General features: G+C 44.9%; 49 protein-coding genes (1 of these 49 running past the window's edge). 22 read left to right on the top strand and 27 right to left on the bottom strand.

The window, feature by feature from the left end:
* The 4 genes from asd to FE392_RS03085 all read right to left on the bottom strand — a co-directional run.
* A protein-coding gene (asd, locus tag FE392_RS03100; protein ID WP_319928906.1) for an aspartate-semialdehyde dehydrogenase crosses the window boundary here: on the bottom strand, positions 1-907 show its 5' portion. Its footprint begins 212 nt before the window's first position; 907 of the gene's 1,119 nt are visible here — the first part of the coding sequence; its start codon is at positions 905-907; its stop codon lies beyond the left edge, outside the window.
* 92 nt (positions 908-999) lie between these two features.
* Entirely contained in the window at positions 1,000-1,683 is a 684-nt protein-coding gene (locus FE392_RS03095) for a hypothetical protein (protein WP_319928768.1), read from the bottom strand.
* Between the two features lie 245 nt (positions 1,684-1,928).
* On the bottom strand, positions 1,929-2,069 hold the full coding sequence (gene ykgO, locus FE392_RS03090; protein ID WP_319928767.1) for a type B 50S ribosomal protein L36: 141 nt from the start codon (positions 2,067-2,069) through the stop codon (positions 1,929-1,931).
* Between the two features lie 12 nt (positions 2,070-2,081).
* Positions 2,082-2,336, bottom strand: a complete 255-nt coding sequence (locus FE392_RS03085) for a type B 50S ribosomal protein L31 (RefSeq protein ID WP_319928766.1) — start codon at positions 2,334-2,336, stop codon at positions 2,082-2,084.
* Between the two features lie 660 nt (positions 2,337-2,996).
* Between FE392_RS03085 and FE392_RS03080 the strand changes: the two genes are divergently transcribed.
* The 6 genes from FE392_RS03080 (at position 2,997) to FE392_RS03055 (ending at position 15,336) form a co-directional block, all read left to right on the top strand.
* Positions 2,997-3,506: a ubiquinone biosynthesis protein UbiH gene (locus tag FE392_RS03080; protein WP_319928765.1), complete on the top strand. Its 510-nt coding sequence runs from the start codon at positions 2,997-2,999 to the stop codon at positions 3,504-3,506.
* Between the two features lie 169 nt (positions 3,507-3,675).
* Positions 3,676-5,874, top strand: a complete 2,199-nt coding sequence (locus FE392_RS03075) for a hypothetical protein (RefSeq protein ID WP_439153454.1) — start codon at positions 3,676-3,678, stop codon at positions 5,872-5,874.
* A 192-nt stretch (positions 5,875-6,066) separates the two neighbouring features.
* Positions 6,067-11,010 (top strand): DNA repair ATPase, encoded by a 4,944-nt coding sequence (locus FE392_RS03070; protein ID WP_319928764.1) that lies wholly within the window; start codon positions 6,067-6,069, stop codon positions 11,008-11,010.
* Positions 11,011-11,229: 219 nt separating this feature from the next.
* Positions 11,230-12,177 carry a hypothetical protein gene (locus FE392_RS03065; RefSeq protein WP_319928763.1) on the top strand — a complete coding sequence of 316 codons (948 nt, stop codon included), beginning with the start codon at positions 11,230-11,232 and terminating at the stop codon, positions 12,175-12,177.
* 151 nt (positions 12,178-12,328) lie between these two features.
* The gene (locus FE392_RS03060) at positions 12,329-12,892 is read left to right on the top strand and encodes a rhomboid family intramembrane serine protease (protein WP_319928762.1); all 564 of its coding nucleotides are present in this window, start codon (positions 12,329-12,331) and stop codon (positions 12,890-12,892) included.
* Positions 12,893-13,248: 356 nt separating this feature from the next.
* On the top strand, positions 13,249-15,336 hold the full coding sequence (locus FE392_RS03055) for a M48 family metalloprotease (protein WP_319928761.1): 2,088 nt from the start codon (positions 13,249-13,251) through the stop codon (positions 15,334-15,336).
* A gap of 189 nt (positions 15,337-15,525) precedes the next feature.
* Here the strand turns inward: FE392_RS03055 and FE392_RS03050 are convergent, their stop codons facing one another.
* Positions 15,526-16,980 (bottom strand): flavin-containing monooxygenase, encoded by a 1,455-nt coding sequence (locus FE392_RS03050; RefSeq protein ID WP_319928760.1) that lies wholly within the window; start codon positions 16,978-16,980, stop codon positions 15,526-15,528.
* Positions 16,981-17,227: 247 nt separating this feature from the next.
* Here FE392_RS03050 and FE392_RS03045 point away from each other — a divergent pair, with 247 nt between their 5' ends.
* Entirely contained in the window at positions 17,228-17,860 is a 633-nt protein-coding gene (locus FE392_RS03045; RefSeq protein WP_319928759.1) for a LysE family translocator, read from the top strand.
* A 115-nt stretch (positions 17,861-17,975) separates the two neighbouring features.
* Here FE392_RS03045 and cml read toward each other — a convergent pair whose 3' ends face one another.
* Positions 17,976-19,169, bottom strand: a complete 1,194-nt coding sequence (gene cml, locus FE392_RS03040) for a CmlA/FloR family chloramphenicol efflux MFS transporter (RefSeq protein WP_319928758.1) — start codon at positions 19,167-19,169, stop codon at positions 17,976-17,978.
* Between the two features lie 364 nt (positions 19,170-19,533).
* A complete protein-coding gene (locus FE392_RS22115; protein ID WP_439153453.1) occupies positions 19,534-19,860 on the bottom strand; it encodes a hypothetical protein in 327 nt (108 codons plus the stop codon).
* A 481-nt stretch (positions 19,861-20,341) separates the two neighbouring features.
* Between FE392_RS22115 and FE392_RS03030 the strand changes: the two genes are divergently transcribed.
* From FE392_RS03030 to FE392_RS02995, 8 genes are read left to right on the top strand one after another with little or no spacing between them, the layout of a single operon-like run.
* A complete protein-coding gene (locus tag FE392_RS03030) occupies positions 20,342-21,088 on the top strand; it encodes a methyltransferase domain-containing protein (RefSeq protein ID WP_319928757.1) in 747 nt (248 codons plus the stop codon).
* A 10-nt stretch (positions 21,089-21,098) separates the two neighbouring features.
* Positions 21,099-22,010, top strand: a complete 912-nt coding sequence (locus FE392_RS03025) for a class I SAM-dependent methyltransferase (RefSeq protein ID WP_319928756.1) — start codon at positions 21,099-21,101, stop codon at positions 22,008-22,010.
* Positions 22,007-23,125, top strand: coding sequence for a site-2 protease family protein (locus tag FE392_RS03020; protein ID WP_319928755.1), 1,119 nt, complete (start codon positions 22,007-22,009; stop codon positions 23,123-23,125). Before FE392_RS03025 ends, FE392_RS03020 begins: the two co-directional genes overlap by 4 nt.
* Positions 23,126-23,135: 10 nt before the next feature.
* Positions 23,136-23,270, top strand: a complete 135-nt coding sequence (gene tglA / locus FE392_RS03015) for a 3-thiaglutamate biosynthesis pearlin carrier peptide TglA (RefSeq protein ID WP_319928754.1) — start codon at positions 23,136-23,138, stop codon at positions 23,268-23,270.
* The gene (locus tag FE392_RS03010; RefSeq protein WP_319928753.1) at positions 23,248-24,240 is read left to right on the top strand and encodes an MbnB/TglH/ChrH family RiPP precursor modification enzyme; all 993 of its coding nucleotides are present in this window, start codon (positions 23,248-23,250) and stop codon (positions 24,238-24,240) included. The genes tglA and FE392_RS03010 overlap by 23 nt, the downstream gene beginning before the upstream one ends.
* Complete coding sequence (locus FE392_RS03005) at positions 24,230-25,021, top strand: hypothetical protein (RefSeq protein WP_319928752.1); 792 nt, start codon at positions 24,230-24,232, stop codon at positions 25,019-25,021. The genes FE392_RS03010 and FE392_RS03005 overlap by 11 nt, the downstream gene beginning before the upstream one ends.
* Complete coding sequence (locus FE392_RS03000) at positions 25,008-27,440, top strand: lantibiotic dehydratase (protein WP_319928751.1); 2,433 nt, start codon at positions 25,008-25,010, stop codon at positions 27,438-27,440. Before FE392_RS03005 ends, FE392_RS03000 begins: the two co-directional genes overlap by 14 nt.
* Positions 27,430-28,698 carry an MFS transporter gene (locus FE392_RS02995; protein ID WP_319928750.1) on the top strand — a complete coding sequence of 423 codons (1,269 nt, stop codon included), beginning with the start codon at positions 27,430-27,432 and terminating at the stop codon, positions 28,696-28,698. Before FE392_RS03000 ends, FE392_RS02995 begins: the two co-directional genes overlap by 11 nt.
* Positions 28,699-28,746: 48 nt before the next feature.
* Here FE392_RS02995 and FE392_RS02990 read toward each other — a convergent pair whose 3' ends face one another.
* The 16 genes from FE392_RS02990 to asnC all read right to left on the bottom strand — a co-directional run bounded on the left by FE392_RS02990 (position 28,747) and on the right by asnC (position 45,343).
* Positions 28,747-29,868, bottom strand: coding sequence for an aminotransferase class V-fold PLP-dependent enzyme (locus FE392_RS02990; protein ID WP_319928749.1), 1,122 nt, complete (start codon positions 29,866-29,868; stop codon positions 28,747-28,749).
* Positions 29,869-30,131: 263 nt separating this feature from the next.
* Positions 30,132-31,961 carry a glutamine--fructose-6-phosphate transaminase (isomerizing) gene (glmS, locus tag FE392_RS02985; protein WP_319928748.1) on the bottom strand — a complete coding sequence of 610 codons (1,830 nt, stop codon included), beginning with the start codon at positions 31,959-31,961 and terminating at the stop codon, positions 30,132-30,134.
* 343 nt (positions 31,962-32,304) lie between these two features.
* Positions 32,305-33,690 carry a bifunctional UDP-N-acetylglucosamine diphosphorylase/glucosamine-1-phosphate N-acetyltransferase GlmU gene (gene glmU, locus FE392_RS02980; RefSeq protein WP_319928747.1) on the bottom strand — a complete coding sequence of 462 codons (1,386 nt, stop codon included), beginning with the start codon at positions 33,688-33,690 and terminating at the stop codon, positions 32,305-32,307.
* A gap of 200 nt (positions 33,691-33,890) precedes the next feature.
* Complete coding sequence (locus FE392_RS02975; protein ID WP_319928746.1) at positions 33,891-34,313, bottom strand: F0F1 ATP synthase subunit epsilon; 423 nt, start codon at positions 34,311-34,313, stop codon at positions 33,891-33,893.
* Between the two features lie 21 nt (positions 34,314-34,334).
* Positions 34,335-35,717, bottom strand: coding sequence for a F0F1 ATP synthase subunit beta (gene atpD / locus FE392_RS02970; protein WP_319928745.1), 1,383 nt, complete (start codon positions 35,715-35,717; stop codon positions 34,335-34,337).
* 34 nt (positions 35,718-35,751) lie between these two features.
* The gene (gene atpG / locus FE392_RS02965) at positions 35,752-36,615 is read right to left on the bottom strand and encodes a F0F1 ATP synthase subunit gamma (protein ID WP_319928744.1); all 864 of its coding nucleotides are present in this window, start codon (positions 36,613-36,615) and stop codon (positions 35,752-35,754) included.
* Between the two features lie 73 nt (positions 36,616-36,688).
* Positions 36,689-38,230, bottom strand: a complete 1,542-nt coding sequence (gene atpA / locus FE392_RS02960) for a F0F1 ATP synthase subunit alpha (protein ID WP_319928743.1) — start codon at positions 38,228-38,230, stop codon at positions 36,689-36,691.
* A 14-nt stretch (positions 38,231-38,244) separates the two neighbouring features.
* The gene (atpH, locus tag FE392_RS02955) at positions 38,245-38,778 is read right to left on the bottom strand and encodes a F0F1 ATP synthase subunit delta (protein ID WP_319928742.1); all 534 of its coding nucleotides are present in this window, start codon (positions 38,776-38,778) and stop codon (positions 38,245-38,247) included.
* 12 nt (positions 38,779-38,790) lie between these two features.
* Positions 38,791-39,261: a F0F1 ATP synthase subunit B gene (gene atpF / locus FE392_RS02950; RefSeq protein ID WP_045967709.1), complete on the bottom strand. Its 471-nt coding sequence runs from the start codon at positions 39,259-39,261 to the stop codon at positions 38,791-38,793.
* A gap of 58 nt (positions 39,262-39,319) precedes the next feature.
* Positions 39,320-39,562, bottom strand: a complete 243-nt coding sequence (atpE, locus tag FE392_RS02945; protein ID WP_319928741.1) for a F0F1 ATP synthase subunit C — start codon at positions 39,560-39,562, stop codon at positions 39,320-39,322.
* 46 nt (positions 39,563-39,608) lie between these two features.
* A complete protein-coding gene (gene atpB / locus FE392_RS02940) occupies positions 39,609-40,433 on the bottom strand; it encodes a F0F1 ATP synthase subunit A (RefSeq protein ID WP_319928740.1) in 825 nt (274 codons plus the stop codon).
* 31 nt (positions 40,434-40,464) lie between these two features.
* Positions 40,465-40,842 (bottom strand): F0F1 ATP synthase subunit I, encoded by a 378-nt coding sequence (gene atpI / locus FE392_RS02935; protein WP_319928739.1) that lies wholly within the window; start codon positions 40,840-40,842, stop codon positions 40,465-40,467.
* A 611-nt stretch (positions 40,843-41,453) separates the two neighbouring features.
* The gene (gene rsmG / locus FE392_RS02930; RefSeq protein WP_319928738.1) at positions 41,454-42,074 is read right to left on the bottom strand and encodes a 16S rRNA (guanine(527)-N(7))-methyltransferase RsmG; all 621 of its coding nucleotides are present in this window, start codon (positions 42,072-42,074) and stop codon (positions 41,454-41,456) included.
* 11 nt (positions 42,075-42,085) lie between these two features.
* Entirely contained in the window at positions 42,086-43,975 is a 1,890-nt protein-coding gene (gene mnmG, locus FE392_RS02925) for a tRNA uridine-5-carboxymethylaminomethyl(34) synthesis enzyme MnmG (RefSeq protein WP_319928737.1), read from the bottom strand.
* 374 nt (positions 43,976-44,349) lie between these two features.
* The gene (mioC, locus tag FE392_RS02920; protein ID WP_319928736.1) at positions 44,350-44,790 is read right to left on the bottom strand and encodes an FMN-binding protein MioC; all 441 of its coding nucleotides are present in this window, start codon (positions 44,788-44,790) and stop codon (positions 44,350-44,352) included.
* 91 nt (positions 44,791-44,881) lie between these two features.
* Positions 44,882-45,343 (bottom strand): transcriptional regulator AsnC, encoded by a 462-nt coding sequence (gene asnC, locus FE392_RS02915; RefSeq protein ID WP_319928735.1) that lies wholly within the window; start codon positions 45,341-45,343, stop codon positions 44,882-44,884.
* A 167-nt stretch (positions 45,344-45,510) separates the two neighbouring features.
* Here asnC and asnA point away from each other — a divergent pair, with 167 nt between their 5' ends.
* Positions 45,511-46,503, top strand: a complete 993-nt coding sequence (gene asnA / locus FE392_RS02910) for an aspartate--ammonia ligase (protein WP_319928734.1) — start codon at positions 45,511-45,513, stop codon at positions 46,501-46,503.
* On the opposite strand, the gene viaA is transcribed toward asnA, so the two are convergent.
* Complete coding sequence (viaA, locus tag FE392_RS02905) at positions 46,500-47,963, bottom strand: ATPase RavA stimulator ViaA (RefSeq protein ID WP_319928733.1); 1,464 nt, start codon at positions 47,961-47,963, stop codon at positions 46,500-46,502. The two genes, asnA and viaA, sit on opposite strands and share 4 nt — an antisense overlap.
* A 1-nt stretch (position 47,964) precedes the next feature.
* The gene (gene ravA / locus FE392_RS02900) at positions 47,965-49,485 is read right to left on the bottom strand and encodes an ATPase RavA (protein ID WP_319928732.1); all 1,521 of its coding nucleotides are present in this window, start codon (positions 49,483-49,485) and stop codon (positions 47,965-47,967) included.
* Between the two features lie 273 nt (positions 49,486-49,758).
* On the opposite strand from ravA, the gene rbsD reads away from it, so the two are divergent.
* The 6 genes from rbsD (at position 49,759) to rbsR (ending at position 55,658) form a co-directional block, all read left to right on the top strand.
* Positions 49,759-50,178, top strand: a complete 420-nt coding sequence (gene rbsD, locus FE392_RS02895) for a D-ribose pyranase (protein ID WP_319928731.1) — start codon at positions 49,759-49,761, stop codon at positions 50,176-50,178.
* A 7-nt stretch (positions 50,179-50,185) separates the two neighbouring features.
* Complete coding sequence (rbsA, locus tag FE392_RS02890) at positions 50,186-51,712, top strand: ribose ABC transporter ATP-binding protein RbsA (RefSeq protein ID WP_319928730.1); 1,527 nt, start codon at positions 50,186-50,188, stop codon at positions 51,710-51,712.
* A gap of 31 nt (positions 51,713-51,743) precedes the next feature.
* Entirely contained in the window at positions 51,744-52,715 is a 972-nt protein-coding gene (gene rbsC / locus FE392_RS02885) for a ribose ABC transporter permease (protein WP_319928729.1), read from the top strand.
* A gap of 23 nt (positions 52,716-52,738) precedes the next feature.
* The gene (gene rbsB, locus FE392_RS02880) at positions 52,739-53,629 is read left to right on the top strand and encodes a ribose ABC transporter substrate-binding protein RbsB (RefSeq protein ID WP_319928728.1); all 891 of its coding nucleotides are present in this window, start codon (positions 52,739-52,741) and stop codon (positions 53,627-53,629) included.
* Positions 53,630-53,724: 95 nt separating this feature from the next.
* Positions 53,725-54,654 carry a ribokinase gene (rbsK, locus tag FE392_RS02875; protein WP_319928727.1) on the top strand — a complete coding sequence of 310 codons (930 nt, stop codon included), beginning with the start codon at positions 53,725-53,727 and terminating at the stop codon, positions 54,652-54,654.
* 2 nt (positions 54,655-54,656) lie between these two features.
* Complete coding sequence (gene rbsR / locus FE392_RS02870; RefSeq protein WP_319928726.1) at positions 54,657-55,658, top strand: ribose operon transcriptional repressor RbsR; 1,002 nt, start codon at positions 54,657-54,659, stop codon at positions 55,656-55,658.
* A gap of 6 nt (positions 55,659-55,664) precedes the next feature.
* Here rbsR and mdtD read toward each other — a convergent pair whose 3' ends face one another.
* Entirely contained in the window at positions 55,665-57,047 is a 1,383-nt protein-coding gene (mdtD, locus tag FE392_RS02865) for a multidrug transporter subunit MdtD (RefSeq protein ID WP_319928725.1), read from the bottom strand.
* Between the two features lie 353 nt (positions 57,048-57,400).
* On the bottom strand, positions 57,401-57,671 hold a 271-nt coding region (locus FE392_RS02860; RefSeq protein ID WP_319928724.1), incomplete at its 5' end, for a hypothetical protein.

The following is a 57,671-nucleotide window of genomic DNA, read 5'->3' as shown; positions in this document are numbered from 1 at the left end:
GCGACGCCAGCAGCGTTTCAATTTCATGGATTGGAATATCTCTTTTCAATTTCAAGGTAAATGCCTGACTGTGGCAACGCAATGCACCGATACGGACACACAGGCCATCAATTGGAATGACATTATTGCCCGTGTTCAGAATTTTGTTGGTTTCTGCCTGACCTTTCCACTCTTCACGGCTTTGCCCATTTTCCAATTGTTTATCAATCCACGGGATCAGGCTACCAGCCAGAGGGACACCGAACTGCTCCGTCGGCAATGCGCCACTGCGGGTAAAGTCAGTGACACGTTTTTCAATATCCAAAATTGCAGAGGCAGGATCTTGTAATTCCTTAGCGACCTGATTATGCAACATTCCCATTTGTACCAGCAATTCACGCATATGACGGGCACCACCACCCGAAGCAGCCTGATAGCTCGATACCGAAGCCCACTCTACTAAATCATTGGTAAACAGTCCCCCCAATGACATCAGCATTAAACTCACTGTACAATTACCACCAACAAACGTTTTGATACCTTTATTCAGGCTATTTTGAATGTGTTGATGGTTAACCGGATCGAGAATAATGACAGCTTCATCATTCATACGCAGGGTAGACGCAGCATCAATCCAATATCCCTGCCACCCCGCGGCCCTCAATTTTGGGTAAATTTCATTCGTGTAATCCCCACCCTGACAGCTAATGACAATATCCAGCGCGCTCAGTGCGTCGATATCAAAAGCATTCTGTAATACACCTGACTTTCCAGCGCTGTTTGCTGCAAATTGTGGGGCGGGAAGTCCGTGCTGGGATGTTGTGAAGAAAACCGGATTAATCTCGTCAAAATCCCGCTCTTCCAACATTCTCTGCATCAATACGGAGCCGACCATACCACGCCAGCCGATAAGACCTACATTTTTCATCATATTTACCCTGTCTCAAGAAATGTTGCCCAGACACACTAATAACATTAAAACTGACAAAATATGACGAAAGGTGCAAGTGTATTTATAAACTATAACACCAACATTTCTGTATGGATGAGTTTGCCATTTTTAAACCATCTTGCGGTGTATCCTTCCATATCAGGATCATCGTTTTTTACCGGCCTTCCCGGTTTCTTGGTTCTCAAAAAATATCTAGGAGTAATGGGGTCTACTGTTTCAACCTTTGAGTACGCATTTTTTTCTGCCTCAAAAGCATCATTGGCCTTTTTATTACCAACAAGCCTTGAAAAATGAAGATCATATATATGTTTTAAGTCAAACATTAATTCATGGCGTTGGGTATTGTCATAACTTTCACTATAAGAAAGAGTCCTCTTATTAAACACCTTCGTACGTCCGCCAATATATCCCACATAACCAATAACAATCTTATTCGAGCAAAGTTTAAAGAATTCTAATGCAAAAGGTTTTTCAAAACCAAAAGAGGTACCTGGATGTTCCTTTTCACAATTTGCAGATTCACACATAATCAAACGAATATAATTAAAATCATTTAACACTATTCCTTTTAATTTTAATTTGTCATATAGCTCCTGAGGCGTCAATATATCATCAGACCTATTCATGACTGCTAAGTACCCGGTAAAGCTAGTTTTATCATAATCTCCATGAGCGCATACTGTTAATCTGGGATCACCATGATATCTATCTTCAAATACGTAAAACCCTTCGAATACATTAATATTTCTCATAATAACCATTCCTTGAATTTCATTGTTATCTCTATCGTGTCCACACGAGTAAAATGAATACGATGATGATTCCATATATTGTTTTCAGGAATTTATTGACTAATAAATATTAGAGCTGAGCATTGAAAATAAACAAGCGAAAAAAACGACTTAATTCAGGAGTGAATTTCTGATGGGATTTATATAAATCAATTAGATAGGAAAAATGAAATCAAAAAGCCTACAGCAGAACTGTAGGCTTTCTATCAGCGTTTCTTTTTCATGCCTTGAACGGCCTTAAAACGCGGGTTGGATTTACAGATGACATACAACCGGCCACGACGGCGAACAACTTTGCAATCAGGGTGCCGTTGTTTTGCTGTCTTCAACGAACTTAATACCTGCATGACAATCCCTCTTTATTTACTGCCCAAAAAACTGCCAAACCTTTTCTGGAAGCGAGCAGTACTGCCTTCTTGCGATACATTTCTTTGTTTACCCGTGTAAAAAGGGTGTGATTCCGATGACACTTCAATCGTGACATAGGGATATTCGGTTCCTTCCAGCGTAATCGTCTTCCCTGTATGAATAGTCGAACCTACTTTGAAATAAGTGTCTGCACTGGTGTCGTGGAACACAACAGTCCGGTAAGTTGGGTGGATCCCTGGCTTCATAAAATTTCTCTAAACACACTGTAATGTTATAATATTACATTACAATAACTCAGCTTCATGCGGTTGACAACCACATTTTTAATATTTTCTTTTGAAAATTTTGAGTTAGAAGCGATGAGATCGCGCAACATCCAATGGCATAACACACACTGCCTTAAACCATATCTAATCCAAAAAATAATTCCGATAATTAATATAATCATTTTTATAATTATCTTAATTAATTACTTTCGGCTCTATTTAATCTTACCCAACCCTTATTGAAATGACAGCCTTAGATTTTTTCACTACTAATCCACGCCTTAAAAGAAAATTACTTTATAATTTCCTTTTATTTCAGACCTCACAGTTTTATTACCGTCTTGATACCCAAATTAGGTATATTTATCTCTCAATATCCATGATTAACCTCAACAAATAGGAATTATCCAATTATTGCGAAAAGACTCAAAAAAGGCTTCTTTTTCTCTATTAACTTATTTATAAAACTGGTTTAATTCAGTATTATTTAATAATCATACCCCTCCCAGAGAAAGTATTCTGATGGATCTTTTCTTACAAAACTGTTTGGCTTTTCCAGTTGTTATATTTAGTGGCCTATTATTCATTGTTTTGTTTTATTGGATATGCGCCGCTTTCGGCTTACTTGATATTGATATCATGAGCATCGATACGGATGGTTTCGATGTATCCACTCTGGCGGGTTGGTTAACAAAACTCGGCCTTACAGGCGTTCCCATTACCATCATCATTACGCTCATTACACTATTCGGCTGGCCGCTCAGCTATTTCAGCATGCATTTGATGCTTCGTTTCATTGAAACTGATGTTATCCGCTATTTACTTGGAACCGTGACATTCTTTGCTGTGAGCTTTATCGCCTTATTACTGACAACAATGGTATTGCGCCCATTAAAGCCCATGCTGTCCAAGCTCAATCGCTCCAACAGTGTTGATACTCTGATTGGTAAAGTCGCTGAAGTACGCTCTCCCATTGTGACAGAACAGCGCGGAGAGGCACTGATGGAAAATCACGGCGCCAGCCTGATACTGCAAGTCCGGGCACCTGAAAGTGATGGCATTACCCGTGGCAATCGTGTTGTGTTGATAAGCTATGACGCCAACACGCATAGCTATACCGTAGTCAGTGAAGACGAATTTAAATTGTAGCTGCAAGTTACAACAACAAATTAATACTGAATCATTACCGTAAACCTTGCTATCTGACATGCCTCACTCACATTTCGGTCATGGATGAATAGCAGCTTAAGTTATGGATCACTGGCGCCTTACCCGCCAGCTCCAAACAAGTTCGCCTCAAAATAAAATGGAGAAATACATGTCAGATATTGCCTTGGCAGACTTCATGCCCTTCTTAGTCATCATTGCAACGATAATTGTCATTATTCTGGGTTTCTTTGGCCTTTTTAAAGCATTTTATATCAAAGTGCCACAAGGGACGGCCCTGATCGTCAATGATATGTCAGCGCAACCAAAAGTCCATTTCACTGGTGCGTTGGTCTATCCGGTGATTTACAAAAAAGAATTCATGCGCATTTCCCTGCTGACACTGGAAGTTGATCGCCGTGGCAAAGATGGCTTGATCTGTAAAGACAACTTGCGTGCAGACATCACTGTTGCTTTCTATTTGCGTGTTAATGAAACCACCGAAGATGTCCTGAAAGTTGCTAAATCTATCGGTGTCGAGCGTGCTTCCGACCATAACGCCGTTAATGCACTGTTCAGCGCCAAATTCTCAGAAGCCCTGAAAACGGTGGGTAAACAATTTGAACTGTCGAAATTATTTGAAGATCGCCAGAACTTCCGTGATCGCATTGTTGATGTCATCGGTAAAGATCTGAACGGTTATGCACTGGAAGATGTTGCCATCGACTATCTGGAGCAGACCCCGAAAAATTCACTGGATCCGAACAATATCTTTGATGCGGAAGGTATTCGCAAAATCACCGAAATCACCGCAATCCACAATATTGAAACCAACCAAAAAGAGCGCGATCAAGAACTGGCAATCCAGAAGAAAAACGTGGAAACCCGTGAAGCCAGTTTAGCTTTGGAACGCCAACAAGCGGATGCCGAAGCGCGTCAACAGCGTGAAATTGAAAGCATTCGCGCCCGGGAAGCAGCAGAAACGCTGAAAGTAAAAGAAGAAGAGCGCCTGAAAGCAGAACAGGCACGCATCCAGACCCAGCAAGAAATCGAAATTCGCGAAGAAAACCGCCTGCGTGAAGTGGAAGTCGCACAGCAAAACCGCGAACGTGCTGTTGTTATCGAGATGGAAAAAGTCACTCGTGCACAGGAACTGGAAATTGTTTCCCGTGAACGTGAAGTTGAACTCCAGCGCATTGATAAAGAAAAAGCGCTGGAAGAAGAGCGTAAAAATATTTCTAACGTGATCCGTGAACGTGTCGCTGTCGAGAAAACCGTCGCACAGGAAGAAGAGCGCATTAAAGAAGTCCGCCTGGTTTCTGATGCGGATCGCCAGAAACAGATAACCATTATTCAGGCTCAGGCCAAAGCAGAGCAAGAGTTGGTGCGTCAGGTTAAACAAGCCGAAGCCGATGAAAACAGTGCTAAATTCAAAGCGCTGGAAATCAGTACTATGGCGCAGGCAGAACTGGAAGCCGCAGCTAAACAAGCAGAAGCGAAAAAACGTCTGGCCGAAGGTACTGAAGCTGAAGAAGCGGCCTTGGGTCTGGCTGAAGCCCGCATCCGCCAAGCCAAAGCCGAAGCGGAAGAGAAAGAAGGTCTGGTACAGGCGAATGTGATTGCGGAAAAACTGCTGGCAGAAGCCCGTGGTACACAAGAAAAAGGTCTGGCGGAAGCGCGTGTTCTGGAAGCTCAGGCCGACGCAGCAGAGAAGCAGGGCCTTGCTGAAGCGAAGGTGCTGGAAGAGAAACTGGCTGCACAGGCTCGTGGTGATGAACAACAAGCTCAGGCCAAAGAGAAATTGGGGCTGGTTGACGCCAAAGTACTGGAAGAAAAACTGGTGGCACAGGCTCGTGGTGAAGGCCAGCTCGGCTCAGCCCAAGCTGAGGTTATCCGCCAGCGCCTGAAAGCCGAAGCCGATGGTCTGACTGATAAATTCACCGCAATGGGCAATCTCAACGATACCGCTCGCGATCACGAAGAATTCCGTATGCAGCTTGAGAAGAACTTCGAACAAGCCATGGCTTCCATCGCAGCCAACAAAGAGATCGCCAAAGAACAAGCCGAAGTACTGGCGGCAGCGCTCAGCAAAACCAACATTGATATCGTGGGTGGTGACGGCAGTTTCTTCAATACCTTCTCCAAAGCACTCAGTGTGGGCAAAGCCATCAATGGTGTCGTAGATAAAAGCCCGCTGGTCAAAGATGCCGTACAGAAATTGCTGGCAGGCAAGGGCGGGAAAGGTGAAAAAGAAGTCGGGGACGCAAAACTGAATCTCGACTCACTCCTGCAAAACCCAGAAGTACAGTCTTTGGTCAACATGTTCAGCTCAAATCAAAAAAATCAGGGTAAAGAGAGTACCGAAGAGTAATCGATAACATTTATCCGCCACAGAACGGTTTATAACAGTGCCAGTTATAACGTTAACTGCGGCGGATTTTTCCCTGCACTAATCCCATCCGGCATGACCATAAAAAATGATCATCCGGAATATCTGTACAGTGCACCAAAGCCAGCATTAACGTCATTAAAATCCATCTTGAGTAAGGAAACGTGATACGCCATGTCAGATAGCCAAGTGAATAATCGTGAACAGGAATTACTGGATAATGCCGTCGCAGAAGGCGGAGCCTACGATATCTTACGCAATCGCCTGTCTGAGCAAGGCCAGCAACTGCATGAAAAAGTCAGTCAGCTGAATACCCGTCGTCTGGAAGAGTTTGGTAAAAACCAGACTGACATTATCGGGCGTATCCGCATCCGAACAGAAAACAATTGCGCCGCCCGTGATATTGTCCGGGTTGGTGATTGGCTTCTCTTTGGCTACAACGTTTTTCTTGGCTTAAAAAAAGAGACACGGGTTGAAGATGTTTTTTCCCTCTACAAGCTCAAGAAAGAAAATGACGAGTATGATGTTGAATCCGTTCCGCTGACAGGCACGTTTCTCAACATCACCAGTTTTGTACAAGATTTCCACGAACTTTATACCTACTACAAAAACACCCAATTACTGGAACTGGTTGAGCGTGATGGCAAACTTCTCGCCAGCTTCCAAATTGGCGAAAGAATTACAGATATTCGAGTATTTCGCTGGGCCATTTCCAGCGATAAAACAGAAATAACCTATATCGATAATCGCGGCGAACGCGATATCGCCCTGCCCCCCGCTTACGATTTTGAGTGGCAGAAAACCACACGGGAAAACACCGTCAATGGCCGCTATCCACACATGAATATTCTGGATACCGTGTTTGTGGAAACTATTGGCGGTGATCTGACCATCAAATGTGAAAACAATACTGAAGATGGCTTGGGGATCTATCGGGAAGCGGTACTTGATAAAACCCAGTCTCTGGATGATGCCCAGATTGAATACGCTCAGACCGGCAGTTTGATCCTGTTGAAAATTTTGCCTTATCGTGAAGAATCCTGGCGTTATCTGGTCTACAACACATTGACCCAGAGCGTACAACGCATTGATGCCATTGGCTTGGCCTGTATCCAACTGCCGGAAGACCACGGTATTATTTTTCCGGGCGGCTATTACCTGCAAAGCGGGGAATACAAAACGTTTGATCAATCGATGGATGGCATGCGCTTCCGCCGAGTCCGCCGCTCTCCGAATGGGGAAGATGTCATGTATATCTTCTACGAACCCAAGCGGGGTCGTCTGGCTCTGTTCAATTACAACCTGATCGAACGCAAGCTACAGAATCCCTTGTTTGGCCACGGCTATGCCATGCTGGAAGACGGCCAAATGGTGCTGTTTGAAGGGCAATCAGAGGAACCAACCCGCATTCATCCAATGCAAATCTGGCAAACACCGTTCTATTCTGACGAATATGCGGCTCGCCAGCCGGCAAAAAACAGCTTTTTGGGGCGCATTGGCAATGCTGAGTTGGTTCGGGGGATTTCTGACCTTTACCATATCGCCAAAGAAATCGAACAACAGCAAATATCTTCCCTGCTCTACGAAAAACTGTGTCAGGATGCCCGGCGTCTGGTAGATATCTATTATTGGCTGAATGACGAACAGAGCCTGAATATCTCTTTCTTACTGAAAGAAATTGCCAATACGGGCGAAAAAGTACTGGATGAATACGAAAAAGTAGAAAGCATCCGCCGTCAGTCTATTCGCGCCATGAATGAAGCGACATCGCATCAGAAAGAATTGCTGTCAACTATGCTGCCCGAAAGCTGGACAGAGACTCAGCAATTTATCGAGGCTTTAAATAGCCTGAGCATCCAGCGCGGCCACTTGATCACACTTCGCGACCATCGCTATATCGACCTGTCTCTCCTTGATGAAATGGAAACGCAACTGGCTGAGAGCCAGCAACGCATTTCACTGGCGACCGCAGAATTCCTTGCCAGCGAAAAAGCATTGCAGCCATTTACCCTGCAATTGCAGGAACTGGAAAAAAACGTTCAGGCCGCTGCCAATCGCTCCCAGCTCAGTGAACCGCTGGCAGGCATGGAAAAAATGTCCACCGATCTGGATATGCTGTCAAACCTGATGGCCTCACTGAAATTCGAGGACACAACCCAGCAAACCCACATCATTGAGTCGATTTCCGAAATTTATGCTTTGCTGAACCAAGCTCGGGCCAGACTGCAACAACGCCGTAAAGAGCAAGGGGCGGTTGAATCCGTTGCTCAATTTGGTGCTCAATTCAAATTATTCAGCCAAGGGATCACCAATGCCCTGACGCTCTCCACTGATCCAGAACGTTGTGATGAACAACTTTCCCGTCTGTTGGTACAACTGGAAGAGCTGGAAAGCCAATTCAGTGATTACGATGAGTTCTTGAATGACATTCTGGACAAACGCGAAGAGTTGCTGGAAACCTTTGAAACGCACAAACAGTCACTGCTGGATGAACGCCAGCGCAAAACCCAGAATTTACAGGTAGCAGCAGAGCGCTTGCTGGATAGTATCATCCGCCGGACAGCGAAATTTTCCTCCCTTGATGAACTGAATGCCTTCTTTGCCTCTGATGCCCTATCGCTGAAAACCCGGGAAATCATTGAACGCCTGCGGGAACTGAAAGACAGTGTAAAAGCGGATGATATTGATGCCAAATTCAAGGCGGCAAGGGATCAGGCCATTCGCAGCCTGCGGGACAAAACAGAAATCTATGAAGATGGCGGCAACGTTATCAAACTTGGCCCGCGCCACCGTTTCAGTGTCAATACCCAAGAGTTGGATCTCACTATTCTACCACGGGGAGAGCACCTCTATTTGCACCTGACGGGCACGGATTATCAAGAGCCGATTGATAGCCCAGAACTTGAGGCCATGCAACCTTATTGGTCTATCTCCCTAGAATCAGAATCACCGCAGGTTTATCGCGCTGAATTCCTTGCCTATTCACTCATTTATGCCGCAGGCAAAGAACATGATGGCCTGATGCTGGACGCGCTGAAATCCCAGTTGAACAAACCCGATATGCTGGAAAAAACTGTGCGCGATTTTGCAGCTCCCCGCTACAAAGAAGGCTATGAAAAAGGGATCCACGACAGTGATGCGGTTGCTATCTTGCGAAAACTAATACCAGTGGGGGAAAGTGCCGACCTTTTGCGTTTCAACCCCCATGCAAGAGGAATTGCGGTACTGTTCTGGGAGCAAATTCAGCGCGAAGAACAACCCTCATTATGGCCAGAGCGTGCCCGAACCTGCTCCAACATTTATCAGCTTTTCCGCAATGATGCCGGGTTGCTGGATCTACAGGCTGAAATCGAAGCAGAACTCAGCCTGTTCCTTGTGCGCCATCCCCTCAAGTGTGAACCTTACCAACTGGCACAGGCAGCGGAATATCTGAGTCTGGCTCTAAGCAGACCAACCGTGGAGTTCAATTTCAGCAAATATGCCCGCACGTTATTGGAAGGGTTGCAAGCTGCTCTGGAAAAAGCCCATATGTGGGGAGATTTTAACCACTCACAGCAAAATCTCGGCCAGCGCTTTACCCAGCGTTGGATGCTGGTGGAAAATTGGCTGAATGGCCTCTGCTCCTTGCCTGAATTTGCGCCACTGAAAAGTTATATTTCAGAAGCCGTCGTTCTGGTTTTACTGGAAAAAACACTCAGCGCCCGTTTCAGTGAAGTCGATCTGCACTTTACTGTCACCGATTTAATCGGCGAGCATCCTTCCATCATCAATCAAACATTGACTTTGAGCCTTGATGACTATTTTTGCCGGATGCGGAAACATCGCAAAATATTTATCCCTGACTATCATCATTATCAGGAATTGCGCCAAAACGTTTTAAACCAGCAACGCAAGGTACTGCGGTTGCACGAATTCAAGGCACGGCCACTTAGCTCATTCGTGCGCAATAAACTCATCAACGATGTTTATCTGCCACTGATTGGAGATAACTTTGCCAAGCAGATCGGGGCAATCGGGGAAGGCAAGCGAACGGATTTGATGGGAATGTTATTAATGATCTCCCCGCCCGGTTACGGAAAAACGACGCTGATGGAATATATCGCCAACCGTCTGGGTTTGATCTTTATGAAAATAAACGCCCCGGCTTTGGGGCACGATGTCCTGTCACTCGATCCGGCTCAAGCCCCGAACGCCACAGCACGTCAGGAATTGGAAAAACTCAATCTGGCGTTGGAAATGGGCAATAACGTGATGCTGTATGTGGATGATATCCAGCATACCAACCCTGAATTCCTGCAAAAATTTATTTCCCTGTGTGACGGCACACGGCGCATTGAAGGGGTCTGGAAAGGCCAGACCAAAACCTACGATATGCGCGGTAAAAAATTCTGTGTTGTCATGTCGGGTAACCCTTACACCGAATCCGGTGAGTTGTTCAAGATACCGGACATGCTGGCAAACCGTGCTGATATTTATAACCTTGGTGAAGTCTTGGGCGGCATGGAAGAGGCATTTACGCTGAGCTATATCGAAAACAGCCTGACATCAAACCCGGTGCTGGCTCCACTGGCATTGCGCGATATGAACGATCTGTATCTGTTTATCGATAAAGCGATGGGCAAACCCTTCACCAGCAATGGGTTAAGTTACCCTTATAGCGAAGCTGAAATCACCGAAATTGTGGCGATACTCGAACGGTTGCTAATAATGCGGGATATCGTGTTCAAGGTGAACCAGCAATACATCATCAGCGCCGCGCAATCAGATAAATACCGGACAGAGCCGCCATTCAAATTGCAAGGCAGCTACCGCAATATGAACAAACTCAGTGAAAAAGTTTCTGCTGTCATGAATGATGCGGAAATTCGGCGCATCATCGATGATCACTATTTAGGTGAAGCTCAACTGTTGACCAGCGGAGCGGAAGAAAACCTCCTCAAACTGGCTGAGATCCGCGGCACCCTAACGCCGGAGGAAGCACTGCGCTGGCAGCAAATCAAACGCGATTTTATGCGCAATAAAGCCTTGGGCGGCGACAATGCGGATGTCGGTGACCGCGTTGTCGCTCAACTCGCTGATTTAGTTGAAAGTGTTCAGGCATTAGGGAATTCAAAGTAATGCAATGAAGTCGCAATAAATAATAGAAAACCCCGTCGAAAACGGCGGGGAATGAGATCCTAACCGTTTAAAAGAACACGCTAAGGTAATAGATGAAATGGAAATATAGTGCAGTGAAATGACTGTGCCAGCCCCATTGTTAACTGTATATTACTTGCACTACCACCTGCATTGATTGAGGCGTTTCACGTCAATTATCATAACCCGAAGGACGCTATTATGCGGATAATTATAATATTTCTTACTTTTTTCCTGTATGGAACTCACTCTCTGGCTGCGACTCCCCAAAATTACCTTTACACATCTTCAGGAGAACTTGAAGAATTAGGCTCGTTGCTCGCAAGACCTGATATTAAAGGGGTACAGATAATCTATACCTGGAAACAATTGGAAAAATCAAAAGGTGAGTATGATTTCTCCGCTATAAAACAGGATCTGTCAGTACTCAATAAAATGAATAAGAAACTTTTTATTCAGATCCAAGACCGATTTTTTGAACCAACCCGCAGAAATATCCCTCTCTATTTACAGCAAGAACCTGAATATAGCGGCGGTCTGGTCGCGCAGTCAGACAATCCGGGGGAAGGAAAAGCACTTGTTCAAGGCTGGGCTTCTGCACAGTGGAATGAGGCATTAAGAGTGCGGTATCAACATCTTCTGTCAGCATTGGCTACCGAATTGGATGGAAAAATTGCCGGCATCAATCTCCCTGAAACGGCCATTAGTATTGACCTGAAAAAAGCAAATGCTGGCTTTACTTGCGATAAATACTTTGCAGCAACTATCGATAACATCTTATTTGCCAGAAAAGTCTTTAAAAAATCGTATGTTATACAATATGTTAATTTCTGGCCTTGTGAATGGAACAACGACCATAACTATATGTCCCGCCTGTTTGAGATTGCCCAGAAAAACAATATTGGGCTGGGAGGGCCTGATATCGTTCCTTACAAAAAAGGGCAAATGAAAAATTCATACCCTTTTTTCCATCAATACAAAAACAAGCTGGCTCTTGTTGCGATGGCAGTTCAAGAACCCACACTAACCTATACAAACCCGCAAACTAAAAAGAAATTCACTCAGCAAGAATTTATCAAATTTGCGGAAGATTATCTGGGCGTTAATATTATTTTTTGGAGCACCAGTTCCCCTTGGCTGAATCAATAGATTGAGTGAACGCCTTGTTTCCACAAGGAGGATTGGCACTCACTTTCCTCCGGCAGGAGGGCATTTTGGGCACGAGTTGACAGGGAATCATTTCCCTCGGAAAATCGTGCCTCTTTGGTAATAAAGTCTAAATGATAAGGTAATAATCACAGTGAAGATATGGCTACAACAACGCCTGCATATTCTAATCGGACTAGCTTCAATACTTATCATAATCCAATTGCTGGATACCTTAACCGGTGGTTCATTAAGCAATTTAGGTATTATCCCACGCTATGCCCAAGGGCTGATTGGTATTCCGCTATCTCCTTTCCTGCATGGCAGCTGGGGCCATTTATTCAGTAACCTGCCCGCATTATTAGTCCTCAGTGCATTACTGATGACGCATTCCATCCGTTACTATGTGCTCGCCAGTCTGTTTATTATCGTCATGGAAGGCACTCTGGTTTGGCTGTTTGGCCGTACCGCCATTCATGTCGGAGCCAGCGGCTGGATCTTTGGCCTGTGGGGATTATTGCTGGCCAATGCTTACTTTTTGAGAAGGGCCAAAGACGTATTCTTTGCCATTTTGGTATTCATTTACTACGGCGGGATTGCTTTGGGGCTATTGCCATTACAGGAAGACATTTCAACGGAAGGGCACATTTTCGGTGTGATAGCAGGGTTGACGTTCTCTTGGCTGACCAAAAAGTGGATTATCCCGACAAAGTATTAGTTTTAGATAATTGGGAATATTATATTATTCCCTTTTACATCACCGTAAATAATAATTTAAACAAAAATAACCTTTCGTTATTTTTATTCTCGTCATTGAAGTATATCCATTTAAAATAGAATGGAAAATCTGAATGTTTAGTCATACTATATTCAAATCTTAACAAGCTATTCATCCCTACATGAATAGCATTATTCACTCTGACTTCAAAAAGTAACGTTTTTCGGCTTCAACCAAAGAAATCACCGGTATTTTTGAGTAAATATTTAATATTCCCAATATGCTTTTTAAAGACAAAAGGGATCACAACGTTAAAGTGAATAAAAAACAAATAATATATAAATAGGATATATTTAATGCGCAATAAACTCTTTCTATGGCTTCTTGTGCTGCCGCTTGTCTTAAGCTGTTATGGCGGTTGGCAATATTCACGAATCAGTGGACTAAACGAAGCGCTTAACGATATCAAATCATTACACAATGAAGCATCTCAACAATTAAGAAACAATCCCCACGCTACAATGGAGATTAACGGCCAATCTTTCACTATTGAGGAAATATACTACCGAACAACTTCAATCCTCGACAGCGATAAAGCCACATTCAATACATTTCAATCTCTTTTAGATCTGGGAACCATGGGAGGCGGCATATTATCACTGTTACTGGGTGGGTTTGCGATTTTACTTTGTATTCGCAGTGGTATTACTGCCCGTCAATCCCGTGATCAATTACTGAAAGTATTTAACCGCTGTCGCCGTTTGCTCCCTTTTATTCTTATCGCCCAAATGACACTGATCGGCGTAAGCCTTTTTTCTTTAATTTGCTATGAAATTCTCTGGTTTATCAGCAACTTTGAAATTAAAAGCGGTGGCGCCAAGATTATTTTCATTGCGGGTTCGGCAGCACTGGCAATCTTGTGGTGCATTATCAAAGGGATAGCAAAACTTAAATACTGTTTTGCCATGTTTGAACCTTCCCTATCCCACTATGAAGGCAAGGCGGTTACTCCAGAAGATGCACCGGGGTTATGGCACTGGATCAACGAATTGGCCGAACAAGTGGGAACAGAGCCCCCGGATAATATCATTGTCGGTTTAACGGAATGTTTCTTTGTTACCTCTTCACCAGTTTGTATCAGCAATGAACAAGTACTCGAAGGGCAAACACTGTATTTTCCATTGATCTATGGAGCCTTATTAAGCCGTGAAGAATCCGCCGCAGTTATCGGCCATGAATTGGGCCACTTCACCGGTGAAGATACAACTTATAGCCTCCATTTTTCACCGATTTATTCAGGCATGAACCGCAGTATCGATGTCATGATCAGTAACGTTCAGGATGCTGGAGATTACTACGCCCGCCTTGTTATGAGCCCATCCATCTATTTGGGTATATTCTTCATTCAGCAGTTTGATTTTGCCGTCAATCACTGGAGCCGACTCCGTGAACATGCTGCCGATGCAGTCGGTGCCAGCCTGAGCAGTGTACAATCTATCTCAACTTCATTACTGCGTATTTCAGCAGTCAGTGAAGAAATCAATAAACAACTCTCAGCACTATTTGAAGGCAAATTGAAAACGGATGATCTATTACCTGTCATCACTGATAACCTGCGTGAAAATGGCGTCCCTGAATCGGGGCAGTTTTTGGAAAATGAGTTCACACACCCAACAGATACTCATCCAACCACTAAAGCGCGTATTGAAGCATTAGGGCAACCCGTTGATCAGGATTTACTGGAACATGCTTCCCGCACAGTCGATGCAGGGTATTACGATAATATCAACTCACTATTTTCCGATGCTAAGGCTCTCTCAACAGAACTAACACAGCATCTATCCAATGAGATTGATGAATATTATCAGGAACAAACCCAGGTGTGGGAAGAGCAAGTAAAAGCAACTTCATCATCAGAAACCGTCGTCATCAAAGAAACTCAGACAGCATTTATAATAATGTTAGTCATCTCCATCATTCTCTCTTCATTAATGGGGTGGCTTTTGTCTGCTATATCAGATAATGATCCCCTTTTATGGCTGCTTTTCATTATATTTGTTTTGATTGGGGTATTTTCACTCGCTTTTAAAAAACGTAGTCAGAGTGAAATGATCATACTGACTTCCACTACGATAGGCGGTGTCGGATTTAAGCACCCTTACCCACTGCACAATATTGTAGATTTTAATTTTATGAGTTTTAATGGCTCCAGAATACTCACCCTTGAGTTTGCAAATAACGTAGATTACCCAGAAATTGAATTTAAAAAATTCTCTGGTGGGTTTTCTCTGAAAAAGAAAAAAAATCGCATGGCCTGTAACTTTATCAGCTCACTAAAAGCAAATAATGAACGCCTGTCTGATAAAGAGTTTATCAATATGCTCCATGAATACCTTCAGGCAGCACATGCTCGCCACGCATTGAATCAGATTCAATCTGATTAATGGAATGATCAGCCCGTAATAATGACGGGCTGATTGCCGCATTTCACCACGACATATACTCGTTGTACTTCAAGATGCATTTATATTCCCCCACGAATCGGGGAGAATATAAACTGCTTAATTAATTGCGTATAAAGTGCCATTGCATCAATGCTAATAATTAATTTTATACCTTATCGAATTCAGAGATCACTTCCACTTTAACGCCGCATCATCCACAGGCTGCTTGATCAATATCTCTATATCCTTTTCATAATTATGCGATACATGCCAATTTGGGCTTCTCCCCTGACGAGGAAGGCTTTCATCTCCACGCTTTATATAACCCGATTGCAATTTACCCAAAATATTTTGCTCCTTCAGCATTTCATCCGGTTGAGCACAAGGGGTTACAGACTTTGCACCACGACGATCCATTTCCTGCAATAAACGACAAATGTAATCTGCGGACAGATCAACTTTCAATGTCCAAGAACTTTGTATTACATAGCCGACCAAATAAGCAAAATTCGGAACATCTTGAACCAAAGTGCCTTTGTAAAGCATATGTTCATTGCCCTGAAACTTTTTCCCATCAATAGACATTTCAATGCCATCAAGAACGGATAATTTCAGCCCTGTTGCGGAAACAACAATATCTGCCGGTAATTCTTGGCCAGACTTAAGCAAGACGCCATTTTCAGTCAAACGTTCAATATGACCTGTCACAATGGAGGCTTTGCCCTCTTTCAGCACGTTAAAAAAATTCCCAGAAGGGACGTAGCATAAACGCTCATTCCAAGGTAAGTAATTCGGCGTTAAGTGATTCATATTGAAATCTGACCCAACCCTTTTTCGGGCAGATGACAACAAGAACCGTTTGAACAAGATCGGTACATGCTGGCTACTTTTATAAAGTAGGCGTTGAAAAAAAATATTACGCTTTCTGCCGAGGTCATAAACCCAACGTTTCGGCATAAATTTGCTGAGGAATTTCGATATGTTGTCGTTTTCAGGGATAGATAAGTAGTAACTGGGTGAACGCTGTAGCATTGTGATATGCGCAGTCTCTTTTGCCATTGCCGGCACTAACGTCGTGGCAGTAGCTCCACTGCCAATCACAATCACTTTCTTCCCTTTATAATTCAACTTTTCCGGCCAATGCTGAGGGTGAATAACTGGGCCTTTAAAATCATTCCTTCCCGGATATTCAGGCAAATACGCCTGATCGTAGTTATAATAACCTGTCGCAGCAACCAAGTAATTGCAGGTAAAAATGTGGATTTCTCCCGTGGCTTCTTCAAGCGCCGTGACACGCCATTGGCTAGTCGAACTAGACCATTCCGCATTGGTGATTTTTAAACCAAACTGTATTTTTTTATCAACCCCATACTCTCTTGCCGTTTCATTAACATAATTTTTAATTGATGGGCCATCAGCAAATACACTGGTTTCAGACCAAGGCCGGAAGTTATAGCCAAAAGTCATCATATCCGAATCAGAACGAATGCCCGGATAACGAAATAAATCCCAGGTTCCTCCAATAGCCTGACGGCGCTCTAGAATAATAAACTGCTTTTTGGGGCATTCTCTTGTTAAATGACACGCGACACTAATACCTGAAACCCCCGCCCCCACAATCAAAACATCATAATGAGTATTCATATGACCTCTCCTGCAATCATGTTTTTTAAAACAAATATTCAGCGCAATGAGCCATATTATTTTTTATTTTCTGAAGCAACCATTTGCATTTATGTGGGGGGAGTATCACTATGTTAACGAGCCGAGTATTCTAAACATTAGTGGTTGATATTACGTTGTCTTTCAAATGGTATTTTGTTGATTGCCACTTTAAAAATAACGGCCATAAATCCAGAAAAATCAATTCAATATAATATTGGTAATAAAAATGATACCTATAGAAACCCTTGCTACATTCATCACTGTCTCAACTTTTTTATGTTTCTTGCCAGGCCCTGATAATATTTTTGTGTTAAATCAATCTGCCATCAATGGACGTAAGGCTGGAGTATCAATTACCTTGGGGTTATGTATTGGGCTATTAATACATACCTCTTTAGTTGCATTCGGTATTTCAGCTATTATACGGGCCAATGCTGTCGCGTTTGAATGTATCAGAATATTGGGCGTGATTTACTTAAGCTATTTGGCTTGGGGTGCTTTCAGGGCAAAACCAGTGAGCTTTAAAAACAACAATGATAGGCTTAATCAAACAAGTAAATTGATTAAAAAAGGGTTGATAATGAATTTATCAAATCCAAAAATTATTATTTTCTTTTTAGCTTTCCTCCCTCAATTTACGACCAGCAGTCAAGATATACCATCCATTCCGCTTCAGCTGTTATATCTGGGGCTAATGTTTGTCATTATCTCTTTTTTAGTTTTTACATTTATATCTTATTTGTCTGGTTTTCTGAGCAACATTCTCTCTGACAAACCATCAATACAAACTATTTTAAATAAAATAACCAGTTTAATATTTATCGCGTTAGCAATTAATTTAGCTATCAGCCGATTTTAAATTAAAAATAATCAACAGCAAAAATCACTCGATGTGCAGCCGGAAGGCTGCACAAACGAAATGACATTATTCGATCACAAAAAGAAAACCGTGAACGAAGAATCCGGCTGTTTCCTCATTCTGCTTTCAGTTTCAATACAACAAACACAATGAAGCTGATAGCTGACATTCCGAAGCAATAAGCCACCAGCGGCCAAGCGGTGTCACCAGCAAACACTAAAGTCATGAGCGTTCCCACGCCTCCCGCAATCAGGCTTTGAATACAATAGTACAGCGCAACCGCCGTACCCGAGGCATCCCCAAAATCCCGAAGTGCGCCATTTGCCGTTACCGAACCAACGAATATCATACCAGCCGCAATCAACCACATTGGTATCACAAACGTGATAAACGAAGGTGTCGAAAAAACTGCGCAAACCGCTAATATCACGGCTCCCGCCATCATGGCAAATAAGCCCCGCAAGAAACTTCCCTGAATACCCCAGCGCGCCACGAAAAATTTAGCGAAACGCGCCACAGCAAACATGACAAGAGCAACCGTCGCAAAGGCGATACTAAATTTTATCTGAGAAAAACCAGCAAGGCCTATAAGTACGCGGGGAGAAGTCGAGAAGAACACAAAAAATGACCCCATTGCAGCACTGAATCCGAGGGTATAGACCCAGAAAGATTTGTTAGACAAAATCAGTGCAATCGCCAGTCCCGGTTTATTCTGCTTGGGTGGCCGAGTCTCATGCCATCGCGGTAAAGCGTGAGCAAATGCCAATAATCCCAGCACACCAAGCATTACGAAAATTCCTCGCCAGCCAAACGCAAGATCAATGACTGAACCAAGAATAGGCCCGAGCGCAGGGACAGACGCCAACATAGAACTAAACAAACTGTAAATAATGCTACTTTCAGGCCTGTCAGCATAAACATCCCGAACCGTCGCAAAAGTCGCCACCAACGCGGCAGATGCACCCAACGCCTGCAAAACCCGCAATGCGACAAACAGTTCACCACTGTTTGTTATGGCAAGGCCAAAGGAAGCGATAGAAAAGAGCAATGCTCCGCCTAATACGACTGGACGCCGGCCAATGCTATCCGACAATGGGCCAAAAATCACCTGACCAAATCCAAGCAAAATCATGTAGATGCTCAACGTCAATTGAATGATGGCGGTGGAAGTATCAAGCGCCGCAGGCATATCCGGAATGACGGGCAGATATACATCCATTGCCAGTGAAGCGAGGAGATCGAAAGGAGCCATCAGCAAAATCGCTGACGATAAAGAGTAACCCCAAATGGGGGAGGTTTTATTAGACATGACAAAAATCCGCTCAGAAAGTGAAATCTGGCGGCAATCTGCCTATTAATGATCAATAAGAGGAGATCACCGCAACAACTGCTATGAGAAACGTTGTTGCGGCTTAGCGAACTGTCTGTAAGGAGGGAGCCATATTTGTATCCTTGTGTTATTTAATCGTTTTTATCCAAATTGTTGCTTTTACGTACCCACCATAAAGCCTACGTACTTTTATCTATAAAATCAAATATCGTCTTAATATTCACAAATTCCCTGATTTCGTTATTTCAATCGCGGTTCGCTATTTAAATTAAATGCTGGGTGAGGTTAATCGGTCATGATTCCAAAGCGTTAATTTAATATCTTTGTATTGTAACGGAGAAACCTATTGTTTTCTCATTTTCCTCTCTGTTTCAAGGCGGTAAATGCAATGAAGCTGACAACTGACATTCCGAAGCAATAAACCACCAATGGCCGAACCGAGAATAGACCCGAACGCAGATACAAACGTTAGCTTTGAACTAAAGAAGTTGTAGATAATTCTATTTTCAGGCCTATCTACATAAACATCCCAAACCGTTGCAAAAGCCGCCACTGGCGCCGCAGATGCACCCAACGCCTGCAAAATCCTTAATGCGACAAACCACTCACCACTGCCTGCTATAGCAAGAGCAAAGCGGCTTACATTGCGTGGTATTGAACTTGAAGGCAATAAAGAAACTGTAGTATCAAACTGAAAATAAAAGGTAAGTCACCAATCATCATGTTCAAATCTGGCAGGAAATCTTGTTTCTGAAATATTTTCCTAAGATTATGGAATGACAATTGTTAGCAAGTAGAGTTGATTAGCAATTTCATTCAAGTAGATACAAAAACTAAGCATATAAACAAATACATTATATTTTTTTTAGTTTTTTATTTCATATTTACATATTAATTATAGTTTAATCCATTTACCTATAATAAAAATCATTAACCACAAGTGTGTGTTGAAAAGTCAGAACATAAAATATTAACCTTTATAATCAAATTAATACATATAAAAACCACCGCTAAACCTGCAATATTTCATGGAATAATCACCAGCAAATAGGTTAATAAAATGAAAATAAATAACCAGAATTGTTGATGAAAATTTAATGATGTGTTAAATGTTTTATTATAATTAAATTACCTCTTGGAGTGATGGCACCATGGATCGTGAAAACATGATTGGGCCGTCTTTGGATAGTGTTGGGGATGGAATTAACTCTTTAAATGCTGCATGGAGCTTTGGTGGTAATACCCCAAAGAACTTTGACTCCCATGTTTCGAAATCGGTTCCGAAATATAAAGATGGGCACGATATCATTCTTTCGCTTAGCGATTTCTTTATCAATAAACACTCCATCATTTATGAACTAGGGAGCTCAACAGGGGCTTTAACCCGTAAGCTGGCAGAACGCCATCCGCACGGCGCCAAGTTTGTTGGCATTGATATTGAAGAAGCCATGACGCAACAAGCTAATGTAATGCTTTCTGGACAGGCGGAGAAAAAAAACGTCACCTTCCTGACGGATGACATCCTAAATTTCCCCTATGAGAAAAGCGACTTTATTGTTGCTTACTATACCGTGCAATTCATTCCTCCACGAGTGCGCCAACAGCTGTTCGATCTCATTTACCAAAGCCTCAACTGGGGTGGTGCATTCGTGCTGTTTGAAAAGGTACGCGGCCCTGATGCCCGTTTCCAGGACATCATCAGTAACCTGTATGTCGATTACAAGATCGAGCAAGGGTATGCTGCCCATGAAATCCTAGCCAAGTCACGTTCCCTTAAGGGGGTGTTGGAGCCGTTTTCCACAGCAGGTAACCTAGATATGCTTAATCGTGCCGGGTTTGTAGATGTAATGACCATCTTCAAACATATCTGTTTCGAAGGGTTTTTCTGTATTAAGTGATGGGATGAATATGGATATCAAATCCGTTCGGCATTACTTGGAATTATTGCAAATGCGGCAGGACTATCAGCCAACACCAATTGCGTGTGAAATTTGCGATTCATCAACATGTTTAACCTTATTGACACACGTCCATGGGCCGCAAGAAAACGCCGTAGCTTTACCTGTAGTGGGCTGTACCCAGTGTGGACATATCTATCAAATCTATCGCTTTGACAGTCAATTTTATCAAGACTATTACGATAAATTTTATCGGTTGAACTTATTTGGCGATAGCGAGCCGGACAAAACTTTTTTCCTCGATCAAATTAAACGTGGTAATTACCTCTACAAAAACCTGAGCTCTTGGCTACCCAAGCAGGGATACCTGATCGATGTGGGCTGCTCAGCGGGTGGGTTAATGATCCCATTTGCCAAACGAGGTTGGCAGGTTAAGGGAAACGATCCAGACAGCGCATACGCTCAATACGGTAAAAAGCTGGGGTTGAATATTGATACCGTCAGCGCTGAAGACATGGCAACGGATGAACTCGCAGATCTGATCATCATTAATGGTTCGCTTGAGCACGTCTATGACGTCAACCGTGTTATGGAAAAATGCCGGGCCATGGCGGCCGATCAAGGGCTACTGTTGATTGAAGGACGCGCCTTAGGTTATGGCATGCAACAGGGCTATCTGACCCATAATCATCGGCGTTTTCTTACGCCGCACAGCATTGAACTGTTGATGCTAAAACATGGCTGGACACCGGTATTGACCACAGAAACACCGTTATGTGGCCCCACGCGGCCAGGAGCCGTTTTCGTGCTGGGCCGAGCCAGCCACACAGATAGTGAGGTATTTGTTGCTGTCAGCGCCGCCGGGCGGGACAGACTACAGCGGTTTTATCGTCCCTGGTTTGACTCTGTGGGGGCAGCATGAGTGACAACATATTACAGGCGGCTGCGGATGAAAATCTCTGCCGATACCGTGACGAACTGATTTGTGAACCGCTAACCGGGGCTGCAAAACCCAAATTCCGTATCTACGATCCCAACAATGACATTACCTATGAGCTTGGCCAGGCCGAACTAGCACTAGCCAGATTGTTTAACGGTGAACGCACTTTGGAGCAGGTACAGCTACTAGCTCAGGAACGCCTGCGTGCGGCCATCAGCCTGCCAAAACTGGTGGTGTTTCAAACCCGTTTATTACAACTGGGCCTGCTGGCATATAACGGACAAAACGGTGGCCTAAAGCGCGATCCCGCCACCGGAATTACCTATGGCCCTCTGAAGCGCTTTTTGTTGGTCAATCTGGTAAAAATGAATCCGCAACGCGGATTGGATAGCCTCTATCGCTTGGCTCCGTGGCTCTGTGCCCCGGCGTTTAACGCACTGCTACTACTCATAGTCGGCGTAGCGTTAGGCTATTTGTTCAGCCAATGGTCGCAGTTCAGCCTGGATGTTATGGTGACTTACACCCAAAGCTGGTCATGGTTAGCCTGGCACTACCCAGTAATATTGAGTTCGATTGCTATCCATGAACTAGGCCATGCGCTGAGCTGCCGCCATTATCGCGTGCGCGTTACCGATTTTGGCATAGGCGTTTACACTCTATTGGCTACTGGCTGGGTTAGGCCGGAACAGCGGACATGGTCCGCATTGAGCCCCGGCAAGCGTGCAATCACCATTTTGATGGGTCCCGTCGCCAGCTTTTACTATGCGGCTGTAGGCATAGTGGTGTGGGGCACCACGGCGGCCAGCTCGCCGTTTCATGATATGGGGGTGGTGATGATTGTAGCCTCCTGCCTGTCGTTAATCCCCACACTGTTGCCCATTTTCAATGGCGACACCTATCTGGCGCTGACCGAGTTCTTCAACCAACCCCGTTTACGGCAGCGCGCGTTGCGTTACTGCCGCCAACGCCTCTCAGGTAACCACCCTGAAGATGAAAAAGATAGCCGCCTCTATTGGTTGGTAAGCCTGTTAACCGCATTAGGTTGGATCTTGGCCTGGTGTGGGATTGTCATGATGATTATCCACCTATTGTCCTAAGGAGAATGTGATGAACCCTGAAATGAAAGACAGTGAACAAAACCAAGCTGCCAAGCAACAACCTGTCGATGAGCAGCTGGATAATATGTTCGAGGAATTTGACCTCGATGATATCGAAGTGATTGAAAGCAAAGTCTTTGCATAAAACACTGCTGCTCTGGGAACAGAGCAGCTTTGTTCCTACGGGGATAGTGAACAATATGACAGTAATGGCAAAACCTACGGCGGTTGGGGTAGGCATTCAATATAATCCAGAAATATTAAACTGGTTTCCCTTTGAAACGTTGCAAGTCGATCTGCTGGAGATACTGTTAGATAACATCATGGCTCCGATGGATGGGCCTCATATTATTCGCCCAGAAGTGCGCACGATATTGGAGAAGCTAGGTGAGCGCTTCACACTGCTGGCACATTCGAACTACGGTTGCGATTTTGGTTTTAACCCACTGGACAGTACCGCTGCGGTACAACGTCATATCCCACTGGCCAAAATGATCAATAGCCCATGGGTGGCCAACCACTGCTTTTATGGTGATGATTCCTGGCTGGATATTTGGAGCAGCCCGCTACAGTTTTCGCAAAAAGAAGTGATACGCTGTGCTGACCGCGCCGCCGAACTACAACAGCGTTACGGTATGCCGCTAGCCCATGAAAACGCAGCATATTATCTGCCTTGCCCTGGGGCAGAAATGCAAGAAGCAGAGTTTCTGGCGCAGCTAGTACAGCGCTCGGGAACCTTCCTGCATCTAGATTTGCACAATATTTACACCAACTCAATCAACCTGTCAGGCTTCGATCTGACCGATTATCTCGATACATTGCCGCTGGATCGAGTAATTTCGGTACATTTGGCAGGAGGCAGTTGGGCGGATGGTCTGTATCACGATTGGCACGATTCCGCCGTACCGGAACCCGTGTGGGATCTGTACGAAGATCTCCTGTCGCGCACGTTGCCTTCTGCCATCGTATTGGAGTATCAGGGGCAGGCACACCACACGTTAACACGGGTGATGGATGCCAATGATGAATCTATGATTGTTAAAGACGTGAAGCGGGCTCAGACGATCTGGCAGAGTGCGGTGAGCAACCAAAAGGTGGTAAACGATGGACGCTAAAATTGTCTGGCACACTTGGCGCAAAATTCTGCGTGATGAGGTGTTACAAAGGCAACTTTTTGACCGCCAGTGGCAGGCTCAGGCCTGTGATGCCTTTACGCTGGAAGAGCAAGAGGTGATTGCCGCCTATGCCGAGGATATTGATCGTGCAAAGTGGTTTATCGAGAACTACCAGTTCCGTTTGGTGAATTCCTTTATTAATGCGTTGGAAAATGGTGCACCGTTAACATTGCGAGCGCTACTGAATAGCGGCGTTGAAATACCACAACTGTCACGCGAATTTTTACAGGCATATCAATGGCATGATTATGGTCCGTGGGTTTATAGTTATTGCCGAGATATCCTTAATTGGCTGATGACAACCCGGCAAACCTGGGCATGGCCGGATCCTTTGGTGGATTTAATGGGTCTTGAGTATCAAGTAGTATCTCTGTATCTGTCATTGCAACATGGAACGCCTATCGGGACGTCTGACGTTGGCTATTCCCAGACCGGTATGGCGCGTCTTTACCGCAGCCGATTCCGGCTGTCACAGTGGTTGCGCGATAAAAAAACACTGGGGCTGGTAACCCCCCCAGAGGGGGAAGAGCAGTTATTGATAACGTTACCAGATTTGAACAGCCGCCATAAATACCTGTTGTTGCCTGTACGCTGCGCCGCATTATTTAACCAACCTCCCGCTGCCGACATGCCGCTGGACCAGAGTGACCTACCACATTTAGCGCGCCTAGTGGCGGCAAATGCACTAGTGCTAAAGGAAGAGAGCCATGAAGTGCGCTGATTATTTTTGGTTGCGTTCTGCAGGATTCCCGGCCGATAGCCTGCTTCAGACTACATCGTTTTCCAACCGACCGGAGTTTACTACACTGACGGAACTGCATCAGCGGCGCGAGCGGCTATTGCAGCTGTTTGAGCAACACATAGCCACTGTGGGAGAGGAGCAGTGCCGAAAATTCGCACGCAAACTGACGGCGCAGCAAGCGGTAAGTGTGAGTGATTTACCATTACTGTTGCGTGATATCCTGCAACAACCGCTCGCCGAATGGCACAGTGTTAATGTGGAGATAACTGAGCGGGAGGCATCCCTGCGCCTTGAGTTTAGCTCTTTCAGTGAGCAAGTACGCCAACAGTTGATTGATTTTCTGTCGCGTGCCGACGTAGCGGAAGCGATATTCATTTCCAACTCGGATGCTGCTCAGCGAATCGGCGCGCTGGTCACCGAACGTAATGCTCCCAATGACAGCCGTAAAAAACAGAAAATTCGCCTGGGATGGAATTATGCCCAGCGTTTTTGTACTAAAAATGACACCTGCAGTTTTTTTGGACCAATTGCCTGGGGGCGTTTTGCCGACCAACAAACTGCATTGGCACACGTTGACTGGGCTGAAGGGCCTTGGCTCGCACAGCGGGAGACTTTTTTTGAAAGTTGGGTAATGCAGCGCCTTGCAGCCCAAATCAATGCACAATGCCCGGAACCAGCATGTTTACCGTTGACACTTAATCCTGGCTGCTACCTGCATGGAGATGTGCTGCACTACCCATTGAATAAATCACGCCGTCTGACTGGATCGGTATTAAATGTGTTGAGCGCATTGGCAAAGGGAAAATCTAATGAAATACAGCTGCGTGCTAAGCTGGATAGCAACCCAGGCCCCGTACTTGAGCATCTGATCACCGCAGGGATTATACAACGCGGCTTTCAACTTTCACCACGCGACCCAGACGCGTTGACCACGTTATTACAGGCAATGCATGAAGCTACACTACCAGCGTATTTTATTGCCCAATGGTCTGCGTGTTTCCAGCGTTTGGAAGCACAACGTAAGATCTATGCCAGCGGCAATTTGCAGCGTCGTCAGCAGGCGTTGACGGCGCTAAACCAAGCGTTGAGCGAGGCCGGGGTATCTTTAGCGCGGGAAAGCGGAAAGATGTACGTTGGACGTTATCCTGTTTATGAGGATTGTGCCTGTGCCAGTACAGTGACATTTAATCGCACATTGCAAAAGGAATTGGAGACGGATTTTGCCCCGCTTATGGCTCTGTATCAGTGGTTAACCCGAGCCACAGGAGTCTTGTTGCATCAGGCCTGGCTGGAAGTTTATCAGGCAAACTTATCGAGCACTCATGAGCAGGACTCCAGCCTATTGTCGTTCCTGCACACGTTGCAGCCGAGGCAGAAGGAGATTCAGCAACAGGTTTGCGAACAGATCCGTGTCATGCTGGATAATGCTTGGCAACCGTTACTGAGCTCATTACACACCAACGAGCTGCATTTGAGCACTGAGCAAGTGGCACAGGTGCTAACTGCACTAAACCAACAATGCCCAGCCGCCGCAGATTTTTCAGTGTTTGGTAATGATTTTCACTCACCGGACTTTATGTTGGCAGCGGCCAGTCAGGAGGCGTTAAATCGTGGAGAATACCTAGTGGTATTAGGAGAGACGCATCCCGGGGTTCATACGCTTAGCCAACCTATTGCCGCGCCATTTTGCCCTTTTACCACAGAGATTGAGCAAGCAGTCAATGCGCTATTTGGCCGAAAACGGATCATATTGGCCGACTCGCCCGATAACTATCAACGTTCACACATCGATTGGCCATTGGTGCCGCACTATGCTCAGTTGATATTGCCTACCGGCGGGGGCAGCGTTCCCGAAGAAAGGTGCTACCCCGTAGGCCGCGCGCGCTTACATTGCAAAGCTGGACGTCTGACAGTGGAAGATCTGGACGGTGTCTTTCAGGAGGATTTACTGTGCGTCAACAGCACCGCACTGCACCAACTGTTGTTCCAACTTGCAGGTGACGTGGTGCCACGCCGCGATCCGCGCCGTATTCAAGTGAACCGTACCGTGTACAAACGGCGTACTTGGGTATTTAACACCAATGAATGGCCGTTGGTGTCCACTGACGAATTCACAGCGTTTATACAATGGCAGAATTGGCAGCAACGACAAGGGTTGCCACGCTGGGTATTTATCAAATGTGAAAGCGAACCCAAGCCATTATTTATTGATTTTGACAATCCTCTATCTTTAGATGCGCTAGCTACAGCGTTGAAGAAAGCGAAAGTGATTCACGTATCGGAAATGCTGCCGGCGCCTGACGATCTATGGCTCAATGATGCACGCGGCCGCGTCTGTTGCGAGGTACGTACCACATTCTCATCCATTAAGCAGGAGGTACTTGAGTATGCAGAATGAACAGGTTTCTACCTCGGCAGCACAAGAGGCAAAAAAAAGTTTCACAATGTTGTTCTTAACCATCTTTATCCCCTTTGGTTTGGGACACTTTATCTCTTACCTGTACCGTACTGTGAACGCAGTTATTTATAACGATCTTGCCAGTGAGTTACACCTACCAGCAGAAAGCCTAGGGTTGTTAACCGGAGTTTATTTCCTTACATTCGCCGCAGCCCAACTGCCCCTCGGCGTGATGCTGGATCGCTATGGCCCACGCTCGGTACAGAGTCCTATGTTGTTGATTGCCGCAGCCGGTTCAGTGATTTTTGCCTTGTCACACAATGAGGCAGGACTGCTGATAGGACGTGGCCTGATCGGTCTAGGTGTTGCCGGTTCACTGATGAGCGCCATCAAAGCCTGTTCCATCTGGCTACCGATAGAGAGATTGCCGCTTAGCACCGCTTGCCTACTTTCCGTTGGCGGGTTGGGGGCTATGGCCTCGACAGTGCCGTTACATGCTACATTGACCTGGATAACCTGGCGTGAAGTATTCCTACTTCTGGCAGTGTTGACGATTCTAGTAAGCGCGGTGATTCACTTTTCCGTACGCAATACCTTTATATCGAAAAACACCCGTTTCAGTGACATGTGCCGAGAAGTGGGACGTTTATACCGGTCATGGACCTTCTGGCGGTTGGGGCTCTATTCTGTGTTTGCCAATGCCACTTACATGGCGATCCTTGCACTGTGGATGGGGCCGTGGCTACATGACGTTGCGGGTCTGGATAATGCACAAATGGCCAATGCCCTTATGCTTGGCACGGTAGCGATGGTAGCCGGGTCACTCAGCTTTGGCTGGCTGACGGACTATCTGCGTAAATACGGTGTGCAGCCGATCATGATTTGTGGAAGTGGTGTGGCAATATTCGTGCTGTTTCAAGCAATAATGTTAAGCGGTCTATCAGTGTCACCATATGTAATAACTATGGGATTCAGTTTCTTTGGTACAGCAGCCACCATGAACTACGCGATTGTGGCCCAGTCGGTAGAGCCAGCGCTAGCCGGCCGGGTAAGTTCATCGTTTAACCTTGTGGTATTCGTGCTAGCTTTTGTGGTGCAATGGCTAGTAGGAGTAGTGATCGGCAACTGGGGTACTGTGGCTGGCAGCTATCCAGTAATTGCTTACCAATGGTCGTTAACATTGCTGATTGCTTTGCAACTGCCAGGTTTGCTGCTGTGGCTGACCTTTAAGCCCTGGAAACGTGTGCATGTTTTGTAGGCTTATTTAGATCATCAGATAGCCCCAAAGATAGGAGCATCAGTGATTTTAGGCAGCAAACTCGCCGCTGCTGATAAGGAAATCAATCAGAGCGGTGAGCTTTTTTAAGTCGTCAAAAGCGATGTTATGAAATAGAGCAATGCGTAACTGGTTACGCCCTAGAGCCCGATAGCCTTCAATACCATATGCCAGCCCCTGTTTGTCCAGGTAATGGGTCAATTTGTCCACGGCAACAAAATCAGCTACATCAATGGTGGCAACGGTAGTGGAACGGGATTCAGCTTCAGCGACATAAACTGACAAATACTCCCGGGATTGAGCCCATTGATAAATCCATACTGCTTTTTCCTTAGCCTGACGTTCAACTTCAGAGAAACCCAGCGCATTCATGCGCTTTAATTGCTCGGCAAATAGGAATAACGTTACTACAGCAGGAGTATTATAGGTTTGTTGCTGCTCACTATTACTGAGCGCCATCCTCCAATCGGCGAAAACTGGAATATAGCGATTAGCATTGATGGCAATTTCTACAATACGCTCCTTTGCCTTCGGTGACAGGATAGCGACAAACAGGCCACCTTCACTGGCAAAAACCTTTTGCGGAGAGAAAAAAAAGACATCCACGAGTGTCAGATCGCAAGCAATTTGCCCGGCAGCGCTAGTTGCATCTACCGCCAGCAGGCAATTTTCACCAACTTCAGGCATATTCGTGTTCATCACACCTGTAGAGGTTTCGTTCAAGGTTAAAGCGACTACATCGGCTCCTTCGGTGAAAAAAATGGAGTTCGCCTGCCCATTATCCACAACAACTTTCTCCGATTGGATCCACGAAATACGGCTAGAGGCTTTAAACCATTTGTCGGAAAATTCACCACACACATGATGAATAATACGTGTTTTGACCAGTCCAAGACCAATCATGTCGAACAGTACTGTAGCACCGCCGTTACCCAGAACAATACTGTAACTGTCTGGTATCGATAAGTATTTTCTCAGATTATTCTGAATCTCGCGGCATAGTGCCCGCACCGGCTCCTTACGATGACTGGTACCTAGCAAATGGGGCCCTTTCTCTTTAAGCTGAGTCAAGTCATCCAACTGAATTAATGACGGACCACAACCGAAGCGGGGATCAGAGGGAATTAGTTTTTCTGGAATGGTTATCGCCACACAACTCTCCTTTCTAGGGGCTAGAGTATCAACTGTGATGAAATCTACGGTAAGGTCATAATATGTTTTTTTGGTAGAGCAGTTTTGGCCCAGCCAAATGCAGGATGCTGATATCTTAACAATTCCTGTTAACTGACATAACGCAGCCGCTGCCCAGAAAATGCTTCAATCTGAGCATAAAAAATCCGGCTATGAATAGCATAACCGGATTTAGAAGACTTTAATTTTTTAATTTGCTTTAAGGGGTATTTAAAATATTAACCCTATTCCACCGTCACCGATTTAGCCAAGTTACGCGGTTGATCCACATCGGTACCCTTGATCAATGCAACATGGTAAGACAACAATTGCAGAGGAACGGTATAGAAGATCGGGGCGATCAGTTCTTCTACGTATGGCAGAGGGATGATCTTCATGTTTTCGCTGTTGGTGAAACCTGCATCCTGATCCGCGAAGACGTACAGTTCACCACCACGGGCGCGGACTTCTTCAATGTTGGATTTCAGTTTTTCCAGCAGTTCGTTGTTTGGTGCAACGATGATCACCGGCATATCCGCATCAATCAGTGCCAATGGGCCATGCTTCAGCTCACCCGCAGCATAGGCTTCTGCGTGAATGTAGGAGATCTCTTTCAGTTTCAACGCACCTTCAACCGCAATCGGGTATTGATCGCCACGGCCAAGGAACAGGGCGTGGTGCTTTTCAGAGAAGTCTTCCGCCAATGCTTCGATCAGTTTGTCTTTGGACAACATACTTTCAATGCGGCTTGGCAGGGCATGCAAGGCATGAACAATGTCGTGCTCCAATGTTGCATCAGCGCCTTTCAGACGCCCCATGTAAGCCACCAGCATCAACAATACAGTTAACTGCGTGGTGAAGGCTTTAGTGGATGCAACACCGATTTCAGCGCCGGCTTTGGTCATCAGGGCAAATTCGGATTCACGTACCAGAGAGGAACCCGCAACGTTACAAATGGTCAACGAAGTCAGGTAACCCAGTTCCTTGGATAAGCGCAGGGCTGCCAAGGTATCAGCCGTTTCACCTGATTGGGACAAAGTGATCAACAGGCTGTTTTTACGGCGTGCTGGCTTGCGGTAACGGAATTCAGAAGCGATTTCCACGTCACATGGAATTCCTGCCAATGATTCGAACCAGTAACGTGAAACCATGCCCGCGTTATAAGAGGTTCCGCAAGCAACGATTTGGATGTGTTCAACCTGAGACAACAGTTCTGCCGCGTTAGCGCCCAGCTCTGACAGATTGACCTGACCGTTGCTGAAACGACCTTCCAATGTGCTCTTAATAGCCATCGGTTGTTCGTAAATCTCTTTTTGCATGTAGTGACGATAAACACCCTTGTCACCTGCATCGTACTGGACGTTGGATTCAATCTGCTCGCGTTCAACGGCTTCGTCGTTCACATCAAAAATGCGAACCGTACGGCGCGTGATTTCTACGATGTCGCCCTCTTCCAGATAGATAAAGCGGCGGGTCACAGGCAATAACGCCAGTTGGTCAGAGGCCAGGAAATTTTCACCGACACCCAAGCCAACAACCAATGGGCTGCCAGAACGCGCTGCTACCAGCACGTCAGGGTTACGACTATCCATAATGACAGTGCCGTAAGCGCCACGCAATTGCGGGATCACGCGCTGGATCACTTCCAGTAGTGAGCCGCCTTGCTGCTGCTCCCAATGCACAAGGTGGGCAATGGTTTCAGTATCTGTATCGGAAGAGAAGATGTAACCTCGCGCTTTTAATTCTTCGCGTAGCTCTTCGTGGTTTTCAATAATGCCGTTATGTACGACTGCAATATGTTCAGAAACATGAGGATGAGCATTACGCTCATTAGGCTCTCCGTGAGTCGCCCAACGGGTATGGGCAATCCCTGTGCCGCCAATAACTGGCTGTTTGTCCGCTTCATCCGCCAACATTTGTACTTTGCCGACTTCACGCAGACGTGTCATACGGTTTTCACTGTCAACGACAGCCATACCTGCAGAGTCATAACCACGGTACTCCAGACGACGAAGACCTTCGATCAATATTTCTGCAATATCTCGTTGTGCACAAGCACCAACAATTCCACACATGTGTTTTATTCCTAAAAACAGGGCCATACCCTTCGTCTTTCAAGCTGCCTCTTTGTTGGCTACATTCGTTCACCCCAGTCACATAGTTATCTATGCTTCTGAGGATTCTCTCACTTGCCTCCGCGAAGCAACTTGAAATCCATTGGTATATTTAACCCTTTTTATGTCGCACAACCTGATTGTCTTACAGCAAATCGCGTTATGGCGTTTGCCGCCCCCGAGCTTTGTAGAGATTGGGGGATTGTCCCCTTCATCTTTCAAGCCACAGCGTCGCCGGCTTCGTTCACTGACCGCCGCGCCGCAACTTGAAATTTATTGGGGATTTTTTATTGGTATATCTTATTTATTTTTTCTTAACTGGTCGTGGCCAGTTTTTAATATGAGTTTGCTTCACTCGACTGATGACCAGATCATTTTCAGCAACGTTTTTTGTGACTGTTGTTCCCGCACCGATCGTTGCGCCTTTTTCGATTGTAATAGGCGCAACAAGCTGGGAATCAGAACCGACAAATACATCATCGCCAATAATGGTTTTAAACTTATTAGCACCATCATAGTTGCAGGTAATGGTTCCTGCACCGATGTTTACATTGTTGCCAATTTCAGAATCACCAAGGTAAGTCAAATGACCAGCTTTGGAGCCTTTGCCAAGAGTGGCTTTTTTCATTTCAACAAAATTGCCAACGTGGGCTTTTTCAGCCAGTTTAGTGCCCGGGCGTAAACGAGCAAAAGGCCCTACGGTACACTCAGTTGAAAGCTCTGAGTTTTCGATTACGGTGTAAGGGCTAACTACCGAGCCATCACCAATAACACAGTTTTTCAGAATACAACCAGAGCCGATATGAACATTATTTCCCAGTGTGACGTGCCCTTCGATAATGACATTCGTGTCAATCACCACATCACGGCCATGTTCCAGTGTTCCTCGCAGGTCAAAGCGAGCAGGATCCAATAGCATGACGCCCGCCAACAGTAGTTTTTCGGCCTGTTCAGACTGGTAAATACGCTCCAATGTAGCAAGCTGAAGGCGATTGTTAACTCCTTCCATTTCACTTAAACGACTTGGATGTACTGCCTTGATTTGGCGGCCTTCTTGGTGTGCCAATGCGATAATATCGGTCAGGTAATATTCTCCCTGCGCATTGTTATTTTCCAACTTAGATAACCAGTGTTTCAAATCACCGCCATTGGCGACCAAAATACCCGTGTTGATTTCGTTGATTTTACGCTGCTCTTCGGTGGCATCTTTTTGTTCGATAATACCCGTTACTTCGCCATTTTCACGAATGATACGACCATATCCTGTTGGGTTATCCAAAATGGCAGTCAATAAACCAATTCCACCTGCTGGTTTTACCTCGATCAAACGCTCTAAAGTATCTTTGGCAATCAGAGGGACATCACCGTAAAGGATAATAATATCTTCATCATCGGAAAAATGCGGGGCTGCCTGCTGCATGGCGTGACCCGTACCAAGCTGCTCAGCCTGCAATACCCAATTTACATTTTGATTGGAAAGTGTTTGTTTCATCAAGTCACCGCCATGTCCGTAGACAAGATGAACATTTTGGGTACCCAGTTCCATTGCTGTGTCAATGACATGCTGAACCATCGGCTTACCTGCCAGCAAGTGCAAAACCTTGGGAAGAGCAGAGTACATGCGGGTACCTTTGCCCGCAGCAAGGATCACGACACTTTTAGCACTGTTACTGTTTGAGATAATAGACATAAGAAACCTGACAATTCCAATTTTATGTATGAAAGTAAACTCGTTTGCAAAATAAATTGCCACATATTTCGTAACGCGAAAATGCAATAAAAGCAAAAAAGCCAGTTAGCTTTCACCAACTGGCTTTTTATCTCACTGCCTGTACCCTTTTTTCAAGTTGCCGCTTTATTGCCTGCCACCTGAAATCTACCGGGTACTTATTACATCATTTTTTTTGTCAGTTCGATAACGCGAAGCTTCGCGATCGCTTTCGACAATTCAGCAGATGCCTGAGCATAATCAACATCGCCGTGAGAATTACGGATGTGTTCTTCCGCCTTGCGCTTGGCTTCAAGCACTTTAGCTTCGTCCAAATCCTTACCACGGATCGCTGTATCAGCCAGTACGATAACGCCGTTTGGCTGAACTTCAAGAGTACCACCAGATAGGTAGACAAACTCTTCTTCGCCAAACTGCTTAACAATACGTATCATGCCCGGTTTTATGGCAGTAAGCAGTGGCGTGTGTTGAGGATAAATCCCCAATTCACCTTCACTACCTGTCACCTGAATTTTTTGTACCAGCCCTTCAAACAACTGTTTTTCAGCACTGACTACGTTCAGGGAGAACGTCATTGCAGCCATATCAACCTCCCGTCAGCCGTATTAAAGCGATTTCGCTTTTTCCACAGCTTCTTCGATGGTACCAACCATGTAGAACGCCTGCTCTGGCAGGTGGTCATAATCACCGTTCAGGATGCCTTTGAAGCCACGGATGGTATCTTTCAGAGAAACGAATTTACCTGGTGAGCCAGTGAAGACTTCTGCTACGAAGAATGGCTGAGACAGGAAGCGCTGGATCTTACGGGCACGTGCCACAACCAGTTTATCGTCTTCAGACAGTTCATCCATACCCAAAATGGCGATGATGTCTTTCAGTTCCTGATAACGTTGCAGGATAGACTGAACGCCACGAGCCACATCATAGTGCTCTTGACCAACAACCAGTGGATCAAGCTGACGACTGGTTGAATCTAGTGGGTCAACCGCAGGGTAAATACCCAAAGATGCGATCTGACGGCTCAATACAACGGTTGCATCCAAGTGAGCAAAGGTTGTCGCTGGTGATGGGTCAGTCAAGTCATCCGCAGGAACGTAAACGGCCTGTACGGAAGTGATAGAACCTGTTTGGGTTGAAGTGATACGCTCTTGCAGAGCACCCATTTCTTCCGCCAGTGTTGGCTGATAACCTACCGCAGATGGCATACGGCCCAACAGTGCAGATACTTCTGTCCCTGCCAGGGTATAACGGTAAATGTTGTCAACGAACAACAGAACATCACGGCCTTCATCACGGAATTTTTCCGCCATGGTCAAACCGGTCAAAGCAACACGCAGACGGTTTCCTGGTGGCTCATTCATCTGACCGTATACCAGAGATACTTTGTCCAGTACGTTTGAATCAGTCATTTCATGGTAGAAGTCGTTACCTTCACGGGTACGCTCACCAACACCGGCAAATACGGAGTAACCTGAGTGCTCAATCGCGATGTTACGAATAAGCTCCATCATGTTAACGGTTTTACCTACACCCGCACCACCGAACAGACCAACTTTACCACCCTTAGCAAATGGGCAGATCAAGTCCATGACTTTTATACCGGTTTCCAGCAGATCCTGAGAGTTGGACAACTCTTCGTAAGTTGGTGCTGTGCGGTGAATTGACCAGCGCTCTTCTTCGCCGATATCACCTTTCATGTCAATCGGATCACCCAATACGTTCATGATACGGCCCAGTGTTGCTTTACCCACTGGAACTTCGATTGGATGTCCTAAGTCTGTTACTTCCAAATTACGGCGCAGGCCATCAGAAGTACCCATTGCGATACAACGAACGATACCACCACCCAACTGCTGCTGAACTTCCAGCACCAATTTTTCTTCACCGTTTTTAACCTCAAGGGCATCGTATACTTTTGGTACGCTGTCCTGAGGGAATTCGACGTCCACTACGGCGCCGATTACCTGGATAATCTTTCCAGTAGCCATCTTGAATCCTCTACGTAATTCGTAAACCTAGCTGTTAAACCGCAGAAGCACCCGAAACGATTTCGGTGAGTTCCTGAGTGATACTGGCCTGACGAGCCTTGTTGTAAACCAACTGCAACTCTTTGATCAGGTTGCCACCGTTATCGGTCGCGGCTTTCATCGCTACCATTCGTGCGGCCTGTTCACTAGCCAGGTTTTCAACGACGCCCTGATAAACTTGCGATTCTATATAACGGCGCAGAAGGGTATCCAACAGCGCTCTAGGATCAGGTTCATACAGATAATCCCAGGACTTCTTCTTCAGTGTTTCATCGTCTCCGGCTGGCAGAGGCAATAACTGAGTAATTGTCGGAACCTGAGACATTGTATTAATGAACTTGTTTGCCACTATATACAGTTTATCCAGACGCCCTTCGTCATATGCTTGCATCATGACGTGGACTGGCCCGATCAGTTCGGACAATGATGGGTTATCTCCCATCCCTGTTACCTGGGCAACAATGTTGCCACCAACAGAAGAAAAGAAAGAAACCCCTTTCGATCCGACAAGCGCCAAGTCAACTTGGACGTTTTTATCAGACCAGTCTTTCATTTCTATCAGCAATTTTTTGAACAGGTTAATGTTCAAACCGCCACATAAACCACGGTCAGTCGAAACAACCACGTACCCAACACGCTTAACTTCACGCTCTTCAAGGTAGGGATGTTTGTATTCCAGATTACCTAACGCAAGGTGTCCAATCACACTGCGAATGGTCTCTGCGTAAGGACGGCTGGCCGCCATGCGATCCTGCGTTTTACGCATTTTGGACGCGGCGACCATTTCCATCGCTTTAGTGATTTTTTGCGTATTTTGCACACTGGCGATTTTGGTACGTATCTCTTTTGCGCCGGCCATTTCTGCTTCTCCGAATTCAACCAGACGGCCCGTGTTATTTTAATTAAATAAAATTAAACAGGGCCGAATAGTGTTACCAGGACTGAGTCGCCTTGAAGGATTCCAACAGAGCTTTCAGCTTAGCTTCGATCTCTCCGTTGTAATCACCAGACTGGTCAATCTCTTTCAGAAGATCAGCATGTTCACGGTTAGCATACGCCAACAGAGCAGCTTCGAAACTGACCACTTTCGCGATTTCGATATCTTCCAGGTAACCGCGCTCAGCAGAAAACAGAGACAGAGCCTGCAGTGCAACTGACATTGGCTGATATTGTTTCTGTTTCAACAGCTCAGTTACTTTCTGACCATGATCCAACTGCTTACGCGTTGCATCATCCAGATCTGAAGCAAACTGAGAGAATGCTGCCAGTTCACGATACTGAGCCAGAGCGGTACGGATACCACCAGACAGTTTCTTGATGATCTTAGTCTGTGCAGCACCACCTACACGGGATACGGAAATCCCTGGGTTAACCGCAGGGCGGATACCGGAGTTGAACAGAGAAGATTCAAGGAAAATCTGACCATCAGTAATGGAGATAACGTTTGTCGGTACGAATGCAGAAACGTCACCAGCCTGAGTTTCAATGATTGGCAATGCAGTCAGAGAACCCGTTTGGCCTTTCACTTCACCATTAGTGAATTTTTCAACGTACTCAGCGTTAACACGCGCAGCACGCTCCAACAGACGGGAGTGGAGATAGAAAACATCACCAGGGAATGCTTCACGTCCAGGTGGACGACGCAGCAACAGAGAAATCTGACGGTACGCAACAGCCTGTTTAGACAGGTCATCGTAAACAATCAGTGCATCTTCGCCACGATCACGGAAGTATTCGCCCATCGCACAGCCAGAATATGGCGCCAAGTATTGCAGGGCCGCAGATTCTGATGCGGATGCAACAACAACGATGGTGTTTTCCAGTGCATCGTGCTCTTCCAGCTTACGAACTACGTTGGAAATGGTAGAAGCTTTCTGACCAATAGCAACATAGATACATTTGATACCGGAATTACGCTGGTTGATGATAGCATCGATAGCCAGAGCGGTTTTACCCGTCTGACGGTCACCGATTACCAGCTCACGCTGACCACGACCAATTGGAATCATGGCATCAACGGATTTGTAACCGGTCTGGACAGGCTGGTCAACGGATTGGCGATCGATAACGCCAGGCGCAATAACTTCAACAGGTGAGAAGCCATCATGCTCAACAGCACCTTTGCCGTCGATTGGTTCACCCAGTGTGTTAACAACACGACCCAGCAAGCCACGACCAACAGGTACTTCCAAAATACGGCCAGTACACTTAACTTTCATGCCTTCGGCTAAGTCAGCGTATGGACCCATAACAACCGCACCTACAGAGTCGCGCTCCAGGTTCAGTGCAATTGCGTAACGGTTGCCAGGCAGAGCGATCATTTCACCCTGCATGACATCGGCTAAACCGTGGACACGAATGATACCGTCGTTAACGGAAACAATCGTACCTTCATTGTGAGCTTCGCTCACGACATTGAACTGAGCAATACGCTGTTTGATCAGTTCGCTGATTTCGGTGGAATTCAGTTGCATATGCTCCAGTCCCCTTAAGACTGCAAGTCGTCTGTTAAACGATCCAGACGGCCACGAATACTGCCATCGATCACCATGTCACCCGCGCGGATAATTACACCGGCAATAACAGACTTATCAATTTTGCAATTCAGCTTCACTTTGCGTGACAGACGTTTTTCCATCGCCGCAGAAATTTTAGCCTGCTGCTGCTCATTCAGTTCGGTCGCAGAAATCACTTCAACATCAATGGTTGATTCAAGTGACGCACGCAATTGGATAAATTGCTGGACAACTTCTGGCAATGCCAACAAGCGCCCATTTTCTGCCATTACACGAATAAAGTTCTGAGCATGCGCATCAACCTGCTCACCACAAATGGTGATAAAGGTCTTGGCTAACGTTTCCGGTGCTAATGAACCGGAAAGCAGCTCACCAACCTGCTCATTGCGAGTAACCTCAGCAACAAACGCCAGCATGTTCTGCCAGTGTTCAATAGATTGGTGTTCTACAGCAAAGTCAAAAGCTGCTTTGGCGTAGGGGCGAGCTACCGTAGCAAATTCAGACATGCCCCTCCCTCCTTACAGTTCAGCGACCAGTTTATCAACGATGTCGCTGTTAGCAGCTTCATCCACGGAACGTTCGATGATTTTCTCGGCACCTGCGATAGCCAGCATCGCAACCTGCTTACGTAACTCTTCACGAGCGCGTTTGCGTTCAGCTTCAATTTCAGCATGCGCTTGCGCTACGATTTTGTTACGTTCCAGCTCAGCTTCCGCTTTCGCGTCATCAATGATTTGAGCTTTTTGTTTATTAGCTTGCTCAATGATAACTTGCGCATCCGCTTTCGCTTTTTTCAGTTGGTCGGTCGCATTGGCTTGCGCTAAGTCCAGGTTCTTTTTGGCACGCTCTGCCGAAGCCAAACCGTCAGCAATCTCCTTCTGACGCTTTTCAATGGCCGCCATAATTGGTGGCCATACATACTTCATGCAGAACAAAACAAACAGGACAAACGCGATGGCCTGGCCGAGGATTGTTGCGTTAATATTCACTGCACAATACCTCTATTTCAATTAATGAATTGGCGTAATATTCAGTTCTACGGTTTTATTAACCGCCAACAGCGAACATCATATACAAGCCCAGGCCCACAGCGATCATAGGGATGGCGTCAACCAGACCCATGACGATAAAGAACTGCGTACGCAGCAGAGGAATCAGATCAGGTTGGCGAGCAGCGCCTTCCAGGAATTTACCTCCGAGGATGCCGATACCGATCGCAGCACCAATAGCCGCCAGACCCATCAGAATAGCGGCAGCTATGTACAGCAGATCCATATTCAGGTTTTCCATGACAGTCTCCAGTTTGTTTCAGTTAAATCACTATTATTGATAAATATTAATGTTCTTCAGATGCCATCGACAGATAAACAATCGTCAGAACCATGAAAATAAAGGCTTGTAACGTAATAATCAGTATGTGGAAAATCGCCCATGGCAGGCTAAGTAGCCACTGTGACCAAAACGGTAAAAGAGCCGCTATAAGAATAAAGATCAATTCGCCGGCATACATATTACCAAACAGTCGCAGACCGAGTGATATAGGTTTAGACAGCAAGCTGACCCCTTCCAAAATTAAGTTAATTGGAATAAACAGTGGGTGATTGAAAGGCTGCAATGTCAGCTCCTTCGCAAAACCACGAATTCCTTTCATCTTAACGCTGTAGAACAAAATGAGAACAAAGACACCGAGAGCCATCGACAAGGTGACACTGACATCTGCGGTTGGAACAATACGCAGAGCAGGTAAGCCGAAGATATGTTCACCAACTAAAGGAATAAGATCGATTGGCAGCAAGTCCAATGCGTTCATCAACAACACCCAAACGAACACAGTCAAAGCCAGAGGGGCAATCACTTTGCTCTTGCCGTGATACATATCACGAACCGTGTTATCAACAAAACCGATTATCATTTCTACTGCAGTCTGAAATTTCCCCGGTACGCCGTCAGTAGCACGAACCGCAACTCTTCTAAACACAAATAGAAATAACATTCCTAATACGATGGAGAAAAAAAGCGAGTCAATGTTCAATGTCCAGAACGTCGCCTCATAACCACTAGCGTTGGGATTGACCAACTCAAAAGTACGTAAGTCCAACTGAAGATGCCTCAGATGGTGGCTTATATACTCTGAAGTTGAAACTTCTCCTGATGCAGACATGATGCTTTTTACCCTTTTGTTGTTAAAAACGCTAACCGTTCATTACGGCAGGTGCGATGATCTGCACAATCAGCACCGCTAAATAGGCCACACCAAGTGGTGCAAATGCCGCCTTGAACACCCCTAAAGCGACTATCAGCACAGCTATCGTAATGATAACTTTGACCCCTTCGCTAATCACGAAAAACCATGCAATTCGTACTGGAATGCCTTCTTTTTTCGCTTTTTGAAAACGGCTAAGCAGCATGAAAGCCACATTTGGCAACCAACATGCCAACCCACCAGCGAAAGCAGAAGCCCCCCACTCTATACTTTTGGTACAAAAAGCTACACTGAGAATAACAAAAGTCATTAACTGCAAAAGTAACAGTTTCAGTGCTGTTCTACCGCTGTAAAGGGATACAGACATGACTTTTGTTTTCTCCCTGAGGTACACCATCACATATCAGGTCTTGCTGAATGCTGTATAAAACTGGCTTTGCTTAAGAGTGTCAAGTGACAAAAACGTGCAAATTATACGGGCACCCAAAATGAATTCAATCCATAAGTAGCGAAAAAGTGAATAATTATTTAATTTTCTAACTTTGGTGCTAGATTGCTCACAAATACCATTTAATATTCTGCAACTATTAATGGTACGACCTCTATATTAAACGTGATGCATATCACATCAAACAGAATCATTAATTATTTTTATCATTAAAAATGTGATGAAAATCTTTTTATTTTTTTAAATAAAAATCAATCAATTAATATTACACCTATAAAGTTTTATCTGATATATCGATAAAAAACCTTGAATGTTTATTTTGAACACTTTCCCTAAAATTTATTTATTAAAAAAATCGATAGGCATCTTCAAAAAGGAAAATTATCCCAATATAAAAATAAAGTTGGTTTTTTGTGAGTTATTAGTAAATAAAACCGAAATAATGAAAAGGAATAATTAGTAACGCCTGTAACATTTTAAATGTGTTTGGCGTCACTAATTATTTATAATTTTATTGACAAATAGCAAAGTTAGTTTGACTTAAGAATAACAAGATGGCGCTGTTCGCTCAATTCAGGGACAGTCAGAGAGAAGACGCTTTCTGACATAAAACCCGCCGGTAATTTAGCCAGCTCATCTTCCGATAGTGCCCCTTTCAGGGCATAAAAACGCCCCTCAATGGGTTTGGGAAGGTGGTGGCACCATGAAAGCATATCTTCTAAAGACGCGAATGCGCGGCTGATAACCCCATCAAAAGGGGGTTCAGGAATAAACTCTTCAACTCGGCTCTGTACGGGTTCGATATTAGGCAAATCTAGCTCATGTTGAACCTGACGCAAAAAGCGCACCCGTTTTCCCAAGCTATCCAGCAAGGTGAAGTGGGAGTCCGGCCGTACAATCGCCAGAGGGATCCCCGGTAACCCTGGCCCTGTTCCTACATCAATAAAACGCGTACCACGAAGCTGTGGGTTAACAACAATGCTGTCCATGATGTGCCGAACCAGCATCTGTTCTGGATCACGGACAGATGTCAGGTTATAGGCTTTATTCCATTTGTTGAGCATGCCAACGTAATCAATGAGTTTTTGTTTCTGATCCAGAGATAACTCAAAGTCAGTTTGCGCCAGAAGCGATTCTAATTTGTTCAGCAAAATTCGTCTCCTCAGGCGCTGCGACGCAATAAACCTTGTTTTTTCAGCCATACCAGCAAAATGGAAATGGCTGCTGGTGTTATGCCTGAAATACGTGATGCTTGACCAATTGAACTTGGTTTATGGTCATTCAACTTGGCGATAACTTCATTGGAAAGCCCAGACACTTGCTGATAATCCAGATCAACCGGCAGTGCTGTATTTTCATTGCGAAGTTGTTTTTCAATCTCTTCGTGCTGACGAGCAATGTAACCTTCGTACTTCACTTGAATTTCAACTTGATCCGCAGCCTGAGGCTCTGTCAGCCCCGGGGCAAAGCGTGGCAATGATGTCAGCAATTCATAATTCATTTCCGGGCGGCGCAACAAATCTTCACCATTGGCTTCTTTCGATAATGGTGTTTTTAACATTTTGTTGATATCCACCAAATTATCGGAATGAGGATGTACCCAGATATTGCGCAGACGCTGGCGTTCTTGTTCGATCATTTCAACTTTGCGGCTGTAATGTTCCCAACGAAGATCATCCACCAACCCCAATTTACGGCCCTGTTCAGTTAAACGAAGATCCGCATTGTCTTCACGCAGCATCAAACGATACTCCGCTCGGGAGGTAAACATGCGGTAAGGTTCCTTCGTTCCCAAAGTACACAGATCATCGACCAGAACGCCGATATAAGCCTGATCCCGGCGTGGGAACCAACCTTCTTCGTTGTTGGCATAGCGGGCAGCATTGAGGCCTGCCAGCAATCCCTGTGCAGCCGCTTCTTCATATCCGGTGGTGCCATTGATCTGGCCTGCGAAGAACAACCCGTGGATATATTTGCTTTCCAGAGTCTGTTTCAAATCACGTGGATCGAAAAAGTCATACTCGATCGCGTAACCCGGACGAATAATACGGGCATTTTCCATGCCTTTCATCGAGTGGACAATCTGCATTTGCACGTCAAATGGCAAGCTGGTCGAGATCCCATTTGGATAGATTTCGTTGCTGGTCAGCCCTTCTGGTTCCAGGAAGATCTGGTGCGCGTTGCGATCTGCAAAACGCATGACTTTGTCTTCAATGGAAGGACAGTAACGAGGGCCGATCCCTTCGATGATCCCCGCATACATTGGACTGCGATCCAAGTTATTACGGATCACTTCATGGGTTTTTTCATTGGTATGGGTGATGTAACAAGGGATCTGCTGCGGATGTTGATCTCTGTTGCCCATGAATGAAAATACAGGCGTTGGATTATCACCCAGCTGTTGTTCAAGCTGGCTGAAATCAATGGATCGCGCATCAATGCGTGGAGGTGTGCCTGTTTTCAAGCGAGATACGCGCAAAGGCAGCTCACGCAGACGATGAGACAATGCGATCGCAGGAGGATCACCTGCACGGCCACCACTGTAGTTTTCCAACCCGATATGGATTTTTCCGTCAAGGAAAGTTCCCACAGTGAGAACTACAGATTTTGCTTTAAATTTCAATCCCATACGTGTGACAACGCCTGTAACGGTGTCGTTTTCCACAATGAGATCTTCTACGGATTGTTGGAAGATCATTAGGTTAGGCTGATTTTCCAACGCAGTTCTTACGGCTTGTCGGTAAAGTACTCGATCCGCTTGTGCTCGCGTAGCCCTGACAGCCGGGCCTTTGCTGGCATTGAGTGTTCTGAACTGAATACCGGCCTGATCAGTCGCTTTCGCCATCAGACCACCAAGTGCATCGATCTCTTTTACCAGATGCCCTTTACCGATCCCACCAATGGCTGGATTACATGACATCTGGCCCAAAGTATCAATATTGTGAGTCAGTAGTAAGGTTTGACGCCCCATACGTGCTGCGGCCATTGCAGCTTCAGTGCCGGCATGACCTCCGCCGATAATGATGACGTCAAAGTGCTCTGGATAAAACATGTGCGAACCTTCAATTGTGAGAATGCTTCATATGCATTGGGAGGAGAATTCTACCCAAGTTTCTACTTAAGACAAGTAGGATGAGATCATCGTTAATTAAAAGAAGATCTTTTTATTTAAAGATCTCTTTATTAGATCTTTTATTAGGATCACGATCATCTGTGGATAAGTGGATTTTCCATATAGAGATCATAATCCTGTAAAGGATCATTTGCTGTGAATGATCCGTGATCCAAGTCAGTATAAGCTGGGATCTAAATGCTTAGTTATACACAGGCGGTAGATTGTATTTAGGTTATTAAATGGATAACTACGGGTTAACCCCTGCTTTTTAGCTTAGTTATCCACAGTTGATCGTTATATTTTTAATCGGATCAGAGTAACTTTGACCACTCTTTAACCCATTCTTCGGCTGGATCTTCTGGAATTTCATGTTGCTGAATGTCTATTTCCAGTCGATCGCCGATCCGTTTTGCTCCGAGATCCACCAATAAACACTCCAGTGATCTTATTGCGCCACAAAATGTGTCATATTCGGAATCGCCGATACCGATTGAGCCAAATGTCACGTTACTCAAATCCGGTCTCTGTTGTGTGAGTTCATCAGCCAGAGGCTGGAGATTTTCAGGTAAATCCCCAGCTCCGTGTGTTGATGTGACCACAAGCCACAGCCCTTTAAGGGGAAGATCATCCAATGAGGGACCATGAAGCATCGTTGTTGAAAACCCGCTGTTTTCTAAGATCTCAGCCATATGTTCGGCAACGTATTCGGCGCTTCCCATTGTGCTGCCGCTGATTAAGGTTATCGTGCTCATCATGATCCTTGTTAAATTAAAGAGCAACTATTGTACGCTGTGAATCTATTGGGATCTACTTGTGGATAATGTGGTTAATCTATTTTCTGCCCTATGGCTTTATTGTCCTGATTATCGGGTTTTGCAAAGAGATCAATGTCTCTGTTGACTGGATTTCATCAATCGTCTGGATCTTGTTGATAAGTACGTCCTGAAGAGCTTCAATGGAACGGCACATGACTTTAATGAAAATGCTGTAATGCCCTGTGGTGTAGTAAACCTCAACCACTTCATCCAGCATATCGAGTTTTTTCAGGGCCGAGGGATAGTCTTTGGCACTCTTCAATATGATACCGATAAAGCAGCATACATCGAACCCCAGCTGTTTCGCACTGATATCAACCCGGGTACCTGTAATGATCCCTGACTGTTTCATTTTTTCCACACGAACATGAATTGTGCCCGGGCTGACTGCAAATTTTTTGGCTAGTTCTGCATAAGGTGTACGTGCGTTTTCCATTAAAGCGTGAAGTATGTCACGGTCCAAATTATCGATCTGATAAATTTCTGCCATTTTTAATCCCTATTTTTGAATGATATTCATTTTTATAGTGTAAAAATTATCGTTTATAAATAATAAACAATATTTTTATTATTATATATTGAATTTGTACCCTGTTTTGTTGCTTAATCTATAGCAACGGGACACAGGGTCACTAAAAATTTTTTGAGAGTAGCATCATGAAAACATCCTTCATTGAAAAACAGCAGCAGATTAGTTTTGTGAAATCATACTTTTCCCGCTTGCTGGAAAAACAACTTGATTTAATCGAAGTTCAAGGACCTATCTTGAGCCGTCTTGGTGATGGTACTCAGGATAACTTGTCTGGGCATGAGAAAGCTGTTCAGGTAAAAGTGAAAACATTGCCAGAAGCAACGTTTGAAGTGGTTCATTCTTTGGCAAAATGGAAACGCAAAACATTAGGCCGCTTTGGTTTTCAAGCTGAACAAGGGTTATATACCCACATGAAGGCTCTGCGTCCTGATGAAGATCGCTTGACTCCTATCCACTCTATCTTTGTTGATCAGTGGGATTGGGAGAAAACGATGGGTGAAGGTCAGCGTTCACTCGATTATTTAAAACAGACAGTAGGTAAAATCTACGAAGCAATAAAAGAAACGCAGCAAGCGGTAAGTAAGGAATTTGGTCTGGCACCGTTCCTGCCAGATCAAATTCACTTCATCCACAGTGAAGAGCTTCTGAAACGTTACCCTGATCTGGATGCTAAAGGTCGTGAACGTGAGGCTGCCAAGGAATTTGGTGCGATTTTCTTGATGGGAATCGGCGGCAAGTTGTCTGATGGCCAATCACATGATGTTCGCGCACCGGATTATGACGATTGGACTACGCCGAACAGTGATGGTTATTTTGGCCTGAACGGCGACATTATTGTCTGGAACCCTGTTTTACAGGATGCTTTTGAAATTTCTTCAATGGGTATCCGTGTTGATGCAGAAGCTTTGCAACGTCAGCTTAAACTGACAAGCGATGAAGGGCGCCTGCAATACGACTGGCATCAGGCGTTGATTAAAGGTGAAATGCCACAGTCCATCGGTGGTGGTATCGGGCAATCTCGTTTGGTTATGCTGATGCTGCAAATGGCTCATATCGGTCAGGTTCAGTGCGGTGTGTGGTCACCAGAAGTTATCGAATCAATTGAAGGTGTGCTTTAAGGTTGAATCCGCCACTTTCTCTGTAAGCGGCTTGTAAACTCGGTATCAAAATGCCAGATATGATCGAATATCCGCATGATACCGGGTTTTCCATAACGGGAAAGGGAGACTGCATGGAAGCGGTGTTGTTGATGCTGTTGCAGGTTTTTTATCTGATGGATTAGAGTGTCCGGCAAACGTTGGGCAATAAAATCTGAAATAACAACGGCATCAGCATCTTTCCAAATATTTTCTTTCATTTTTTCAATTGTTGCACTCAAGCAAGATGCTATATCGGTTCCTCCTCTGAATGTTTGCCCCAAAAAATGTACTGCCTGGGTAAGCCCATTGGAAGAAGTTAAGTCATAGTGGATCTGTTCTGTTGAGAACAACATGATGTGGCAGTGACGGTTATCTTCTAAAGCAATACGCATCAGAGACAGGCAAAATGCCTTCGCGCATCGTTCATTAAATCCCCCCATTGAGCCTGAAGTATCGACACAAACAATAAAAGGCCCACGAGGTTGTTCTGCATTGTGATGATGAGTCACGGGTTTTAATGCGGTTTTTGATTGCCAGTTATCCCCTTGCAGGCGGTAGGACAGTAATTTTTTCTCCAGCAACCGTCGATAAAACTCGTATTCCAGCCCTTCAATGCCCAGCATGGCTATCTCATTGGGCAGTAGCCTTAAAATATCATCACCTTGGCGGATCCCACTGATTTGTTCTGGTACGGTATCAGGGATTTTCTCGATTTGAGTAACCGGCTCAAGGACATGGCTAGTTTCAGGCGTTGATTTAGCTGTTTGGCTGCGGCCGAGCAATTGTGCCATTTTTTCCAGCTCAGGATGCTGCCTGAGAACGTCAGCATAGAGGGTGAAAAGTTGTATATTGCGTGAAGTCAGGTGAAGCCGGCTTTTGCTCATATCCCACAATCGGCCTGCGGCGTGATCATTGTGATCAAATATAGGATCAAGTTTATCGCTGAGCGTTATTCGTTTCTGGATCTCTGCCAATAATTGTTCTTTTTCTTGTTCTAATAGCGCCTTATTAAATGCCGTCACTTGCAGGATCAGACTGATGCGCCAGCGCTTAAGAAACAGTACTTGCCCTGAATGGGGATGGCCAGATAAGGTTTTTAACAGCTTGCTGGCTTCATTGGCAAAAGGGGAGCCTAGCTGTTGAAGTTTTTCTGTGGTAATTGGTAGTGCTTGATAAAAGTCTGCTGTATTGGTTACCTGCATGTTTTGATATAACTGAAACTCTTCAGCCAATGGAAAAGGAATAAACGTTTCTTTTATTCTTTGCTGCAATATTTGCCGCCATGAAGGGAGATCTTTCAGTAATGCTTGTTTCAGCCTCGGGTGTTTTTCAAAAAAAATAGCCAATTGAGGCGTACTCAGTAGTGTAAAAATGATTTCCTCGATCAGCTCGCTTTCGTTAATGGAGAGCAAGAGATCGAGCGTTGTCAGCGTTAACATATTACCCTCCGATTTTCGACCTCAAGTGTTCCAATCTTTCGGTTAACTGAAAGAAACTTTGTTCAATGTCGGCAATCCAATATTCTTCAATAAATAAACAAGGCTGATGCTGGCTAAACAATAGGTGCTGATGCTGAATTTCATCACGGATGGATAGCAGTTTTCCCTTCCATTCGGAATGGTTTTGCATGGTTGTGTTTTTTTCTGAAGTTATCGATTTCAACCTTGTTTGGCAAAGAATCGCGCTATTACGACTGGCATCCAGAACTTCAACCTGATGCTTTTCGTTGATTTCCATCATAATGGTTTGTGGAAAACCAATACCATTTAAACGAGCAGATAATTCCCCAGTATTACTCTTCAGTGAATTTTCCAGCGATTTCTTGTCTATTTCGATGAAGTTAATGTCTATATTGTGCAGATGTAATGAAGGATGCAGAAATAGCGTCAGTTTTTCGTCTTTGATTTCCTCGGGGAGTGAATAAAAGCGATTGCGGCCAAAAAGGGATTTTTGAGTGATTAACTGCAAAGGGGGATGATCATTTTTGCTTTGGCTGGATTGAACCCAATGCTGATATAACTTATCCATTTTCTGCATCAGAGAATGTTGTTGATAGGCTTGCTCGGTCAATAAAGTTTGCAGGAATTGTGGCAGAAGTTTTAAGGTGTTCAAGTCGTGCCACAGGCAATCTTTTAATAGCACCATGTCTAGCGCTGATATTTCGTTTCTGCCACTGAAAAGAGCGCTGGCCTGCAATAAGTGGATGGATTTTTTCCAGCGCCTGTCTGAAACATCAGTTATATTTCCGGCTGCATTTACTTGCTGGCGCAGTTGATAAATCAACTCGAAGATAGGATCGGGTAAGGATACATGGTTGATCTTGTCTTGCCATTGATGAAACTCGTCATCAGTGATCTGAATGTGAGCCGGTACAGGGTTGTTATTTTCATTGGTTCGATCAGTCAGTAGCGCCCGGAAATTTTTCTTTTCCTGAATCTTGTCCAACCAGATCCTGATCAACATGCGATCGTAGAGTGCTTCCAAACTGCTATCTGCATCAGGAAGTTCATTGGATGCAGTAACGAGTAAACGCATTGGCAGGAGCTCTTCTTGATTACCATTTCTGAATTTCTTTTCATTAATTGCTGTAAGTAAAGTATTCAGAATGGCGGGCCCTGCTTTCCAGATTTCATCCAGAAAAACAATTTTGGCGGCAGGTAAGTAGCCTTCGGTAAGACGTTGGTAGCGACCTTCATCTTTGAGTGCTTGAATAGAAAGGGGGCCAAAGATCTCTTCGGGAGTAGAAAAACGGGTCATCAGATATTCAAAAGCATGTGCATTTTGAAATGCAAATTTGAGCCGACGCGCGATAAGGCTTTTGGCAATCCCCGGAGGGCCAAGGAGAAAAACACTTTCCCCACATAAAGCCGCCAGTAGGCAGAGGCGAATGGCTTGTCGCCTTTCATATAGGCCACTTTCCAGATACTGGCTCAATTGAGATATTTTCTCGACTATTTGCATATCGTGAACACCACAGTTTGAACAATCAATTCCATTTTATTTATAGAGAAAGTGAAACCTATGCAAAGATTTTATGGTGAATTATTGTGTCTGTTTATGAGAGGAAAGCTGATTCAGCTTAATTTCTTAGGTAACTTAATATTTTTTATTAAATTATATTTTGTATAAAAGTTTCCCATAATGATCACATTTTCATATTAATCATGTTGTCTTTGATATTGGGATTTATATGATTCCTTCTCAGCGAAACGTTTCGCTCAGGAGTTACATAAAATGAAAAAAGGTGTTTTATTACATTCTGATATTTCCGCTGTTATTTCTCGTTTAGGGCATACGGATCAGATAGCGCTTAGTGATGCGGGGTTACCTATCCCATCTTCTACCCAACGAATTGATTTAGCACTAACTCAGGGAATGCCTGATCTACTCTCTGTGTTTGATGTTGTTGTTCAGGAACTACAAGTAGAGGCGATCATTTTGGCCGCTGAAATTATTGAACATAACTCTCAAATACATGAGCAAATCATCAAGCGCATTGCTGATCTCGAAACACGGCAGGGCAATGCCATCACAATAAAGTATGTGAGCCATGACATTCTGAAAGAGAAAACAAGGGAGAGCAAAGCCGTCATTCGGACAGGGGAATGTACTCCTTACGCCAATATTCTCCTGTGTTCTGGTGTAACTTTCTGAGGTGACTATGAAGCCATTACTGGAGTTACAGGGGATTGATAAGTCTTTCCCCGGAGTAAAAGCCCTGTCAGGGGCTGCATTGAGAGTTTATCCTGGAAAAGTGATGGCGCTAGTTGGTGAAAATGGCGCGGGTAAGTCCACGATGATGAAAGTCTTGACCGGCATTTATACAAAAGACACCGGCACGATCCGTTATCTTGGGCAAGAAGCCGTTTTTTCTGGCCCCAAAGCATCCCAAGAAGCTGGTATTGGCATTATCCATCAAGAATTGAACCTTATCCCTCAGTTGACGATTGCTGAAAATATTTTTTTAGGGCGGGAATTTGTCAATAAACTGGGCATGATCAATTGGAAAAAAATGTATGAAGAAGCCGATAACTTGCTAAGACGTCTCAATATCAGCTACAGCAGCCATCGGTTTGTTTCTGAGCTATCCATTGGCGATCAGCAAATGGTGGAGATAGCTAAGGTACTGAGCTTCCAATCCAAAGTCATCATCATGGATGAACCAACAGATGCCTTGACTGATACAGAAACCGAATCCCTCTTCCATGCCATACGGGAACTGAAAGCCCAAGGGTGTGGCATTGTCTACATTTCTCATCGTCTGAAGGAAATCTTTGAAATCTGTGATGATGTGACAGTATTTCGTGATGGGCAGTTTATCGGTGAACAATCTGTCCATACACTTGAAGAAGATCGTTTAATCGAAATGATGGTCGGCCGCAAACTGGAAGATCAGTATCCGCGTCTGGATCTCCCCAGAGGAGAAAAGAAGCTGGCAGTGGAAAATCTTTCAGGGCCAGGGATCAATAATGTCAGTTTTTCCCTCTTCGGTGGGGAAATTCTGGGGATCTCAGGTTTGATGGGCGCCGGGCGTACTGAATTGATGAAGATGATTTATGGGGCTTTACCGAAAACCGCAGGCAAAATCTTGTTGGATGGGAAACATCTTAAGGTTCGCAATCCACAAGAAGGGCTGACCAATGGCATTGTCTATATTTCGGAAGACCGCAAGCGTGATGGGTTGGTCTTGGGCATGTCGATTAAAGAGAATATGTCTCTCACCGCATTACGCTATTTCAGCCGACATCTCTGTTTCTTGAATCACTCAGAGGAACAAAAAGCCGTTACTGATTTTATCAATCTATTCAATATAAAAACTCCCTCAATGGATCAAACGATAGGGCTGCTTTCCGGTGGTAACCAGCAGAAAGTCGCTATTGCTCGTGGCTTAATGACTCGGCCGAAGATCTTGATTCTTGATGAACCAACCAGAGGCGTGGATGTCGGGGCAAAAAAGGAAATTTATCAGCTAATCAATCAGTTTAAAAAAGAAGGTCTGAGCATCATTTTGGTTTCTTCGGAGATGCCGGAAATCATGGGAATGAGTGATCGTATTCTGGTTATGCATGAAGGGAGCATCAGTGGAGAATTCAGTGCGGACAGTGTTTCTCAGGAAGCGTTGATGTCGGCTGCTGTTGGCAAGCAATTTACCAATGCATTCCAGCCAGATAACAAAAAAATAGAGTGAAGTTTGAAGATAATGGTCGAGGATAATGGATATGAATTCTAATACAGAGCTGGTCTCCCGGCGTTGGTTCACGAAAGCATGGTTTCTGGAGCAGAAATCGCTGATTGCACTTTTATTATTAATTGCTGTGGTTTCAGCCCTGAGCCCTAACTTTTTCACATTGAATAATCTGTTTAATATCCTCCAGCAAACTTCTGTTAATGCCATCATGGCAGTAGGCATGATGTTAGTCATCCTGACATCGGGGATTGATCTCTCTGTGGGTTCTTTGCTGGCTTTGACGGGGGCTGTTGCTGCCTCAATGGTGAGCGCGGATATTAATGCTCTGGTCGCTGTTGTCGGGGCTCTTGCACTGGGAGCAGCCATTGGAGCCTGTAGTGGTGTGATTGTCGCAAAAGGCAAGGTACAGGCATTTATTGCGACTTTGGTGATGATGCTGTTGCTGCGTGGCGTGACTCGTGTTTATACGGATGGCAGCCCAATTAATACAGGATTCAGTGATAACGCTGATTTATTTGGCTGGTTCGGCATTGGCCGTCTATTGGGGATCCCCGCCCCAGTATGGATTATGCTGCTGGTTTTTATTTTGGCTTGGTTCATGCTTCATCACACTCGTTTGGGGCGTTATATCTACGCGTTAGGCGGAAATGAATCTGCAACCCGCTTATCGGGCATCAGCGTTGATAAAATAAAGATCATCGTTTATTCCCTGTGTGGCCTATTAGCTGCACTGGCCAGCATTATTGAAGTTGCCCGATTATCTTCAGCTCAACCCATGGCTGGAAGCGGCTACGAATTAGATGCCATAGCCGCGGTTATTCTGGGAGGAACCAGCTTGGCTGGGGGAAAAGGTCGTATTGTTGGCACGCTGATTGGTGCGCTGATTTTAGGTTTTTTGAATAATGGATTGAACCTATTAGGTATTTCTTCCAACTACCAGATGATCGTCAAGGCAGCTGTCATTTTGCTGGCGGTTCTGGTCGATAACAAAAGCAGTAAATAATCTTACCCTACAGGAAAAACAATATGAAAATGAAGAAGCTGGCTACCCTTTTCTCTGCCGTGGCCTTGAGTGCAACCATGAGTGCTAATGCATTGGCGAAAGAGAGTATTGCATTGGTTATTTCCACCTTGAATAACCCCTTCTTTGTCACCATGAAAGATAGTGCCCAGAAAGAGGCTGATAAGTTGGGTTATAACCTGATTGTGCTTGATTCTCAGGATAATCCGGCCAAAGAACTGGCTAACGTACAGGATTTAACGGTTCGAGGAACTAAGTTAATGCTGATTAATCCTACAGACTCTGATGCTGTGGGTAATGCGGTCATCATGGCGAACAAAGCCAACATTCCGGTTATTACACTCGATCGTATGGCCAATAAAGGCAAGGTGGTCAGCCATGTCGCTTCAGACAACGTGTCCGGCGCTAAAATGGCAGGTGATTTCATTGCTGAAAAACTGGGCAGTGAAGCCAAAGTTATCCAGTTGGAAGGTATTTCAGGTACTTCTGCTGCGCGTGAGCGTGGGAAAGGTTTCTCTCAATCTGTAAAAAATCACAAAATTAATCTATTAGCCAGCCAGCCTGCTGATTTTGACCGAACAAAAGGGCTGAATGTGATGCAGAACCTTTTGACCGCCTCGCCTGAAGTGCAAGCGGTTTTCGCCCAGAATGATGAAATGGCACTGGGTGCGTTACGTGCACTACAAACGGCGGGTAGAAAGGATATATTAATTGTTGGCTTTGATGGCACAGAAGATGGCCTTAAAGCTGTACAGAGCGGTAAATTAAGTGCCACAGTTGCACAACGCCCAGACCAAATTGGGGCTATTGGTGTACAAACTGCGGATAAAGTCCTTAAAGGCGAACAAGTTGACGCTACCATTCCGGTTGAGTTGGAGTTAGTTTTCAAAAAGTAAGTACTTGGCATTATCTGTAACCACCAAAATTGGTGGTTACTCTACTGATTGAATTGGAAGTACTGAGTAGGACGTGTTGAACAGGAATAAATATAATGAATATAGCGAAACTTGTTGTGATGGGTAGCATTAATGTGGATCACATTTTGAACATTGACTCTTTTCCTCAACCGGGAGAAACCGTAAAAGGGAGGCAGTATCAGGTTGCTTTTGGAGGAAAGGGCGCTAATCAGGCTGTGGCTGCTGGCCGTTGCGGTGCTGACATTACATTTATTGCCTGTGTTGGTCAGGATGATATTGGAGAACGCGTTCTCCAGCAGTTAGTGAAAGACAATATCAATACTTCATCAATTGAGTGTATCGAAGGGGAAACGACGGGAGTCGCCCTGATTTTTGTCAACCAGCAAGGGGAAAATGTCATTGCTATTAACGCTGGAGCAAATGGTGCACTGACCCCTGACTATTTCAGCCGTTATGAACATGTGGTCAAAGAGGCTGGAGCCCTGTTGCTACAGTTGGAAACACCATTAGAAACGGTGCAACTTGCTGCTGAAACAGCGAAAAAACATCATACCAAAGTGATTTTGAACCCTGCCCCAGCCCAAAAAGTATCAGATCAGTTACTTTCTTTGATCGATATCATTACACCGAATGAAACCGAAGCCGAATACCTGACAGGTATCGCTGTCAATGATGATGCTGGGGCGAAGCAGGCAGCTCTGGCCTTGCATGATAAAGGTATAGAAACAGTCATCATTACCTTGGGAAGCCGCGGTGTATGGTTAAGTGAGAAAGGCAAAGAAGGCAAAATTGTTCCCGGATTTAAGGTGAAAGCGATTGATACGATTGCTGCTGGGGATACATTCAACGGCGCTTTGGTAACGAGGATGCTGGAAGGAAAAGATATGTTGTCGGCGATCCGCTTTGCTCATGCTGCGGCTGCAATTGCTGTGACACGCCGAGGAGCACAGCCTGCAGTACCGTGGCGACATGAAATTGATGCATTTCTATCTGAACAGGACTAACTGTGGCTACCATGAAGGACGTTGCCCGTCTTGCGGGCGTATCGACATCAACGGTTTCTCATGTGATTAATAATAATCGTTATGTCAGTGATCGAGTAAAAAATAAAGTCAATGCAGCAATTGAAGAGCTGAATTACGCCCCCTCAGCGTTGGCGCGAAGTTTGAAAATCAAACAAACAAAAACGATTGGGATGCTGGTAACAACCAGTGATAACTCGTTTTATTCCGAAGTCGTCAGGGGAGTGGAACGAAGCTGTTACGAACGGGGATACAGCTTAATTTTGTGTAATACAGAAGGCAGTGCGTCCCGAATGATCCGCAGTATGGAAACCTTGCTGCAAAGACGCGTTGATGGCCTGCTAATTATGTGTTCTGAAGCTCATCGGTTATCCGATGACGTTTTTCGCCGTTATCCATTGGTTCCGATGGTAATCATGGATTGGTCTCCATTTGAGTCCAGCAACGACATTATTAAGGATAACTCCCTGCAAGGTGGGGAAATGGCTACCAATTACCTTATTGGCCGGGGATTTCGCAAAATTGCCTGTATCACAGGCCCGAAGGATAAGACGCTAGCTTGCCTGCGTTTGGCTGGGTATCGAAAAGCAATGCAAGATGCGGGATTAGACATTCCTGCTGGATATGAAATCTACAGCGATTTCGAATTTGCGGGTGGCTTATCTTCCATGCAGCAGTTGCTCCAATTGCCTGAACCGCCTGAAGCAGTATTTGCGGGCAATGACGCGATGGCGATAGGTGCTTACCAAGCCTTGTATCAGGCGGGGCTTTCTGTTCCGGATGACATTTCTATTATTGGGTATGATGATATTGCAATTACCTCCTACTTGATCCCGCCATTGACAACTATCCATCAACCAAAGGATGAATTAGGCAAGCTGGCGATTGATAGCCTGCTCTATAGAATGGGCAATCCAGAAAGCGAGCCTAAAGAGCTGGTTCTGACACCAAAACTGATTGAACGCAGTTCCGTTGCCAAGCGCTGATAGTTTTTATTTCTTAACTAAGTGATTGCCATCTCCTTTATTAAGTAACAGGAATACCGTAGAGGAAATCAAGGTGATCACGCCCATCGTAATCAATGTATAGTGGAAATGGCTCACGGTTGAGCCATTTCCCATCGATTCATAAAACCGAAGCACAGCGGCACTGACCGTTACCCCAAAACTGATAGATAATTGCTGAGTTACGGCAAGCAGGCTATTGCCGGCACTTGCATTATTGTCATTTAAATCACCCAGCGTAATCGTATTCATCGCGGTAAATTGCGTAGACATTACCATTCCCAGTATAAACAGGGGAATTATCAAAAATGCGATGGGAATTTCCGGGGTCTGTAGCGAAAACTGAGAAATCATCACACCTATAAGCACAGTGACCCAAATAAGAGTATTTCGATATCCAAATCGACTGAGGATCTTGGGAATAAAAGGTTTAGCGAAAATTGAACCAAGCGCGTTAGGTGCCATCATTATTCCCGCTATCACTGCTGAGTATCCAAACCCGACTTGCAACATTAAAGGAATAATAAATGAAAGAGAGCCTGTACTCAGGCGGGTAGCTATGTTGCCTGCAATACCGACTGAAAATGTGTGAGTCTGGAATAGCCGGAGATCAATAAGCGGATTTTTGTGTTTTTTCGCATGGAAGATATACCCTAGTAATATAGTCATGCCACCGGCTAACAAGGCCAGAGGGACATACCCAGCAAGCGAGTTATCACCAAATAAATCAAAGCTAACCGAAATCATGACTAATCCCATGCCAAATAACAGGAATCCCAGAAAATCAAAAGGGCTTTTTGGCATCGTTAAATTGGGCATATTTTTTCTGGCATAAATGATGCCCAATAAACCGATGGGAATATTAATGATGAAAATCCAGTGCCACGTAGCATAGCTGACCAGCAACCCACCCAGCATTGGCCCTAAAATTGGACCCAATAACCCAGGCATGGTGACAAAACTCAAAATTGACAGTAATTCACTGCGTGGATATGTTCGCAGTAATGCCAAGCGAGCCACAGGCATCATCATTGCCCCACCGACACCTTGAATCACCCGGGATATGACCAAAAAAGTAATATTGTGGGAAAGCGCGCAAGCGAGCGAACCTAAAGAAAAGAGGAAAACGGCATAAATGAATACCCGGCGAGTGCCAAACCTGTCAGCTAGCCAACCGCTGACGGGAATTAGCATTGCTACAGTTAAAGTATAACTGACAATAGCCGGCTGCATTGCCAGAGGAGAATGATTAAGGCTCTTAGCAATTGCCGGTAGAGCCGTGTTCAGGATTGTGGCATCTAAAGATTGCATAAAAAAAGCTATGGCCGCAATCCACGGTAGTCCCGACATACTGCGTGCGGATTTAATCATTAGATATCCCGTCTTTTCAGTGGATGATGTTTGGTTACTAAATTACTTAAGCATTGTTTAGCTCATAGGTGTGTACATAGTATTTTAATACACTAGCCGATGATTGGTGATTCGTGGCCTTTGGAATTTATCTAGAGCCAGTCACCATGGCTATCGTATTTATCATCATATTGTTGGAGTAAACTCTTCAGGATAGTGATGATATACAGGCTAGAACAAATTAAAAAAAGAGCTAACGAAGGGATTTATTGAGGGCATCTATCCTTTGTCACTGTTTTTTTAACTGCACAAATGCCATTTCTCATTTGTGTAATTTGTTCATCTTACTTCATAGATTCAGTATTTGTTGCTTATCACGCCAGTTTTTGATTGAAAAAGAATCCAAAACGCCGGTTTTGTTGAAAAAAACCACGAACGGAAAAAAAATCGAAAAAAACTATTGTCACTTCCGTAAAACTCCCTATAATGCGCCACCACTGACCGACGCTGAGCGAATGCAAGCCGCTGAGGACAGTGAGAGAAAAGCGAAAATAAACGCTTGACTCTCGAGGCGAAAAGCGTAAGATACGCAGCCTCGCAACACGGAACAAGCTTCCGGTTGCACCGCTCTTTAACAACTGAATC

The organism is Xenorhabdus santafensis, from assembly GCF_033949405.1.
Taxonomy (GTDB): Bacteria; Pseudomonadota; Gammaproteobacteria; order Enterobacterales; family Enterobacteriaceae; genus Xenorhabdus; species Xenorhabdus santafensis.
The sequence above is the reverse complement of the archived record's forward strand: the minus strand, read 5'-3'. Positions and strand labels throughout refer to the sequence as shown.

Bases quoted from the DNA above. Each gene is read 5' to 3' on its own strand.
- glmS (WP_319928748.1), bottom strand. From the start codon at position 31,961: ATGTGTGGAATTGTTGGTGCTTGTGCACAACGAGATATTGCAGAAATA.
- atpI (WP_319928739.1), bottom strand. From the start codon at position 40,842: ATGTCTGTATCCCTTTACAGCGGTAGAACAGCACTGAAACTGTTACTT.
- mdtD (WP_319928725.1), bottom strand. From the start codon at position 57,047: ATGATTAAATCCGCACGCAGTATGTCGGGACTACCGTGGATTGCGGCC.
- FE392_RS03025 (WP_319928756.1), top strand. From the start codon at position 21,099: ATGGATATCAAATCCGTTCGGCATTACTTGGAATTATTGCAAATGCGG.
- FE392_RS03030 (WP_319928757.1), top strand. From the start codon at position 20,342: ATGGATCGTGAAAACATGATTGGGCCGTCTTTGGATAGTGTTGGGGAT.
- FE392_RS03020 (WP_319928755.1), top strand. From the start codon at position 22,007: ATGAGTGACAACATATTACAGGCGGCTGCGGATGAAAATCTCTGCCGA.
- asnC (WP_319928735.1), bottom strand. From the start codon at position 45,343: ATGGCAGAAATTTATCAGATCGATAATTTGGACCGTGACATACTTCAC.
- rbsB (WP_319928728.1), top strand. From the start codon at position 52,739: ATGAAAATGAAGAAGCTGGCTACCCTTTTCTCTGCCGTGGCCTTGAGT.
- FE392_RS03050 (WP_319928760.1), bottom strand. From the start codon at position 16,980: ATGAATACTCATTATGATGTTTTGATTGTGGGGGCGGGGGTTTCAGGT.
- rbsD (WP_319928731.1), top strand. From the start codon at position 49,759: ATGAAAAAAGGTGTTTTATTACATTCTGATATTTCCGCTGTTATTTCT.
- glmU (WP_319928747.1), bottom strand. From the start codon at position 33,690: ATGTCTATTATCTCAAACAGTAACAGTGCTAAAAGTGTCGTGATCCTT.
- FE392_RS02975 (WP_319928746.1), bottom strand. From the start codon at position 34,313: ATGGCTGCAATGACGTTCTCCCTGAACGTAGTCAGTGCTGAAAAACAG.
- atpE (WP_319928741.1), bottom strand. From the start codon at position 39,562: ATGGAAAACCTGAATATGGATCTGCTGTACATAGCTGCCGCTATTCTG.
- FE392_RS03045 (WP_319928759.1), top strand. From the start codon at position 17,228: ATGATACCTATAGAAACCCTTGCTACATTCATCACTGTCTCAACTTTT.
- FE392_RS03075 (WP_439153454.1), top strand. From the start codon at position 3,676: ATGTCAGATATTGCCTTGGCAGACTTCATGCCCTTCTTAGTCATCATT.
- atpB (WP_319928740.1), bottom strand. From the start codon at position 40,433: ATGTCTGCATCAGGAGAAGTTTCAACTTCAGAGTATATAAGCCACCAT.
- atpA (WP_319928743.1), bottom strand. From the start codon at position 38,230: ATGCAACTGAATTCCACCGAAATCAGCGAACTGATCAAACAGCGTATT.
- FE392_RS03065 (WP_319928763.1), top strand. From the start codon at position 11,230: ATGCGGATAATTATAATATTTCTTACTTTTTTCCTGTATGGAACTCAC.
- FE392_RS02995 (WP_319928750.1), top strand. From the start codon at position 27,430: ATGCAGAATGAACAGGTTTCTACCTCGGCAGCACAAGAGGCAAAAAAA.
- atpH (WP_319928742.1), bottom strand. From the start codon at position 38,778: ATGTCTGAATTTGCTACGGTAGCTCGCCCCTACGCCAAAGCAGCTTTT.
- cml (WP_319928758.1), bottom strand. From the start codon at position 19,169: ATGTCTAATAAAACCTCCCCCATTTGGGGTTACTCTTTATCGTCAGCG.
- mioC (WP_319928736.1), bottom strand. From the start codon at position 44,790: ATGAGCACGATAACCTTAATCAGCGGCAGCACAATGGGAAGCGCCGAA.
- rbsK (WP_319928727.1), top strand. From the start codon at position 53,725: ATGAATATAGCGAAACTTGTTGTGATGGGTAGCATTAATGTGGATCAC.
- viaA (WP_319928733.1), bottom strand. From the start codon at position 47,963: ATGTTAACGCTGACAACGCTCGATCTCTTGCTCTCCATTAACGAAAGC.
- atpD (WP_319928745.1), bottom strand. From the start codon at position 35,717: ATGGCTACTGGAAAGATTATCCAGGTAATCGGCGCCGTAGTGGACGTC.
- FE392_RS03080 (WP_319928765.1), top strand. From the start codon at position 2,997: ATGAGCATCGATACGGATGGTTTCGATGTATCCACTCTGGCGGGTTGG.
- ykgO (WP_319928767.1), bottom strand. From the start codon at position 2,069: ATGCAGGTATTAAGTTCGTTGAAGACAGCAAAACAACGGCACCCTGAT.
- ravA (WP_319928732.1), bottom strand. From the start codon at position 49,485: ATGCAAATAGTCGAGAAAATATCTCAATTGAGCCAGTATCTGGAAAGT.
- mnmG (WP_319928737.1), bottom strand. From the start codon at position 43,975: ATGTTTTATCCAGAGCACTTTGACGTCATCATTATCGGCGGAGGTCAT.
- FE392_RS03005 (WP_319928752.1), top strand. From the start codon at position 24,230: ATGGACGCTAAAATTGTCTGGCACACTTGGCGCAAAATTCTGCGTGAT.
- FE392_RS03055 (WP_319928761.1), top strand. From the start codon at position 13,249: ATGCGCAATAAACTCTTTCTATGGCTTCTTGTGCTGCCGCTTGTCTTA.
- atpG (WP_319928744.1), bottom strand. From the start codon at position 36,615: ATGGCCGGCGCAAAAGAGATACGTACCAAAATCGCCAGTGTGCAAAAT.
- FE392_RS03095 (WP_319928768.1), bottom strand. From the start codon at position 1,683: ATGAGAAATATTAATGTATTCGAAGGGTTTTACGTATTTGAAGATAGA.
- rbsC (WP_319928729.1), top strand. From the start codon at position 51,744: ATGAATTCTAATACAGAGCTGGTCTCCCGGCGTTGGTTCACGAAAGCA.
- FE392_RS03000 (WP_319928751.1), top strand. From the start codon at position 25,008: ATGAAGTGCGCTGATTATTTTTGGTTGCGTTCTGCAGGATTCCCGGCC.
- tglA (WP_319928754.1), top strand. From the start codon at position 23,136: ATGAACCCTGAAATGAAAGACAGTGAACAAAACCAAGCTGCCAAGCAA.
- rbsA (WP_319928730.1), top strand. From the start codon at position 50,186: ATGAAGCCATTACTGGAGTTACAGGGGATTGATAAGTCTTTCCCCGGA.
- FE392_RS03070 (WP_319928764.1), top strand. From the start codon at position 6,067: ATGTCAGATAGCCAAGTGAATAATCGTGAACAGGAATTACTGGATAAT.
- asnA (WP_319928734.1), top strand. From the start codon at position 45,511: ATGAAAACATCCTTCATTGAAAAACAGCAGCAGATTAGTTTTGTGAAA.
- FE392_RS03085 (WP_319928766.1), bottom strand. From the start codon at position 2,336: ATGAAGCCAGGGATCCACCCAACTTACCGGACTGTTGTGTTCCACGAC.